A 57,155-nucleotide genomic window follows, 5' to 3' on the forward strand; every position below is an offset into this window, starting at 1 on the left:
GATTTTCGGCTGATCACCACTCCAGCCATGCACCGCCCCGATGGCTGCTTTCACGCACCGTTTCAATAAATTTCATCCCCGCCAGCCCTTCGGCAATACCCGGTAGCCACGGCGCGTCGCCGCCACGGATTTTAATCGCCGCTTCGCGGTAGATTTGGGCGAACCCCTCCAGATAACCTTCCGGATGCCCGGCGGGTGTGCGGCACTGGTGACGTACGGAATTGTGGTTATTCACGCCGTTGCGCGTGACAACGTAACTATTACCGTGATGAGGATAAATTTCCAGAACTTCAGGCTGTTGCTGGCGGAAGCTGATGCTTGCCCTGCTGCCCACGATGCGTAAACGCAGGTCGTTCTCGAAACCTGATGCCACCTGGCTTGCCCATAAGCGCCCGCGCGCGCCGTTGGCATAACGCATTTCGGCGTACACTTCATCATCCAGCAGGCGTCCTGGCATGCGTGTTAACAATTCACCACGTACCGCCTCTGGCTCCATACCGCTGACAAACGCAGCCAGCTGCCAGGCGTGCGTGCCAATATCGCCAATCGCGCCAGCCCCCGCTAATGCCGGATTACCACGCCAGCTCGCCTGCTTGTTATCCGTTAGCTCAAGACGGTCATTTAGCCAGCCCTGCAAATATTCCACTTCGATGGCGCGGATATCGCCAATTTCACCGTTGGTGATGCGGGCTCGAGCCTCTCGCACCATCGGCAGCGCGCTGTAATTGTGCGTGAGAATAAAATGACGGCCAGCACGCTCGATAACCTGCGCCAGTGCTTGCGCTTCGCCGAGTGTGACGCCGAGCGGTTTATCGCAGATGACGTGAATACCGTTTTCCAGGAAGGCCTTAGCAATCGGAACGTGCAGATGATTTGGCGTGACAATGGAAACCACTTCGATGCCGTCAGGCCGTGCGGCCTCACGCTGCGCCATCTCCTGCCAGCTACCATAGTTGCGGTCATCATCAATAAACAGCGCCTCACCGCTGCGTTTTGCCACTTCCGGCGAGGAAGAAAACGCGCCAGCAACCAGCTCAAACTGGTCATCCAGCCGCGCGGCGATACGATGTACGCCGCCAATAAACGAACCTTCACCGCCGCCGACCATACCTGAACGCAGTCGTTTCATGAGTTGTCCTCCAGCCCAAGCATGCGGCGCACCGTGGATTTTTCGCTCTCACGCAGCGCAAAGTCGTCAAAGGCATAATCAGCAACCGGAATAATATGGTCGGCGATAAATCTGGCCCCTTCGCGCGCGCCCGCTTCGCCTGATTTCAGGCAGCATTCCCATTCAAGCGTGGCCCATCCGGCGTAGTCGTATTGCGCCAGCTTGCTGAAGATGGCTTTAAAATTAATCTGCCCGTCGCCCGGGGAGCGAAACCGCCCCGCGCGTTCAGTCCACGGCTGATAGCCGCCATACACGCCGCTTTTAGCCGAAGGCAAAAACTCAGCGTCTTTTACGTGAAACGCTTTAATGCGCTCATGGTAGCGATCGATAAAGCCGAGGTAATCCATCTGTTGCAGCAGCATATGGCTCGGATCGTAGAGAATGGCGCAGCGCGGATGGTTAGCGACCAATGCCAGAAAACGCTCGAAAGTGACGCCATCATGCAAATCTTCGCCGGGATGCAGCTCAAAGCAGAGATCCACGCCCGCTTCATCAAAACTCTCAAGAATCGGCAGCCAGCGAGCGGCCAGTTCGCGGAACGCTTCGTCAATTAACAACGCATTGCGCGGCGGCCATGGGTAAAAATAGGGCCAGGCCAGCGCGCCGGAGAAGGTTGCATGAGCCTTCAGACCTAAGTTTTGCGAAGCGCGAGCGGCCTGTTTCAGGCTGTTTACCGCCCACTGCTGGCGGGCAACAGCATCCTGTGCCAGCTCCGGCGGTGCAAACCCGGAAAACGCGGCCTCATAGGCCGGATGCACGGCAACCAGCTGCCCCTGCAAATGCGTAGACAGCTCGCTGATTTCCAGCCCGACATTTCCCAGCACGAGACGAATTTCCGCGCAGTAATCCTTATTTTCAGCCGCTTTTGCGAGGTCGAAAATATGTGGCAGATGAGTGGGAAGCTGCACCGCTTTGTACCCCAATCCTGCCGCCCAGGCGGCTAGCGTGTCGAGTGAGTTAAACGGGGGGTTGTCTGCGATAAACTGTGAGAGAAAAATGGACGGCCCTTGCAGGGTTTTCATGACAACATCTCCTTAATCAGCACCGTGCGCTCCTCGCGCGCGGCAAGGTCTGCGGCCAGCACCACCGCCAGGCTATCAATCGCCTGTTGTTGATGCTGCGATAAATCGAGATCTTCAAAAATGGCACGGGCAAAAAACTGCTGCTCAAGCTGGCACAGCGCAAAGTGGTCGGGTTCATCGCCGGCCCTAAGCCATTCATCCTGATGGGTAAATTCTCCCTGCGCGTTCAGTTCTGCGTGATGAAGGCGCAAAGATTCGGTGCGCGTGTGCGCGGCAACATTCGCCGACTGCCCTTCACCACCGGCTTCATGCGCCACAATCGACGCGGAGCCTTGCGGGCCAATCACATCCTTGATAAAGAATGCGGTCTGGCTCATCATCGGCCCCCAGCCCGCTTCATACCAGCCGACCGAACCGTCGGTAAAACGCACCTGAAGCTGGCCGTAGTTGACCCGTTCGGCGGCTATTTCATCCGTTAAACGCACGCCAATCGCGCTTACCGAGTGCGGGCTGGATTGCGTCATCTGGCACATCACATCAAGATAATGCACGCCGCAATCGACAAGCGGCGACAGCGACTGCATCAGCATTTTGTGCGTGTGCCAGGCAGTGCCGCTGCTTTGCTGGTTCAGGTTCATGCGCATCACCAGCGGTTTACCCAGCCCGTGAGCCAACTCGATAAACCGTTGCCAGACCGGGTGATGGCGCAAAATATAGCCCACCACCAGTTTCTTACCGGCAAGATTGGCTGTGGCAACCACTCGTTTAGCCCCGCTCACCGTGGTAGCCAGCGGTTTTTCAAGAAACACATGGCAACCCGCAGCCAGGGCGGTGAGCGCCAGCGCTTCGTGGCTATCCGGCCAGGTGGCGATGCACACCGCCTCGGCCTGCGTCTCTTTAATCGCCTGCGGTAAATCTTCAAATAATGGCAGCTCGACGGCAAGCTGCGCCCGGAGGCGCGCTTTAGAATCGCCGCGAGCCACCAGCCCGCAAAGCGTGAACGTCTCTAATTGCTGATACGCAAGGCTGTGGGCGGCCCCCATATTTCCGCAGCCCACAACCAGCACGCGCAGCGGCTTATTTGCCATGCTGCTCACCCTCTTTGTAGTTAAAGGTGAAGAAGAAGAGCGCGGCAATCACCACCGCCGCAATCGCCGGCATCCACCAGAACTGTTGCCATTGCAGCAGGCCCTCCGTCCCTTGCGCGGTTACCGAACGATTGAACACCGCCCCGCTGATTTGCGAACCAATCAGCATCCCGAGGCCGTAGGTGAAGAGCACCAGCAGGCTTTGCGCTTGCCCTTTCACTTTGTTTCCCGCCACCTTATCGGTGTAGATAAAGCCGATAACAAAGAAGAAGTCATAGCAAACCCCGTGCAGAATGATGCCGATGTAGATCATCCAGCGCGTCTCTTCGGTGATACCCAGGGCGAACATGGCGTAACGCAGGAACCAGGACAACATCCCGATAAGCAGCATCATTTTGATGCCCAGACGGCGGAAGAAGAACGGAATCAGCAGCATAAACAGCAGCTCAGACATCTGCCCGAACGCCATCACTCCGCTAACGTTTTCAAAACCCACCGCTGAAATAAACGGCGCTGCGTAGGCGTAATAGGCCGCCAGTGGAATCGAAATCAGCGTGGCGCAGATGATAAACACCATAAAATGGCGCTGCTTGAGTAACGCAAACGCATCAGCGCATAGCAGATCACGCATCGACAGCGGTTTACCGCGATCCGGCGCGGGGGTATTCGGTAACGTGAAGCTGTAAATACCCAGGACGACGGAAGCAATGGCCGCCAGCGTGAAGATCCCGGTGCTGTCTGAAAGACCGCTGGTGCCGACTATCAGCCCCGCGACAATCCAGCCGATGGTGCCGAAAGCGCGCACGATCGGGAACCCTTTTTCACTGTTTGCCAGGCTATGGAAGGCCACATTATTGCTCAGCGCGATGGTCGGCATGTAGCACAGCATGTAGGCGAAGACCACCCACAGTAAGCCGCTCTGCCCGCTTTCAAACATACCCGGCAGCCACCACAGCAAGGCCGCGCCAATCAGGTGCAGTACACCGAGCACTTTTTGCGAGGCAAAGAAACGGTCTACCAGCATCCCGAGGACAAACGGCGATAAAATCGAAGCGATTGGCCCGGTGGAATATGCGTCACCAATTAACGCGCTCAGGCCAAATTTTCCCATCACCACGCCCAGCGTCACATACCAGGCCCCCCAGACGAAAAACTCAAGAAACATCATTAATGACAGACGTGGGATCACCCATTTATGGGTTACCGCTTGTGCTCCAACAGCCGACTGAGAAGACATAGATCCTCCACTACAGAGTATTGATTTAAGGGTAAGAGGTTATTTTTGTAATCGATTACATTATCACTTCATTAAAAATGTAATCGATTTCAGCGGGCTTACCATCCTGCAGGTGCGTTATTTGGTACTATCAGTTCAAATCTGCAATGTGGTTCACAATTCAACCCATCGGGCAAAGGATCAATATGTCGATAGAGAAAGTGGCGCGAATTGCCGGTGTTTCCACCGCAACCGTTTCCAGGGTGCTCAATGGCAACCCTGCGGTGAAAGCGGACACGCGCGACAAAGTGCTGGCGGCGATCGAAGCCTGTGAGTACCGACCTAACCTGCTGGCGCGCCAGTTGCGGACCTCCCGCAGCCGCATGTTGCTGGTGCTGGTATCCAATATCACTAACCCCTTCTGCGCCCGCGTAGTGCGCGGCATTGAAGAAGAAGCTGAAAAACAGGGCTACCATATTTTGCTGTGTAACTCTGAATCGCGCCTGACCCGTGAATCAGCCTATTTGCGCCTGCTGAGCGGCAAGGTGGTGGATGGGGTGATTACGATGGATGCCATCAGTTGCTTACCGGGGCTGACGACGCTGATTGGCGACTCGCCGTGGGTGCAATGTGGCGAAGGGGATCCGGGCTATCGCGCTTCGTCGGTGACAATTGATAATTTTAAAGCGGCGGCGGCGGCGGTTGAGCACCTTGCGGCATCAGGCTACCAACGTATCGCGCTGATTAACGGCGATTTACGCTATCTCTATTCCCAGCAGCGTGAGGCCGGATATCGCGCCGCCTGCGATAAAAACTGGCAGGCGGTCGTCTATACCGACAGCCTGGAGTACCAGGCGGGCGTACAGGCCATGGCCGAACTCTTTACCCTGCCAGAGCCTCCCGATGCGGTCTTCGCTATCTCCGACGCGCTGGCGGGCGGCGCACTGCATTATGCCCACCAGCAAGGGCTGCGGGTGCCAGAAGATGTGGCGATCATGGGCTTTGATGGCGTGCCCTTTGGCTCCGTCACTTACCCGCCGCTCACCACTATCGAACAGCCGATGCACCAGCTTGGCGTGCGCAGCGTGCAATTACTCCTTGAACGCATTGATAACCCGGAGGTGGAAACCGTGAATGAAATTCTGGACTGGAAATTAGTGGTGCGGGGATCGGTGTAGGATTTAGGTGAGGAAATAATATTATTGCGGGAAATGCACTATTCCCCGCAATAATTCTGGCACCTAATGGATAGCGTTATCCGCTATTTGTGGTCGGTTTATTTATAGTTAATTATCCCAACCTGTTTCGCCATAAATAATTCATTCCTTTCGACGATCTCTTCAACTATTTTGCCCTGGGCATTAAAACGGAAATAGGTCAGCGCAGTCCAGGTCACATCTTTGCCATGAACATCAAAGCCGTGCCAGGTGTTAGAGCCACGCGCAACGTGTTGCAAATGCACCACTACCACATCTTCAGTCACCACTTCTTTGTTAAATGTCGTCACAATCGAATCATAGCGATCTAATACGTGTTCGGTTAACGCTTGCTTGAAATTTTCAATACCCTGTATTGGCGCGTCACAATCAGGACGATGAATAATAACGTCCCGGTCAAAATATTCTGCAACGCGCTGCGCATCTTTACCATCGACGCAATATTTAAAGTATTTTTTTACCGTCTCAAGGTTATTGCTATTCATAATAATCACTCCGGCTGGATAATATGCAACCGAGTATAGGAAGGTTTGTGATATTCGTAAATAACCGATATATTGCATGTGGTATTCCAAAAATGGATAGCATATGCGAACAGACAGACTGGAGCGCTGGGCGACAGTCAGGCACTTTCGCCTGGCAATAGCGCTTTTCGAATACGGCAGCGTTCTTCACGCCTCGCGTTCACTCAAGATATCTCAGCCAACTGCCAGTAAGCTGCTATTGGATCTTGAAGATGCGGTGGGCGCAAAGCTTTTTTTGCGCAATCGTCGCGGTGTAACCCCCACCGAACTGGGTCGGGATTTTATCGAAAGAAGTAAAATGGTGCTGGCCCAGCTTGACCATGTTTCTCAGGCAATTGATGCGCTGGGGCGTGGGCACGCAGGCAGAGTTGCCATCGGCAGTATTCTGACCGGGTCGAGCTATCTTATCCCCGCAGCCATTGCCCGGCTGAGCGTGTCACGGCCTGATATCCGCATAAAAATTGTGGAAGGCGTCAGTGGCGATCTCATACCGCGACTGATTTCCGGAGAGCTGGATTTTTTAGTGGGCCGCCTGTCAGACATCAGCTCCAGCGCGGCGATCGTGCAGGAAGCGCTATTTAGTGAAAATGCCATTATTGTTGCGCGGCGCGGGCACCCACTGGAACAAAATCCCAATGCAACGCTTGAAACATTAAAACGTGAGGCCTGGATCCTGCCGCCGGTTGAGACAACGTTACGTAAGCAGTTTGATAATATTTTTTATAACGAAAATACCGACCCTCCTCATGCCACTATTGAAACGGTCTCATTTTTCAATATTCTGTGGTTATTAAAAAAGACTGATTTACTGGGGATCCTGCCTCAGTCCATTGTCACGGATCTGACTTACCGTAACGACCTTGTGCGTCTCCCTGCATTTGAGCCGCTGGTTCTGGAACAGATCGGTATTTCCCGGCTTGCCGATGCCGAATTATCACCCGCGGCAATGGCACTGATAGACTCCATTCGCAGCGTAATGGAAAGCAAAACTGAAAAATAGAACAAGGGCAACCCGATGGCTGCCCTTGTTCTTTAACCGCGTTTTACTTTAAGGATTCAGGTAGCTTAATTATCCACAGCTCGCTCTCGGACTCGGGTTTTTCCAGCGGCTTTAAGGCGATTTTTGTCGCCACTTCTTTGCCGTCGCGTGTCAAATGCCCTTTGCCGTCCACTTCATACGCAGCGGCTTTTTTAGCGTCGGCATCCGGGTTTTCCAGCGCCGCCTGCAGACCAAAATCGTTGTCGTTGATCAGTGCAAGGGTCTGGTTATCAACCAGCGTCATCCCTTCGGCTTTTTCCTGCTGCCAGCCGAGTTTGCGCAGATCGACAATCTCTTTTTTCTCGGCCAGTTTGATAGCGCGCGCTTCCAGCTGCGCCGCATCATCAAACTCTGGCGCCCGGTCTTTATCAAAGGCGCTGAGATCGCTTGCCTGGCTGAGATCGACCACATACACCAGATTACGCATGACTTTATTTTTATCGCCTCCCTGCTCGATAATCAGCAAGCGGTTATTATCCAGCGCCACGATGTCGCCAATTTTGGCATCTTTGGCTTTCTTGTAAGCATCCACGTCGATGGGGTAACCGTACATCGCAGTTTTGCCGGTTTGCGGATCAAGCGTTACCAGCCGTGTGAACCGCGCGCTGTTTTTAGTTTTGCCGTCGATATCCAGCGTGCTTTGCACCGCGGCGATAATACGGCCGTCCGGCATACGCGTGATGCCTTCAAAGCCACGGTTGGCCTGGCGCCATTTCAGGACATTAGGCAATCCCCCAGCCACGCCCTGCTCACCTTGCTCTGCCTGCGGGCCGTGTTTTTTAAGGATTTTGCCGTTAGCATCGATATTGATGATAAACGGGCCATATTCATCGCACAGCCAGTAGCCGCCGTGACCATCAGGCGTGATGCCTTCCGTATCCAGCCCGCGTTTATCACTTGCTAAGCGTTGCAGGGTATCGCCAAGGGCGATTTCATTGGTGGCACCAATTAAGCCTTCCGGCAGCGGCAAACCGCTAATCGGGCCGTTTTCATCGTGCAGCGCGTGCGCGTCGGTAGCCTGCGCTTTGCCATCGGCTACGCGGATGGTCATCAGCAGCGGGGTAAATGCCGGGTTAGCAAATATCTTTGACTCTTTTTTGCCAGATTTCGGCGAGTCAGCATTTGGGCCGCGATCGGTTACCGTCGCAAATAACAGCGCATTGCCCTCTTTGCGGATAAATTGCAGGCCCGAGCCCACGCCAATCGGCAAACCGTTCGGGAAATTAGCGGCGTAAGCGCCCTGATAGTCAACATGATCGCCCTGCAGAAAGGTGACAACGTAACGCTCAACCTGCGGCTGCGCCGCGTAACTTGCCAGAGGGAATAAAGCGGTTAATAACAGCGCAAAAGGTTTTAATTTCATCGGGTTCGCGTCCTTCGTTTTTGGTCATCGAGTTATAAAGCAGCGATATGACAAAAATATGACGGCGCAAAACGACAACCGGGCCGCCTCTTTACGGCACCGTTCGTTACCCGATAAAATAATTACCAGACCTTTTCTGCAATCTGAGTCACCAGGCGAACTTTGTCCCACTGCTGCCCGGCGCTCAGGCTGTTGCCCTCCTCCGTTGAGGCAAAACCACACTGCGGGCTAAGGCAAATTTGGTCGATGGCGACATATTGCGCCGCTTCGTTAATTCGCTGTTCAATCAACTGCGGGTTTTCCAGCTCGCCATTCTTGGTCGTAATCAGCCCCAGCACCACCTGCTGATGGCCGGGACGCACAAAGCGCAGCGGTGCAAAATCACCGGAACGATCGTTATCGTATTCAAGGAAGAAAGCGTCTACGTTTACGCTGCCAAACAGTACCTCGGCCACCGGTTCATAACCTCCTTCGGAAATCCACGTTGAGCGGAAGTTGCCGCGGCACACGTGCAGGCCAATAACTAAATCGTCCGGCTTGCCTTCCAGCGCCTTATTGAGCACCTGCGCATAAATTTGCGCCAGCCGATCCGGATCGTCACCACGCTCGCGGATCTCTTTACGCTGCGCATCGGAACACAGATATGCCCATACGGTGTCATCAAGCTGCAGATAACGGCAGCCCGCCGCGTAAAACGCCTGAATTGCGTCGCGCCAGGTGGTGGCAAGATCGTCAAAATACTCTGTTAAATCAGGATAGACCTGGCTGTCGATAGCGTTACGCCCCCCGCGGAAATGCAGCACGCTCGGGCTTGGAATGGTCATTTTGGGCACCGCATCGCCGCTGATGCTTTTCAGGTAGCGAAAATCTTCCAGCATCGGGTGCGAACCAAAACCGAGTTTGCCCACCACCCGCACGCTATGCGCTTTGGTCTGCACGCCGTTAAACTGAATGCCCTGCTCCGATTCATAGCGCTCCACGCCCTGCAGACCGTCAAAGAAATCAAAATGCCACCACGCGCGGCGGAATTCACCGTCAGTGACAACATGCAGCCCGCAGGCGCATTGTTGTTCAACAGAGGCACGGATGGCCTCATCTTCTACTTTACGCAACTGGCTGGCGTCGATCTCACCTTTAGCAAAGGCCAGACGGGCATTTTTAATAGCCGTCGGGCGTAAGAAGCTACCGACGATGTCGGCACGGAAGGGAGCGCGATGAAGAGTGGAATGCGGCATGTGATTTCTCCGTTGCCCCGGCTAATTAATTTAGCAGGGTGATAATTCATTATTTGAACATTTAGCCATCTGGACGGCTATTTATGCTGTGGAGCATGGCAGAGGGCGTGGATGTCCGCAAACGAAGATCTTTCATGGTTATTGAAAATAATTCATGTTGTTAATCAGCTGTAAAACAAGTTTGATCTGGCTCACGGTTTGCCGTTAAATATGGCGTCCTGTTCTTGAGCCTCCTGATTATGATTGTTCGCCCGCAGCAACACTGGTTTATCCGTTTATTCGTCTGGCACGGTTCGGTACTACAAAAAATTTACTCCCGCCTGCTGCTGAATATTGCCCTCTCCATCAGCGTGATTTTCTTTTTGCCGTGGTATGAAACTCTCGGCATTAAGCTGACCATTGCACCCTTTAGTATTCTCGGCGTGGCGATTGCTATCTTTTTAGGCTTCAGAAACAGCGCTTGTTACGCACGCTTTAACGAAGCGCGCACGCTGTGGGGGCAGCTGGCGATTACGCAGCGGGCATTTTTGCGTGAGGCAAAAAGTCTGCTGGGCGAAAACAAGAGTCAGATCCGGGCGCTGGTAAAATTACAGGTGGCCTTCTGTCACGCTCTGCGTCTCACGTTGCGTAAGCGCCCGGTGGAGGAGACGCTCAAAAACTATCTCACGGCTGATGAGCTACAGTGGGTGACAAAAAGTCACGCGCCGTGCAACCGCATACTGTTGCTGATGGGCGACTGGCTCGCGGATAAGCGTAAACAAGGGGGGATTTCCGATGTGGTGTGGAGCAGCCTGAATCACCACCTCAACGATTTATCGGCGGTTGCCGGGGGCTGCGAGCGCATCGCCGGTACGCCGGTGCCGTTTGCCTATACGCTGATTTTGCACCGAACCGTGTATCTGTTCTGCATCATGCTGCCTTTCGCGCTGGTCACCGACCTGCATTACATGACGCCATTCCTGTCGGTGTTTGTCTCCTATACCTTTATTTCGCTCGACACCCTGGCTGAAGAGCTGGAAGAGCCGTTTGGCACGGAAGACAACGATCTGCCGCTGGATGCCATCTGCAATGCCATTGAGCGGGATTTACAGGATATGGACGAGAGCGAACAACTGCCGGAAAAACTGCGCCCGAACCGCTATTACCGCCTGAGTTAATGGGGTGCGGGCGCACAATTAATAAGCCAGTCGGTATTTAGAAGATCGGGCCGACGAAATCACGCTTGCCTAACGGCACGCCTGCCTGACGCAGGATGTCGTAGGCGGTGGTGAAGTGGAAATAGAAGTTCGGCGTAGCAAACTGGTAAACGTAACTGCGGGCGGTAAAGCGCAGCTCGTGTTCACGGGCCATCACCACAATTGGGCGCTCGTCGTCACCTTCCAGCTGCGCGTCAGTGATGGATTTCATGAACTCAACGGTAGCGTTAATACGCGCCTGCAGTTGTTCAATAGTCGTTTCGCTATCTTCCATTACCGGCGCATCAACGCCCGCCAGGCGAGCAACGGCGCGTTTTGCCATATCGGTGGTGATTTGTACCTGGCGCACCAGCGGATACATATCTGCGGCCAGTGCAGCCTGCAGCAGGCTCTCTTCCGTTTTGTCGTTCTCTTTTGCCCAGCCAGCGGCCTTCTCAAGAATGGCAGCCAGGTTACTCAAACCGAAGATGAATTGTGCATTGGTTTCGCTGTAAATCGACATTGTGACTTCCTTCAGACAGGACTAATTTGTGGCAGAGATTACACCGGGTTAGCGCCGGGGGGATAGCAAATTCAACAATCAGGCAAAGCTAAAGCCTTCGTCTGCCCAACCCGTGATACCACCGATCATTATTTTCACCGCGCGGCCCAGACGCGCCAGCTTCAGCGCGGCGCGATCGGCCCCATTGCAATGCGGCCCGGCGCAATAAACCACAAACAACGTGTCGGCTGGCCACTGCGCCATACGCTCCGCGGAGATTTCCCGGTGCGGTAAGTGCAGCGCGCCCGGTATATGACGGCGCGCAAAAGCTTCTGGCGAGCCCACAACGTGCAGCAGCACAAAATCTATATCCCCTGCTTTCATCGCGCTATGGACATCATCGCAGTCTGTTTCAAGCGATAAGCGCTGGAGAAAATGAGCGGCGGCGATTTCTGGAGCAGCGGCAGGATTATCAGTAACGTAACTCATCAATACTCTCCTATGTTGTAGAGTTGTTACTATAAAGAGAGTCCGGCTGCCCGTCGATGAGATCTCAACCGTTTGCGACCAGCGATTTACGTCAGGTAACGAAAAATTTATTACTTCACGCGAAACAACGTGATAGAGATAACGGCATTATTTGAAAGTGAGCAGATGAATGTATCTGGAGAAGCTATGCGTAAATTGAATGTGTTTATTTTTTCTGCGGCCCTGATGGCCGGCTCTTTGCCGATGGCGCTGACGGCGCAAGCCGCGGACGCCCCGGTGGCCACACCTGCACCGCCGAGTTCTTCCTTTGAAATCCAGCAGTTCCATGCCGACTACCGGCCATTTAAAATTGGCGACATCGTGCCGGATTTGTACCGCACCAAACCTTATCAGATTGACGCCTGGAAAATCAGACACCTGCCAGCGCCGGTTGCGGGTAGCCACTGGACCTATATGGGTGGCAACTACGTGTTGATCACGGACGCGGAAGGCAAGATTTTACGCGCCATGAAAGGCGAGATTTTTTACGGCCACTAGTAAAACGGCCCCGGCAATCCACCGGGGCTTTAATGCCTACCCTTTTGCCAGCGCTTTAATCTTCGAGAAGCCATACTCAAAAATCATATCCGTGGTACAGATAAACACCACCACATCACCCGATTCGCACTCTTCGAGCGCAACATTTAACTCGGCATCGAACTCTTTCGACAGCTGCGGCATTAACATCTGCATATCGCCCGGATAGTCGTCATCGTTGTCTTCCGGCATATCTTCAATTTTCGAACCACGCACCACGTAAATCAGCAGATTCTTGTCGTTGACGGTGATGGGCGCGCGCAGATATTTACCCGTCGGATGCTTAGCCATGTCGTTACCTTTTATTGAGAGTGGTCAATTTCGCGCTATCCTCGCAAAAGACGGCGCGAAAAGACAGCCTTCGCGTGTGACAAGCCCCGGTTACGCACTAAGGTTACGCACTAAAGTAAGGAAAGTTCAAAGCAAGTAACAGGGTTAAGGGGCGTTATCACTGAGGCCTTTATAGCGCGCGGAAACCTTACGCAAAATTTTCGCGATGGCAGGCTCAAGCACCAGCGCCAGCAGCATTTTCAGAGGGCGACGCGCTACGGACTTAACCGCCCAACCCGCGACGCCTGCGGGGCCATAACGCAGAGCGGTCAGCAATACTAACTTACCCACGATTTTAAGGCCCGGCTTCGCTTTGTTCGCTGCCGTCTGGAATTTGGACATCTCACCTCCGGGAAAACGGTTAAGTATGGGCAGTCAATCTACTGCCCTCACCCCGGCCCTCCCCCTGAGGAGAGGGAAAACACCGGGGAGTTAAAGCTGGCGGAAGCGGCTACGCAACGTAAAAGTATCGGACGTTATGTAGCGCTCCATAGAGCGTAAACGCTGTTCGCCTGCGGCTAATTCAGCATCGGCTTCATCAAGTAAATCCCGGCTGGTCGGCTGTGGCTTTCCCTGCTCCGCGCCCGCAGGCATCGGATCAAGGATAAAAGTCAGGGCAATGTAGGCCACCAGCACCAGGAAAAACAGGCCAAAAATCATCGCCAATACGGTAATCAGGCGCACCAGTTTCACAGGAACGTCAAGGTATTGCGCGATACCCGCACACACCCCTTTCACCATTCCCTTCTCGGGAATACGCCACAATTTACGACCGGAAATCGATCTCACCATTATTTGTCTCTCCAGTTAGGATGTTCTGCATCAAGGATCTGTTCCAGCGTCTGAATGCGTTCACGCATCCGGCGTGCATCCTCTGTTAGCTGCGCCAGCCGCTGTTGCTCGCCCTGAGAAAGCTGCCCGCCATTCTCGGCCCGGTTGTTGTAGTGCAACCACAGCCAGATGGGGGCGACAAACAACACAAATATGGTTAACGGAATGGCAAGAAAAAGCGCGCTCATGTCTACTCCTTTTACAAGTCAGGCTTACCGCGGCATGGCTGACATGCCGCAGTGAAGTGAATTACCCACGGTCCTGGTGATTCATTTTAGCTTTCAGCGCAGCCAGCTGTTCGCTGATTTCGTCATCCGCTTTCAGCTCAGCAAACTGCGAGTCGAGGCTTTTTTGCTTACCAAAGCCGTGGCTTTCCGCTTCCGATTCCATCTGGTCGATGCGACGCTCGAAGGATTCAAAACGCGCCATCGCTTCGTCGATTTTACCGCTATCAAGCTGGCGACGAACATCGCGTGAAGAAGAAGCCGCCTGGTGACGCAAAGTCAGCGCCTGCTGGCGAGCGCGGGTTTCGCTGAGTTTATTCTCCAGCTCGCCGATCTCTTTTTTCATCCGCGCCAGGGTTTCATCGACATGCACCACTTCATCTTCCAGGGTGGCGATCAGGTCGGTCATTTTTTGTTTTTCGATCAAGGCCGCACGCGCCAGATCTTCTTTATCTTTGCGCAGCGCCAGTTCGGCTTTTTCCTGCCATTCAGCCTGCTGAGCGCTCGCCAGTTCTACGCGACGGGACAGCTGTTTCTTTTCAGCCAGCGCCCGAGCGGAGGTAGAACGCACTTCGACCAGCGTGTCTTCCATTTCCTGAATCATCAGGCGTACCAGCTTCTGTGGATCTTCTGCTTTCTCAAGCAGCGAGTTGATGTTGGCATTCACGATGTCGGCGAAACGAGAAAAAATACCCATAATGCAATCCTCTTTAGTCATTATTTCCGGTGCCTGGCACCTGCTCGCCATGAATATTGCAACCGCCATGCCAACTTTTTACTTTGTTGATTTATAAGTAAATGATTAAATTTGACTCGCCGGGCAGAACGCTTATATTGGTGACATTCACTAACTATTGGTCAATTTAACCATGGCAGACAGCAAAGATAACCTGATCGGTGAAGCAAACAGCTTTCTTGAGGTGCTGGAACAGGTCTCCCGCCTCGCCCCGCTTGAAAAACCGGTGCTGGTGATTGGTGAGCGCGGCACCGGTAAAGAGCTGATTGCCAACCGCCTGCACTTTCTCTCACGCCGTTGGCAAGGGCCGTTTATTTCCCTTAACTGCGCCGCCCTTAACGATAATCTGCTGGACTCGGAACTTTTTGGTCATGAAGCCGGGGCATTTACCGGAGCGCAAAAACGCCATCCCGGGCGCTTTGAACGGGCTGATGGCGGCACACTCTTCCTTGATGAGTTAGCCACCGCGCCGATGATGGTGCAGGAAAAGCTGCTGCGCGTGGTGGAGTACGGCGAACTTGAACGCGTAGGTGGCAGCCAGCCGTTGCAGGTTAATGTACGGCTGGTTTGCGCCACCAACGCCGATCTGCCAACGCTTGCGCAACAAGGAAAATTCCGCGCCGACCTCCTGGACCGCCTGGCTTTTGACGTGGTGAACCTGCCGCCGTTACGTGAACGCCAGCCCGATATCATGTTGATGGCCGAACATTTTGCCATTCAGATGTGCCGCGAATTACAGCTTCCCCTGTTTCCGGGGTTTACTGACGCCGCGCGGTTAACGCTGCTCAATTACGCCTGGCCGGGAAATATTCGGGAATTAAAGAATGTGGTCGAGCGCTCGGTTTATCGCCACGGCAGCAGCGAAGAACCCGTGGATGAGATTATCCTCGACCCGTTTATGCGCAAACCGGCCCCCCTGATGCAAACCAGCGATTCGCAGCCGGCCCTGCCTGTGGACTTACGCGCCTGGCAGAACGCGCAGGAAAAAGCGCTGGTAGAGCAAAGTCTGGCACAGACCCAATACCACCAACGCAAAGCCGCTGATTTGCTCGGACTGACCTATCATCAGTTACGTGCGCTGCTGAAAAAACATCAGGTCGTGCAGCCGGAATAATCTTCCGTGCCGTTCTGGCATTGGCGAAAGCCGATAAACGCTGTAAAAAACAGCATCCCCCTGTTTTTTTCACAGGCTTTGGCGATAAAAAAGGCAAAATAGCCTGACATATTTTGGGAAGCCCTGCAGAGTGCGATACACTTTGGCTATCACCTGAGAAAACTCAAAAACTTATGCGCGGACTTGTTTCCTCCCTGTTACTGGCGGTTAACTGCCTGAGTGGCGCGGCATTGGCTGCCCCAGCTGTTGAAAAACCAGCCGATATCCGTAGCAGCGGATTTGTTTATTGTGTCAACGGTCAGGTCAATACCTTTAATCCGCAGATGGCCAGCGGCGGTTTGACCGTGGACACTCTGGCCGCACAGCTCTATGACCGACTGCTGGATGTCGATCCCTACACTTATCGCCTGGTGCCTGAACTTGCACAAAGCTGGGAGGTGCTGGATAACGGCGCAACCTATCGCTTCCATCTGCGCCCGAATGTTCAGTTCCAGACCACGCCGTGGTTTAAGCCGACTCGCGCGCTGAATGCCGATGATGTGGTGTTCAGTTTCCAGCGCGTCTTTGACCGCCAGCACCCATGGCATAACGTCAACGGCGGCAACTACCCCTATTTCGACAGCCTCCAGTTCCCGGACTCGGTAAAAAGCGTTCGTAAGCTTGATAGCAACACCGTTGAATTCCGCCTCGAAAAGCCGGATGCCTCCTTCCTGTGGCATATGGCGACCCATTACGCTTCCGTTATGTCTGCTGAATATGCGCAGCAGCTAACCAAAGTTGACCGCCAGGAATTAATGGACCGCCAGCCGGTAGGGACCGGCCCCTTCCAGATCGGTGAGTATCGTGCCGGGCAGTATATTCGTCTGGCGCGCCACCCGAAGTTCTGGCGCGGCGTCCCGTTAATGCCGCAGGTGGTGTTGGACTTAGGTTCTGGCGGTACCGGCCGTCTGTCGAAGCTGCTGACCGGCGAGTGCGACGTGCTGGCCTATCCTGCCGCCAGCCAGCTGACTATCTTGCGTGACGACCCGCGTTTACGCCTGACCCTGCGTCCCGGCATGAACATCGCATACCTGGCGTTTAACACCAATAAAACGCCATTAAATAATCCGGCGGTGCGCCACGCGCTGGCGCTGGCGATTAACAACCAGCGCCTGATGCAGTCGATTTACTACGGCACCGCAGAAACCGCGGCCTCTATTTTACCGCGCGCTTCCTGGGCTTATGACAGCGATTCTAAAATTACCGAATACAACCCGGAGAAAGCACGCCAGCAATTAAAAGCGCTCGGGCTGAATAATCTGGAATTACGTCTGTGGGTACCGACCAGCTCTCAGGCCTGGAACCCCAGCCCGTTAAAAATGGCCGAGCTTATTCAGGCCGATATGGCGCAAATTGGCGTGAAGGTAATTATTGTGCCGGTGGAAGGCCGCTTCCAGGAAGCGCGGCTGATGGATATGAGCCACGATTTGACACTTGCGGGCTGGGCGACAGACAGTAATGATCCGGATAGCTTCTTCCGCCCGATGTTCAGCTGTGCGGCGATTCGTTCGCAGACCAACTACGCCCACTGGTGCGATCCTAAGTTCGATCAGGTGCTGCAAAAAGCGCTCTCGTCTCAGCAGCTGGCGTCGCGTATTGAGGCTTACCGTGAGGCGCAGGATATTCTGGCTGAACAGCTGCCGGTCTTGCCGCTGGCCTCCTCGCTGCGTCTGCAGGCCTATCGCTACGACATTAAAGGGCTGGTGCTGAGTCCGTTTGGCAACGCATCTTTTGCAGGCGTGTCCCGTGAGAATGTTGAGGTGAAAAAACCATGATTATTTATACTCTGCGCCGCCTGCTGCTGCTGCTGGTGACGCTGTTTTTTCTGGCCTTTATCGGCTTTAGCCTGAACTATTTTACCCCTCACGCCCCGCTACAGGGCGCCTCATTGTGGAACGCCTGGGTATTCTGGTGTGAAAGCATCCTGCAGTGGGATTTTGGCGTATCAAGCATTAACGGCCAGTCGATTAACGAACAGCTGCGGGTGGTGTTTCCGGCCACCATGGAGCTGTGCATCCTGGCCTTTGGCCTTGCGCTGCTGATTGGTATTCCGGTGGGCATGTTAGCCGGGGTGATGCGCAATAAATGGCAAGACCAGCTTATCAGCGCTCTCGCCCTGGTCGGCTTTTCGATTCCGGTGTTCTGGTTCGCCCTGTTACTGACGATGTTTTTCTCGCTCACCCTGGGCTGGCTGCCGGTTTCCGGGCGCTTTGATTTGCTCTATGAAGTCAAATCGGTGACCGGTTTTGCGCTGATTGACGCCTGGCTCTCCGACTCCCCTTATCGAGAAGAGATGATCGTCAGCGCCCTTCGCCATATGGTGCTGCCGGTGGCGGCGTTAGCCGTCGCGCCAACCACGGAAGTGGTGCGTTTGATGCGGATCAGCACGATTGAAGTGTTTGACCAGAACTACATTAAAGCCGCGGCAACGCGTGGCTTATCGCGTCTGACCATTCTTCATCGCCATGTGCTGCATAACGCCCTGCCGCCGGTTATTCCACGCCTTGGCCTGCAGTTTTCAACCATGCTGACGCTTGCGATGATCACCGAAGTGGTCTTCAGCTGGCCGGGCCTTGGCCGCTGGCTTATCAACGCGATTCGTCAACAGGACTACGCGGCAATTTCAGCCGGTGTGATGGTTATCGGGTCACTGGTTATCATCGTTAACGTGATCTCCGATATTTTGGGCGCCATGGCCAACCCACTGACACATAAGGAATGGTATGCCCTACGATAGCGTTTATCGCGAGAAGCGCCCGCCCAGCACGTTACGCCTGACCTGGCACAAATTTTACGGCGACACGCCGGCGATGATTGGCCTGTATGGCTGCGGGGCATTGGTCTTGCTGTGCGTGTTTGGCGGCGTTTTTGCGCCTTATGGTATCGATCAGCAATTCCTCGGCTACCAGCTGCTGCCGCCTTCATGGTCACGCTATGGCGACGTATCGTTCTTCCTGGGGACGGATGACCTTGGGCGTGATGTATTAAGCCGCCTGTTAAGCGGGGCTGCGCCAACCGTGGGCGGCGCGTTTGTTGTCACGCTTGCGGCTGCGGTGTTTGGTATAGTCTTGGGCGTGGTCGCTGGCGCCACACATGGCCTGCGCTCTGCGGCGCTCAACCATATTCTTGATGCTCTGCTGTCGATCCCTTCTTTATTGCTGGCGATTATCGTGGTGGCTTTTGTGGGGCCGCATCTGGTACACGCGATGTTTGCCGTATGGCTCGCTCTGCTGCCGCGCATGGTGCGTTCGGTCTACAGTGCCGTGCACGATGAACTGGAGAAAGATTACGTTATCGCCGCCCGCCTGGATGGCGCATCCACGCTCAATATTCTCTGGTTTGCGGTGATGCCGAATACCGCCGCCATCCTGGTCACCGAAATCACCCGCGCCCTCTCTATGGCAATTCTTGATATTGCGGCATTGGGTTTCCTCGACCTCGGCGCACAGCTTCCGTCGCCTGAGTGGGGCTCGATGCTGGGTGACGCGCTGGAGCTGATTTATGTTGCTCCGTGGACGGTTATGCTGCCAGGCGTGGCGATAATGATCAGCGTATTACTGGTTAACCTGCTGGGCGACGGTTTACGCCGCGCAATCAACGCGGGGGTGCAATAATGCCATTACTTGATATCCGTAATCTGACCATTGAATTTATGACTGCCGAAGGTTGGGTAAAAGCCGTCGACCGCGTCAGCATGACCCTCAACGAAGGGGAAATTCGTGGGCTGGTGGGGGAATCGGGCTCCGGAAAAAGCCTGATTGCAAAAGCGATCTGTGGCGTCACCAAAGATAACTGGCGCGTGACGGCAGACCGTATGCGCTTTGACGACATCGACCTGCTGCGCCTGAGCGGGCGCGAGCGCCGCCGCCTCGTCGGCCATAATATGTCGATGATTTTCCAGGAGCCGCAGTCGTGCCTGGACCCGTCGGAACGTGTTGGCCGCCAGCTGATGCAAAATATTCCCGGCTGGACCTACAAGGGCCGCTGGTGGAAACGCTTTGGCTGGCGTAAACGCCGCGCTATTGAGCTGCTGCACCGGGTCGGGATTAAAGATCATAAAGATGCCATGCGCAGCTACCCGTACGAGTTAACCGACGGCGAATGCCAGAAGGTGATGATTGCCATTGCGCTAGCCAACCAGCCGCGTTTGTTGATTGCGGACGAACCCACCAACGCCATGGAGCCGACCACCCAGCTGCAAATTTTCAAGCTGCTGACGCGTCTGAACCAGTACAACAACACCACCATTTTGCTGATCAGCCATGACCTGCAGATGCTGAGTCAGTGGGCCGATAAAATTAACGTGATGTACTGTGGGCAAACCGTGGAAAGCGCGACCAGCGAAGAGTTAATCGCTACGCCGCACCACCCTTATACCCAGGCGCTTATTCGCGCGATCCCGGACTTTGGCAGCCCGATGCCCCATAAAAGCCGCCTGAACACGATGCCAGGGGCAATACCGTTACTGGAACATTTACCCATGGGTTGTCGACTCGGGCCGCGCTGCCCCTATGCCCAGCGCGAATGTATTGAAACCCCGCGCCTGACGGGAGCAAAAAACCACCTGTATGCCTGCCACTTCCCGCTGAATATGGAGAGCCAGTGATGGTCGAAACGTTGCTCGAGGTTCGCAATTTAAGTAAGACGTTTCGTTACCGGACCGGCCTGTTCCGCCGCCAGCATGTTGACGCGGTAAAACCGCTGAGTTTTACCCTGCGTGAAAAACAGACGCTGGCGATTATTGGCGAGAACGGCTCCGGTAAATCAACCCTTGCCAAAATGCTGGCGGGGATGGTGGAACCCACCACGGGCGAAGTGGCGATCAACGATCATTTGTTGCAGTACGGCGATTATACCTACCGTAGCCAGCATATTCGCATGATCTTTCAGGATCCGAGTACCTCGCTAAATCCGCGCCAGCGCATCTCGCAGATCCTCGACTTCCCGCTGCGCCTGAATACCGATCTGGAGCCGGAAGCGCGCCATAAGCAGATCGTCGAAACGTTGCGCATGGTGGGCCTGCTTCCCGACCACGCCAGCTACTACCCGCATATGCTGGCCCCCGGGCAAAAGCAGCGTCTGGGCCTGGCGCGGGCGCTGATTCTGCGCCCAAAAGTGATTATTGCTGATGAAGCGCTGGCCTCTCTGGATATGTCCATGCGTTCGCAACTGATTAATCTGATGCTCGAACTGCAGGAAAAACAAGGTATTGCCTATATTTACGTGACACAGCATATCGGCATGATGAAACACATCAGCGATAAAGTGATAGTGATGCATCAGGGGGAAGTCGTTGAGCGCGGCAGTACCGCTGAGGTGCTCGCCTCTCCGCTACATGATTTGACTAAGCGCCTGATTGCCAGCCACTTTGGTGAAGCGCTGACGGCAGATGCGTGGCGTAAGGATCGCTGAGCCCCCTAACAGGAATGACCTCTGGCGAAGCGATAACCAGTCAGGGTCGCGGCCTGAAAATAAGGTGACACAACACCGCGCGAGTGGGATATAATTTCACTTTCGTGTTGAAAAATTGTGACCAATCATTGGCAACTTGATGATTATACAGTTATAAAATTAGCAGAAACTATAAGGATTCAAAGCTATGGGTTTTCTTACCGGTAAACGCATTCTGATCACTGGCGTCGCCAGTAAACTCTCCATTGCCTACGGTATCGCGCAGGCGATGCACCGTGAAGGTGCTGAACTGGCCTTCACTTATCAGAATGAAAAACTGAAAGGCCGTGTGGAAGGTTTTGCTGCCGACCTGGGTTCAAGCCTGGTTCTGCCGTGCGACGTGGCAGAAGATGCCAGCATCGATGCAATGTTTGCCGAGCTTGCCAAAAGCTGGCCGAAGTTTGACGGTTTCGTTCACTCCATTGGCTTCGCGCCAGGGGACCAGTTAGATGGCGACTACGTGAATGCGGTAACCCGTGAAGGCTTCAAAATTGCTCACGACATCAGCTCCTACAGCTTCGTCGCGATGGCTAAAGTTTGCCGTGAAATGCTCAACCCGGGTTCCGCGCTGCTGACTCTGTCTTACCTGGGCGCCGAGCGTGCAATCCCTAACTACAACGTTATGGGTCTGGCTAAAGCCTCTCTGGAAGCTAACGTGCGCTATATGGCGAACGCGATGGGTCCGGAAGGCGTACGTGTGAACGCCATTTCTGCCGGTCCAATCCGTACTCTGGCCGCCTCTGGCATTAAAGATTTCCGTAAAATGCTGTCACATTGCGAAGCGGTAACGCCGATTCGTCGTACCGTGACCATTGAAGATGTGGGTAACTCCGCAGCGTTCCTGTGTTCCGACCTGTCTGCCGGCGTTTCCGGTGAAGTGCTGCACGTTGACGGCGGCTTCAGCATCGCGGCAATGAACGAACTGGAACTGAAAGACTAATTCCTTTTCGCCACGCGGGTAGGCATTCGCCTACCCCGTCATTTTGCCCCCGCTCAGTTATGCCTTTCTGATATTTGTTATCACCTATCATTCTTTTGTCGTGTTGCTGGGTTACGCCAGGATAAAGCAGCAAACCAGGCCGTCAGGTGTTTTCCCCGGCTGGTAAACTCTTTGACCAAGGAATGACCATGGAACAACGCCGAATGTCAGCTAAAGGCCAGTGGTATCATGAAACCCAGTCCAGCCGCGGCGATGATGCAGTGCTGCCGCTGGTTCCCGAGGCGGCGTTCCACAATGACCGATTTTTACTCGACCTCAATCTCAGCAGTGAACAACGCCATGCGCACCAGGATTGGCTTACGGCTGCGCGTGCTGCCAGTGAATGTCTGTTGCCCGACAATAGCCCTGTGACCCGCTTACACACGCTAAGCTGCTATGATCGGCTGAGCACCGCGCTCACCGTGGCGCAGGTCTATGGGGTACAGCGTCTGTGTAACCATTATGCGGCCCGCCTGGCCCCCCAGCCGGGACCTGACTCATCGCGCGAAAGCAATCGTCGTCTGACTCAAATCACCCAGTATGCCCGCCAGCTTGCCAGCCAGCCGACATTGATTGACGACGCTGCCCGCTCGCAGCTTGATGAAGTGGCGCTGTCGGTGAATGATGTGGTGACCTTCAACCAGCTGATTGGTTTTATCGGCTTTCAGGCGCGGGTGATTGCGGTATTTCAGGCGCTTCAGGGACTACCTGTGCGCTGGCTACCGGGGCTTGATACCCAGCAAGATGCCAGCGCTGAGCTATTCCTTGCAGGAGAAAAGCAGTGGCAGGCGGGACTGCCTGCCGTTGAGGGGCGTTACGCCAATACCGGGCAGCTCGAAGTCTTCAATCAGTGCCTGCCGCAGAGCGTATTGCAAGAGATGAGCTGGCTGCTGCTTCACGATGCTACGGCGCTTGCCGCGCTTGGCCAGATAACCAGGATATTGCTGGCGGAAACCACGCATGCCTGTAACGATCGGCTTTTGGTGGGGTTGCTCACCGCCCGTATCAATGGCAGCGTCAGCTGCTTTACGGATTTTGCCCGTGCATGGCGCGGTGAAAATGGCTTGCCAGAAGCGATGCGTAATGGTGAAAGAGCCCTTCAGGCATGGTGTCACAATCGTCCACGTGAACAAGCCATCATTCAGGCGGTACGCGTATTAACCCGCGCGCCTGGCAGTTTTAGCGCCGCCCAGCTGCAACCGCTGTTTGAGTGGGGCCTTAGTGAAACAGAGGTTTTGCGCCTGCTGGTCAGTGCCGGCGTATATGGCTGGCTCAATCGCTTAAAAATTGGGCTTGGCAATGCCCGCTAACCCGTGGAACGCCAGCGCTTTTGCGGCAAACAGCGCTTGCCGCAAAGGGTGGTTTCGCGTAAAACTGTCAGCCGCTCTTTTGGCCACGAAAACGAAAAAACATGTTTCAGGATAACCCGCTGCTCGCGCAGCTTAAACAGCAACTGCACGCCCAGACGCCACGCGTTGAAGGCGTGGTAAAAGGTACGGAAAAAGGCTTTGGCTTCCTCGAAGTGGATTCCCAGAAAAGTTACTTTATTCCGCCGCCGCAGATGAAAAAAGTGATGCACGGTGACCGCGTAAGCGCGGTGATTCATACCGACAAGGACCGCGAAACCGCTGAGCCAGAAGAGCTTATCGAACCGTTCCTCGGCCGGTTTGTTGGCCGCGTACAGCGTAAAGATGACCGCCTGTCTATCGTGCCGGATCACCCATTATTACGTGACGCGATTCAGTGTCGTGCTGACCGTAACGTGACGCATGATTTCCAGAATGGCGACTGGGCCGTCGCTGAAATGAAGCGCCACCCGCTGAAAGGCGACCGCGGTTTCTACGCTGATCTGACCCAATTTATCACCTTTGGCGACGACCACCTTGCCCCATGGTGGGTGACACTGTCACGCCATAATCTTGAACGTGAAGCGCCAGACGGCGTGGCGACGGAAATGCTGGATGAAGGCCTGGCGCGTGAAGATTTAACCGCGCTGGATTTCGTCACCATTGATAGCGCCAGCACCGAAGATATGGATGATGCGCTGTACGTTGAAGAACTTGCCGATGGCAAACTGCAGCTGACCGTCGCCATCGCCGATCCGACCGCCTGGATTGCCGAAGGCAGTAAACTTGACGAGATCGCGAAAGTTCGCGCCTTCACCAATTACCTGCCGGGCTTTAACATCCCGATGCTGCCTCGCGAGCTGTCTGACGATTTATGCTCGCTGCGTCCTGACGTCACGCGTCCGGTTGTTGCCTGCCGTATGGTTATCGGGCAAGACGGCAGCATTGCAAACGAGATTAACTTCTTCGTGGCCACCATCGAGTCAAAAGCCAAACTGGCGTATGACGATGTCTCCAGCTGGCTGGAAGAAAAAGGCGGCTGGCAGCCACCGAGCGCAGCGATTGCTGCACAAATCCGTCTGCTGGAGCGCGTTTGCCAAAGCCGCGCCGACTGGCGCCGCACCCACGCTCTGGTGTTTAAAGACCGCCCTGATTACCGCTTCGTATTAGGTGAAAAAGGGGAAGTGCTGGATATCGTGGCTGAATCACGCCGCATTGCGAACCGCATCGTTGAAGAGGCGATGATTGCCGCAAACGTCTGTGCGGCCCTCGTTCTGCGTGAAAAACTCGGTTTCGGCGTGTATAACGTCCACACCGGTTTCGACCCGGCCAACATTGAACAGCTGGCTACCATGCTGCAAGGTCACGGCCTTGAGGTGGATGCGCAAGAAGTGCTGACGCTTAACGGATTCTGCAAGCTGCGCCGGGAACTGGACGCACAGCCAACCGGCTTCCTGGACAGCCGCATTCGTCGTTATCAGTCGTTTGCCGAAATCAGCACCGAGCCTGGCCCACATTACGGCCTGGGTCTGGAAGCTTATGCCACCTGGACGTCGCCGATTCGTAAATACGGCGATATGATCAACCATCGTCTGCTAAAAGCGATTATCAAAGGCGGATCCGCAGCTCGCCCGGCAGAAGAGATCACGGTGCAGATGGCGGAACGCCGTCGCCTGAATCGCATGGCAGAACGCGACGTGGGTGACTGGCTGTATGCTCGCTTCCTGAAAGATAAAGCCGGAACGGATACCCGTTTCAGCGCTGAGATCGTTGATGTGAGCCGTGGCGGGATGCGCGTACGCCTGGTGGATAATGGCGCGGTCGCCTTTATCCCTGCCCCATTCATCCATGCCGTGCGTGACGAAATGGTATGCAGCCAGGAAGCAGGCACCGTGCAAATCAAAGGCGAAGTGGCTTACAAAGTGACGGATGTGATTGATGTCACTATCGCTGAAGTACGTATGGAAACCCGTAGCGTGATTGCACGCCCGGCAATCTGACGAAATTTGTGATTCCGGGTGAAAGGGCTGAACCTCGTGTTCAGCTCAGGCTGATAACCACAAGGAAGGAAAAGCGTCGTTTTTCCTTCCTTGTCGGCAACGATGGCGATGCGTCGATTAAAATACCAGCAATCATTCAGACATCTTATGTGGTAGCCTCAAGTTTCCCCTGATAACCGAAATCATCCCATTAAGTATGCCCCTACCGTACCAGTATCCAGAACACCTGCGATATACGCTTGAAACGCTCCCCTCTAAGCCCGGCGTATACATTTTTTACGGTTCCGATCGGACCTTTCCCCTCTATATTGGGAAAAGCATTAACATACGCAGCCGTGTGCAATCCCACTTCAGAACAGAATCTGAGGCGAAATTACTGCATATGACTACCCATATAGATTTTCACCCAACGATGGGTGAAATTGGGGCGCTGTTGCTTGAGTCACAGCTTATAAAAAATCAAAGTCCGTTATTCAACAAACGCTTGCGAATTGCTCGCAGACTTTGCGCGCTGCGCATTACTGAGAAAACCACGCAGTTTGTATTCAGTAACGAAGCAGACTTTACGCAGGCTGATGACCTGTTTGGGTTGTTTAAAACCAAACGCGCTGCTATTGAGCAAATTCGAGAACTCGCTGACCAGCAAAGGCTGTGCTATGGCGTACTGGGACTGGAAAAGCTCTCTGCTGGCAGAGCCTGTTTCCGCTATTCGCTGGGGAAATGCGGCGGCGCCTGTTGCGGTGTGGAAAGTGTAGCAGCGCATCAACACAGGCTCAGAGAGTCGCTTGAATCCTTGAAAGTCCGCAGCTGGCCCTACCCCGGGCGCATTGCTATAGAAGAGAAATCTGGCGATCTGGCCGAATACCATGTGCTCAGCAACTGGCTATATCTGGGAACGGTAACCTCGCCTGAGGCTGGAAAATCAATGATAACGCCGCCAGCGTACTTTGACCGCGACAGTTACAAAATCCTCTGCCGGTACGTTTTCCCGCGGGAAGGATTGAAGATTATCGAGCTGGACCAGTAGGCTGGTTTTCGGCGACTCCAGCACCGATGCATCTAAAAATCCCACGGGTGATAAAAAACCATAAAAATCATCTATCATCATGGTGAGTATGGAAAACAGAAGCGCTGCGGCTTAGATGTTGCTTGCTGCCCTGGCCCAATCCAGGTCAAAGCAGGCGCGCTATTAATCAGGGGAACCCTATCAAGCCCTGCCATTTCAGGCATATATACGTGCAGGTTACGCGGCCCATATAGCGCCGGTCACAAAATAAGAATAATCTTACCGCATGTTTTCAATTAGTTAGTCGTACAAATCTTACTCTTGCTACTATAAATAACAGACTGACGCACTACGTCGGCCCTGCTTCAGGAGAGAGCATGAAAGAAGATTTGCAGCAGAATCTGCTCTACCGTTATTTAGGGACAACCAGCCCATACTGGCGTTTAGCGAGCGATAGCAATGCGCTGCAACTGGCCGCCAGCGAACATTCGCATATCAGCCAGATGGTCGAGCTCGCGCCCTGCCGGGCAGAGCAAATCCGCCAGATGACGGTCATTACTTCAAGCGTCACCATGCCAGTTGCGCTGTCCGGCCATGAAGTTTCGCTCAATCTGGTGGGCCGCAAGGTATCCAAAAAAGAGTGGGCAGGCTCAGCATCGGCCTGGAATGACACCCCTTCTGTTGCCCGCGATTTGGTGCAGGGTCTCTCTTTTGCTGAACAGGTGGTTTCTGAGGCAAACTCCGTCATCGTGATCCTCGACAGATTAGGCAATATTCAGCGTTTCAATCGGTTAAGTGAAGAATATACCGGCCTTAAAGAACAAGAGGTTATTGGGCAGAACGTGTTTAAATTATTTATGAGCCGCCGGGAAGCGGCAGCGTCGAAACGCAATATCAGCGGCTTCTTCCGTAACGGGAACTCTTATGAAGTCGAACGCTGGATAAAAACCCGCAAAGGCCAGCGGCTATTTCTGTTTCGTAATAAATTTGTCCACAGCGGCAGCGGCAAAAATGAAATCTATCTGATTTGCTCTGGTACCGACATTACCGAAGAACGGCGCGCTCAGGAGCGCCTGCGCGTCCTGGCGAACACCGACACCATTACCGGTCTCCCCAACCGCAATGCCATCAACGATCTTATTACCCGCGCCATTGAGCGTCGTGGAGCGACTCAGGTAGGGATCGTGTATCTCGATCTGGATAACTTCAAAAAAGTGAATGACGCCTACGGCCACATGTTTGGCGACCAGCTATTGCAGGCGGTGTCGCTGGCTATTTTAAGCTGTCTTGATGAAGGGCAGATTCTGGCCCGGCTTGGCGGCGATGAATTTATTGTCTTAGCCACCAACACCTCTCAGGCCACGCTTGAGGCGATGTCATCTCGCATCCTGGCACGCCTGAAGCAGTCATTCCGCATCGGCCTGATTGAAGTCTACTCCGGCTGTTCATTAGGTATCTCCCTGGCGCCTCAGCACGGTGAGGACCGCGAAAGCCTGATAAGCAATGCCGATACCGCAATGTACACCGCCAAAGAGAGCGGGCGCGGTAAGTTCTGCGTGTTCGCACCGGAAATGAATCAGCGGGTATTTGAATATTTATGGCTTGATACCCACTTACGAAAAGCCCTGGAAAATGACCAACTGGTGATCCACTACCAGCCGAAAATGACCTGGCGCGGTGAAGTCAGGAGCCTTGAAGCCTTAGTTCGCTGGCAGTCGCCGGAGCGCGGGCTGATCCCCCCGCTGGATTTTATCTCATACGCCGAAGAGTCCGGCTTAATCGTACCGCTTGGCCGCTGGGTGATGTTAAGCGTGGTGCAGCAGGTGGCGAAATGGCGCGACAAAGGCATGACTATGCGCGTCGCGGTCAACGTTTCTGCCCGCCAGCTAGCCGACCAGACCATTGTTAGCGTTCTGAAACAGGCGCTGAAGGATCTCAATTTTGAATACTGCCCAATCGACGTGGAGCTGACCGAAAGCTGCCTGATTGAAAATGAAGATCTCGCCCTTTCCGTTATCCAACAGTTCAGCCGTCTCGGCGCGCAAGTGCATTTAGATGACTTTGGTACCGGCTACTCTTCCCTGTCGCAGCTTGCCCGCTTCCCGATTGACGCCATTAAACTTGACCAAAGTTTCGTGCGCGATATTCATAAACAGTCAGTGTCGCAATCGCTGGTGCGGGCTATTGTCGCCGTAGCGCAGGCGCTCAATTTACAGGTTATTGCCGAAGGGGTAGAGAATCAGAAAGAAGACGCCTTTCTGACGAAGAACGGCGTCAACGAACGGCAGGGTTACTTATTTGCTAAACCCATGCCTGCGGCCGTATTTGAGCGCTGGCTAAAACGCTATCTGGCCAGAACGGCACGTTAAGCATACCGACAATGCCCTTAGCTTCAGGGCGAAACGCGGCAGCGTACCAGCCTGCGGCGCAGGCATTAATTGCGCACGCAATCGCAATCGGCCCTTCTCTTTCGGCGGCTTTTTTTGCATTATGAAAGCAATATTTTTCCTAAAAACAGGATGCACTATGCCTTCAGTGGACCCTCTGCAACTGGCAAAACGTATTGATATCGTGCTGGATATTCTGGTGGGTGGCGACCACGCTTCCGCCATTAATAATCTGGAAATTTTAAAAGCGGAATTACTCGCCATCACGAATAAAGAACCACAAAAAGAGAGCGACCTGAAAAAGTCGCCCTGGGAAATTTAAACCTGGCGTTGCTGGCAACTGCGTTATTTTACAGGCTCAGGGAGCCAAAAGCGCCCTGTCAGTCTTTCTCGAAAGCCGCGATGGCCGCAGTCACGGCCGGGGTGGTTAAAAGCTGTTCCGTTACTGCCTTATCTCCGGACGCGCAGGATGATATTATAGCCCGCACGGAACATACTCTTTGATAATCCCGGCGGCACAGAATGCGCCGCCTTAAAATTGGCTGATATGAACTCCAGACAACAAATTATTTTACAGATGGTTATCGATCAAGGCCGGGTGAGCGTGGCCTCACTCGCTAAAGCAACCGGCGTTTCAGAGGTGACGATCCGCCAGGACCTTAATCTTCTGGAGAAAAAGAGCTACCTGCGGCGCGCTCATGGCTACGCCGTTCCGCTCGACAGCGAAGATGTCGAAACGCGCATGATGAACAATTATTCGCTGAAACGTCATCTTGCCGATTTTGCCGCCACCCTGGTCAACGATGGTGAAACCATCTTCATTGAAAACGGCAGCTGTAACGCCCTGCTGGCGCGCGCATTAGCCGAGCAGAAAAAAATCACTCTGATCACCGTCAGCAGCTACATTGCCCACCTTCTCAAAGACACCGACTGCGAAGTCGTACTGCTTGGCGGCATCTATCAGAAGAAGAGTGAAAGTATGGTTGGACCGCTAACGCGCCAGTTTATTCAGCAGGTCCATTTCAGCAAAGCGTTCATCGGCATCGACGGCTTCTTGCCGGAAACCGGATTTACCGGCCGCGATATGATGCGTGCCGATGTGGTGAATACCGTGCTGGAAAAAGGGAGCGAAACGATTATTCTGACGGACAGCAGCAAGTTTGGCGCCATGCACCCTTATCCTCTTGGCCCCATCTCGCGAATTAGCCGCGTCATCACCGACGATGCGCTGAGTGAAAGCGCAGGCCAGCAGCTGCAGAAGAGCGGCGTTCAGGTCAATATCGTTAAACAGTTCCCTCTCGTATAACTCTCTGAAACGGCCTGTGCGGATTGCAGGCCGTTCTCTTATCAGAATTATCCTGCCGACCCTTTAAGATTATTTACCTGTTGTTATTTCCCGTACAAATTAAAATGTTTATTAACGATGTAACAGGAAGTGATAATCACCGGCGTTATTTTTAAATATATCGTTAAGCCGTTTCACGGTAATTTTCTTTAAGTTGGTCGATTGCCACTATACTTAACAGGAAACTTATTTCCGTGAATCACTCATTCAGGAGAAAGTATGATGACCTTAAATAACAAAAAAATTGCTGCCGTTGTGCTGGCTTTGACCGTTGCGATGTCGCTGAGCGCATGCTCTAACTGGTCCAAACGTGACCGTAGCACCGCGATTGGCGCAGGCGCAGGTGCTTTAGGCGGCGCGGTATTAACCGATGGCAGCACCCTGGGCACATTAGGCGGTGCCGCGGTTGGGGGGATTATCGGTAACCAGGTAGGTAAATAAAGCTGAATGCCCGAAAAGCTTAAAACGCTTTAATTGATTATAAAAACTTTACTCTTCAGAGTCTGGCTTTCAGCAGGGATATTAATATCCCCAGCCTGATAATCATAAAGAAGGAAAAACCATGCGTTTTCCTTCTTTATCAGCAAACTTCCCCGGTATAAGGCCTGCGAGGATTACCCCGTAATGGCTTCCATCGCCTGCAAAATACGCTTGTCGGATATCGGATACGGCGTCCCCAGCTGTTGCGCGAAGAAACTGACGCGCAGCTCCTCAATCATCCAGCGGATCTCCTGCACATCTTCATCAACGCGGCGCGCTGGCGGCAGTTTATTCAGCCACTGCTGCCAGCTTTGCTGCACATGTTCGACCTTCAGCATTTGCACACGGTCGCGATGCGGATCGACCGCCATTTTTTCCAGCCGTTTCTCAATAGCATTCAGATAACGCAGCGTATCGCCCAACCGTTTGTAGCCATTTCCGGTGACGAAACCACGATACACCAGCCCGCTCATCTGCGCTTTCACATCCGACAGCCCCAGCGCCATAGTCATATCCACGCGCCCTTTCAGCCGCTTGTTGATATTGAATACGGCGGTGAGGATTTGCTCCACCTGCTTCGCAATCTCCACCACCGTGTCGTTGAGTTCCGCACGGACTTTTTCATGCAGTGCCGCAAAGCCCTCTTCGCTCCATACCGGGCCACCTGCCTGTGCGATCAGCTTATCGACGCCGCATGAGATGCAGTCGTCGATCAGATCCAGCACCTTACCGTAAGGGTTGAAATACAGGCCAAGCTTGGCTTTGTTTGGCAGCTTTTCATGCAGATACTTAATCGGCGAAGGGATGTTGAGCAGCAGCAAGCGGCGCAGGCCACGCCACATCGCCTGCTGCTGTTCCAGCGGGTTATCAAACAGCTTGATCGCCACGCTCTCTTTTTCATCCACCAGCGCCGGGAACGCCTTCATGCGGTAGCTGCCGCGTTTTTGCTCGTAGCTTTCCGGCAGCGATCCAAAGCTCCAGATATGCAGGCCGCTTTGTTCGATGCCGTCATCCGCCACCGCCGAGAGCGTTTGCTGAACTTTCTCTTTCAGGCCGCCTTTCAACTCGCTAAGGTCTTTGCCCTCTTTGAGCTTTTTGTTGTGCTCATCCACCACGCGGAAAGTCATTTTCAGGTGATCGGGCACCTGATCCCAGTGCCAGTCTTCGCGGTCGATGGTGATGCCCGACATGCGGCGGAATTCACGCTCTAAACTTTCCAGCAGCGGCAAGTCCAGAGGTGTGGCGCGGCCTAAAAACGCTTCGGCATAGTTTGGCGCCGGAACAAAATTACGGCGCACCGGTTTTGGCAGCGACTTAATCAGCGCAATCACCAGTTCGCGCCGCACGCCCGGAATTTGCCATTCAAACCCGGCTTCTTCTACCTGGTTTAACAGCGGCAGCGGAATATGCACCGTTACGCCATCGGCATCGGCCCCCGGCTCAAACTGATAGGTCAGGCGCAGCTTGAGGTTGCCCTGATGCCAGAAGTTCGGATAGTCGAGCTTGCTGACTTGCTCCGCGCCCTCTTTTATCAGCATGCTCTTTTCGAAATTAAGCAGGTCCGGCGTCTCTTTACTGACCTTTTTCCACCAGCTGTCGAAGTGGCGGGCGGAAATCACATCGTGAGCGATACGTTGGTCATAAAACTCAAACAGCGTGTCGTCATCCACCAGAATGTCGCGGCGCCTGGATTTATGCTCCAGCTCTTCAATCTCGTTGCGCAGCCTGAGGTTATCGCGGAAGAACGCGTGGCGCGTCTGCCAGTCTCCCTCGACTAACGCATGGCGGATAAACAGTTCACGGCACAGCGCCGGGTCGATCTGGCTGTAGTTCACGCTACGGGCCGCCACAATCGGCAAGCCGTAGAGCGTCACTTTTTCGCTCGCCATGACCGCGCCCTGCGATTTCTCCCAGTGCGGTTCGCTGTAAGAGCGTTTCAGCAGATGCTGCGCCAGCGGTTCGACCCATTCAGGGTCGATTCTTGCCGCAATACGCCCCCACAGGCGGCTGGTTTCCACCAGTTCGGCCACCATCGTCCATTTTGGCGGTTTCTTAAATAAACCGGAGCCCGGGAAGATAGAGAAACGGGCGTTACGCGCCCCGGTGTATTCCTGTTTATCGGCATCTTTCTGGCCGATATGGGAAAGCAAGCCGGTCAGCAAAGCGCAGTGAACGGAGCGGAAATCCGCCGGTTCACTGTTAACAGGCAAACCGAGTTCTTTCACCACCTGGCGCAGTTGGGTGTAGATATCTTGCCACTCGCGCACGCGCAGGTAGTTGAGATAATCGAGCTTGCACTGGCGGCGGAACTGGTTAGACGACAGCTCTTTTTGCTGCTCGCCCAGGTAGTTCCACAGGTTTACAAAGCTAAGGAAATCCGACTCTTTGTCGTGGAAACGACGATGTTTTTCATCAGACGCCTGCTGTTTGTCCATCGGGCGCTCGCGCGGGTCCTGGATCGACAGGCCAGCGGTGATGATCATCACTTCACGCACGCAGCCAAATTTCTGCGCTTCCAGCACCATTCGCGCCAGGCGCGGGTCGACTGGCAATTGCGCCAGCTGGCGGCCAGAAGGCGTGAGTTGATACACGCCTGAGTTGGCTTCGGTGGCGATCGCCCCGAGTTCTTCCAGCAGCCGCACGCCATCCTGAATATTGCGTTTATCCGGGGCTTCCACAAACGGGAAGGCGGCGATGTCGCCAAGCCCCAGCGAGGTCATCTGCAAGATAACCGACGCAAGGTTAGTGCGCAGAATTTCCGGGTCGGTAAATTCCGGGCGCGACAGGAAATCATCTTCGGAATAGAGGCGAATACAGATCCCGTCGGAAACACGCCCACAGCGGCCTTTGCGCTGGTTGGCTGAAGCCTGAGATACAGGCTCAATCGGCAGGCGCTGCACTTTAGTACGGTAGCTGTAGCGGCTGATACGCGCGGTGCCCGGATCAATAACGTATTTAATGCCCGGCACGGTCAGCGAGGTTTCCGCCACGTTAGTGGCCAGCACGATACGCCGCCCGATATGGGACTGGAATACGCGGTTTTGCTCGCTGTTAGACAGGCGCGCGTACAGCGGCAGCACTTCGGTGTGCGGCAGATTAAGCTTGTTTAACGCATCAGCGGTGTCACGGATTTCGCGCTCGCCGCTCATGAAAATCAGAATGTCTCCGGCGCTTTCACGGCCGAGTTCATCTACCGCGTCGAAGATCGCCTGCAGCTGATCGCGGTCGGTATCATCGGCCTCTTCCACCATCGGGCGATAGCGCACTTCAACCGGGTAAGTACGACCAGACACTTCGATAATCGGCGCGTTGTTGAAGTGGCGCGAGAAGCGTTGCGGGTCGATGGTCGCAGAGGTAATGATGATTTTCAGATCCGGGCGACGCGGCAGCAGCTCGCGCAAATAGCCCAGCAGGAAATCGATATTCAGGCTGCGTTCGTGCGCTTCATCAATGATGATGGTGTCGTACTGCATCAGCAGGCGGTCCTGCTGAATTTCCGCCAGCAGGATGCCGTCGGTCATCAGTTTGACCATAGTGTTTTCACTGACGTGGTCAGTAAAACGCACCTTATAGCCAACACAGCCGCCCGGCTCCGTTTGCAACTCTTCCGCAATACGGTTCGCCACGGTTCGCGCCGCCAGGCGGCGAGGCTGAGTGTGGCCAATCAGACCCTTCACGCCGCGCCCCAGCTCCATACAGATTTTTGGTAGCTGCGTAGTTTTACCTGAGCCAGTTTCCCCCGCCACGATAACCACCTGATGGTCGCGAATGGCATCGAAAATGTCCTGCTTTTTCTGGCTTACAGGTAAATTTTCTGGGTAAGTGATTTTTGGGCGCGAAGCTTCACGCAGCAGGACCTTACCGGCGGCGGAGTCAATCTCTTGCGCCAGCGAATCAAGCACACCCTGCTGCGATTCAGGATTTTTCACCTTCTTCGCACCATGCAAACGGCGGGAGAAGCGTTGTCTGTCGCGTAGCATTAAGCCATCAAGGCGCGAGAATAATGAGGACAGTGAAGGTTTTATATTTTCCATTGCGTAATCATCACGGCAGCGCACTGCCTGGTAAGTCTGTATCGTCAATTAGCGCTAGGTTAGCACATCACGCCTTTTGACGCCTTGTTCAATAAAATCGAACATTGAGTTCGATATATTGCGCTATCACTGCAATCGGATTGTGAATAAAGTAGCTTCCAGCGAACGGGCAATCAGTCCCGAATGAACATCACAAAGGAATCACCCATGAGCAAAGTTTTAGTCCTGAAGTCCAGCATCCTGGCAGGTTATTCTCAGTCAAATCAGCTGTCCGACTATTTTGTTGAACAATGGCGTGAAGAGCATAGCGCAGATGAGATCACCGTGCGCGATCTAGCGGCAAATCCAATTCCGGTGCTGGATGGCGAGCTGGTGGGTGCGCTGCGTCCGAGCGATGCTCCCCTGTCACCGCGTCAGCAAGAAGCCTTAGCGCTGTCTGACGAACTGATCGCCGAGCTGAAAGCTCACGACGTGATTGTGATCAACGCCCCAATGTATAACTTCAACATTCCAACACAGTTGAAGAACTACTTTGATCTGATAGCGCGTGCAGGCGTGACTTTCCGCTACACCGAAAAAGGCCCGGAAGGCCTGATTACCGGCAAACGTGCTGTGGTGCTGACCAGCCGCGGCGGTATTCATAAAGATACCCCAACCGATCTGCTGGTGCCATACCTGAATATTTTCCTGGGCTTTATTGGTATTACCGATGTGAATTATGTCTTCGCTGAAGGCATTGCTTACGGTCCGGAAGTGGCAACCAAAGCACAAAGCGATGCAAAAGCGGCGATTGATAGCATCGTGACGGCTTAATCAGTCACCGGGTATAGCGTGCAAAACGGCAACCATTGAGTTGCCGTTTTGCATTGTTATCGCATACCTGCTACTTACGCTTCGGCAAAGTCTTCAGCAGCTCATCCGGGCTAATCGAGGCCACCACGCTGCTGCCGGGCAGTGGCATTTTCAGGATATGGTTTTTCATCCTGCCGATTACGTGCATTTCGCACGGTTTGCAGTCAAATTTCAGCGTCAGCACTTCATCCTGATGCACCAGCTGCATCGGCGTGGCTTTCCAGCTTTTCACTGACCCCTTCGCCTGTTTCGGGCAGAGGTTAAAGGCGAAACGCAGGCAGTGTTTAGTGATCATCACCGGCACCTCGCCCTTCTCTTCATGCGCTTCATAGGCCGCATCGATCAGCTGCACGCCATAGCGCTGATAAAATTCTCGCGCTTTATGGTTGTACACGTTGGCAAGGAAGGTCAGATGCGTGTCTGGATAAACCGGAGGCGGTACGCTAACCGGTTTACGGCTGCCGCGTTGATAGCGCTGCAAACGGGCCTCGGTCAGCTCGTCAATCGCTTCACGGCGCAGCTGATTTAACTGGCTGTTTGGCACAAACAAAGGGGCCGGCAAATTGAGATCCACTTTACGCGCCTGATACAGAGTCTGCCCCAGTTTTGCCAGGCTATCGCGCAGGTTTGAATAGGCTTTTTCCGGGTTGTTCGCTACCGCGAATGGTCCTTCCAGCGTTTTCGTCACGCTAACGCCGTCTTCACTGGTAAGGGTTAGTACCAGCTGTTCTTCCCAGCCGCCAAGCTCAAAATCCACCGCAATGCGCCGCTCGCTGGAGGTTTTTGTCAACGCCTGCTGCCAGTTGTGGTCGAGGTTGCGGTTCAAAGGATGATTAGGACGCAGGTTTTTCAGGGCGTCCGGCATCTCATTTGGCCAGACGCGATACTGGTTTTTAGCGGTTTTTTCCACGGTATTGGCGCGAAAACCAACGATATCTCGCTTGATCAGCACGTTCAGCCCGTCGCCATTGGTCAGTGAATCGGTAACGCTGACATCAAGAAAATCTTTACCCACCTTCAGCACTTCACCTACCGGCAGGCCGATATATTTTGGCGAATCAAACGCGCCGATATCGATTTTGCGCTCGTTGACAAAATAGTCAGTGCTGCCACGGTGGAAGGTTTTATCCGGCGAAGGGATAAAGAAATGCGTGGTTTTCCCCGCAGAGGCACGCGCCAAATCACCGCGCTGCTCCATTAACTCATCCAGCAGCTGGCGGTAATAAGCGGTGATATTTTTCACATAGCTCATATCTTTGTAGCGCCCTTCAATCTTGAAGGAACGCACGCCCGCGTCCACCAGCGCGGCCAGATTGGCGCTCTGGTCGTTATCTTTCATCGACAACAGGTGTTTTTCATAGGCCACTACGCGACCGCGATCGTCTTTTAGCGTATAGGGCAACCGGCAAGCCTGGGAACAATCGCCACGGTTGGCGCTACGCCCGGTCTGGGCGTGTGAAATATTACACTGCCCGGAATAGGCCACACACAGCGCGCCGTGAATAAAGAATTCAATCGTGGCATCAACCTTTTCATGGATGGCGCGGATTTGGTTGAGGTTCAATTCGCGGGCAAGCACGATCTGCGAGAATCCCGCAGCGGAGAGGAATCTGGCTTTTTCTACGCTGCGGATATCGCACTGGGTGCTGGCGTGTAGCTCAATCGGCGGCAGATCCATTTCCAGCACGCCCATATCCTGCACAATCAGCGCATCCACGCCCGCCTGATACAGGTCGTGGATCATACGGCGCGCGGGTTCCAGCTCGTTATCGTGCAGAATCGTGTTGAGCGTAACGAAAATCTTCGCCCCATAACGGTGAGCAAACGGCACCAGCTCTGCGAGATCTTGCAGGCTGTTGCCCGCATTATGGCGTGCGCCAAAACCAGGCCCGCCGATGTAGACCGCATCCGCGCCGTGCAAAATTGCTTCGCGGGCGATAGCGGTGTCACGGGCCGGGCTGAGTAATTCAAGATGATTGGCGTGCAGGCGCATAGTGAGTCTGTTTCTATGTTATGGGCGAAAGGCGGCTATTGTAGTCAGATTGGGCGCGTAAGCATAGATCCGTAAAAATCAGCCTGGCGAACCGCCTAATCGCCGCTCTTTTTACTCTCCGACATATTTGCTGCGAACGTTTAATCAACACTAAGAACAGCGAGTTAGCCGCTAAAGACGGTGTATTACGAAAAATTTTAATTTATACTTCCCGCGGGAATAATTACCGAGAGTGATCATATTAAACCTGGCTAAATGGGCGCGATGTGAGTGACTCAGCTAAGATGATAGAAAATGCCAAAAAACATAGAACATTCAAAGTTATACCAATCAGAAGGCGTCAGGCTGTTATATGACAACTCGTTACCGGGTATTCTGATTACTTTTATTGCTTCTACCCTGCTTGCCTTCACTTTTATCGACAACAATAATCTGCATGCCAAAATAACCTGGTGGCTGATCATGACCACGATGCTGGCTATTCGGGTACTTGACACCCGAATGTGGATAAAAAGTGATGCCGAGTGTAGAAAAAAGAAGCGCTGGATAATCCGTTTCTCCGCCGGTTGTTTAATCACCGCCGCGCTATGGAGCGTCTACGCCGTGACGTTCTATGGGCAATTTTCCATCGAAGAATTCAGCTCGACGAATGTGATACTGGCTGCGATGGCGGGCGGCGCAACCAGTATTCTCTCCGCAAGCTTTACCCTTACCTCGCTGTATAACATTATTATTTTAATGCCGATGTCGATATTGCTGATGATGCAGCCTGAGCAATACAAAATTAATCTTGGCAGTCTCGGCAGCTGTTTTACTTTAATTATGATCGTCTCCTCGGCGCGCTCGGCAAATTATATTAAAGAAACCATCTTGCTGCGTTACCAGAATAAAAAACTGGTCTCCAGCATGGAAGAGACCATCAGAGAAAGAACCCAGGAAATTTATGTTATCTCCAATATTGATTCGCTCACCGGCTTATATAACCGCAGCGCTTTTTTATCAGCGGTTGCAGGGATTGAGCGTGAGTTTCAACAAAATCATATTTCCGGCTTCTCCATTTTCTTTATCGACCTTGATGGCTTTAAAAATATAAATGACACCCTGGGTCACAGTATCGGTGACAAAGTTCTGGTGGCTTTAAGTACCAGGCTGAAAAGTTTTCTTGAATATGGCCATTTCATGTGTCGCTGGGGGGGTGATGAATTTATCATGCTGGTTAAAGAGAGTTCACACGAAGAGGCCCGTGAGCTTGCTGAAAAAATTATCGCCAGCCTATCACTCCCCATCAAATTAGATGACCAAACCGTGGCGCTGAATGCCACCATCGGTATTTCGGCGTGTCCGGAACATGACACCTCAATAACCCGCCTGATTCAGCTGGCGGATATCGCCATGTATTCGCAAAAAGGCAAATATCCTGAACGACTTGCCTTCTACAATCTCGATCTTGAGCGCAATCTGCGCCGTAAAATGACCCTTAATGAAGCCCTGAAAGGCGCTCTGGAGCGCAACGAGTTTCGTTTAATGTATCAACCCATTGTCGATACCACCGGTCAGATCGTCAGTTTTGAAGCCCTGATGCGCTGGCGCTACCGAGAGCAGGAGATCTCCCCGGTTGAATTTATACCGTTAATGGAACAGAGCGGTCGTATCAATCAGGTTGGAAAATGGGTGCTGGAAGAGGCCTGCCGGACGCTGGCGCAAATCCATCAGCAGCATGGCAACATCTGCATGTGTGTCAATATCTCGCTGATTCAGTTTTATGACAAAGGTTTCGTCAATAACGTCAAACAGGTTATCGAACGCTACGCTATTCCGGGACATTTATTGCACCTGGAAGTCACTGAATCACTTTTCCAGTCCGAACAAACGATGATTAATGAGAAAGTAAGCCAGCTGCAACAACACGGCGTCAAATTCTCGGTGGATGATTTTGGTACCGGCTACTCCAGCCTGTCGGTGATTCAGAATATGAATATTGACTATATTAAAATCGATCGTTCGTTTATTCAGCATATTGAGCAGAAGGGTCTTTCTATTGTTCGGGCGGTAATGAATATGTCCCATAGCCTCAATTTCAGCGTGATTGCTGAAGGGGTGGAAACGGAAAAACAGCGCCAGCTTCTTGAGCAATGCGGAATACCTTATATGCAGGGCTACTATTTCTCTCGTCCCCTGGAACACCCCGGCGCATTAGCCTATCTCAACACTGCGATGGTTCAGGAATCCAGCCACTAATTTATCTGTGTGCCGCGCTCTGCTATTGAGCAGAGCGCCTTCCTGGCTTCCCTGCTCTCTTTTCCTGCTTTGTCAGCAATCTCAAAGGGAAGCCGTTTTAATGCTCCGCACCGCGTGTTAACTGTTTTGCCACAGATGGCTTACTCTTTAATGCGTGGAAACTATTCAGGAGCAAACATGACACCTCATCTGCGAATTGCCCGCCCGGTAACGGATCTGACTCAAAGCAAAGAGATGTATTGCCGGGGTTTGGGCCTGCGGGACATCGGGGAATTTAGTGAACATGACGGCTTTAGCGGAGTGATGCTTGGGCTCGATGAGGCAAGCTGGCATCTGGAATTTACGCTTTGCCACCGTCATCCTGTCGAACCCGCCGCCACGGTGGATGACTTATTAGTGCTTTATTATTCGGATAAAGAACAATGGCAAAAAACCTGTCAGCAAATGCTGGATGCAGGTTTTTTAACCATTAATAATTTTAATCCGTACTGGGATGCTGCCGGGCGCACCTTTATTGATAACGACGGTTATCGCATTGTATTACAAAATCGCGCCTGGCCACCGGCTTAACGTTTACGCGCCAGCATAGTGGCAAAACGTAATTTAATACGATTCCCTTGCGCATCGGTTTTATGCAGCTGGCCTATGTCTTCATTGTATTTCAGCAATTCCCAACCCGAGTAGTACTGGCGTAATTCCCCTTCGCTAAAAGCAAAGGGGAAACCGACGTTACAGGGGTAATCTTCGGTATCCATTGCGGCGACAATCAGGTTGTAGCCCCCCACTTTGGTGCAGCGCTGCATATTGGCGATAAGCCCGGGGATGGTATTACGCTCCAGAAACATCATCACCACGGTTGACAGGATAAAATCGTACTCACCGTCGAAGGTTAAGGTATTGAGGTCAACAATATCCGTGGTGATATTTTTCAGCTCTTCCGCGGCAATAATTTTATTCAGGTTGCTGATGCTCATCTGGTTTTTATCCCAGGCGGTGACAGCAAACCCTTTCTGATTCAGATACAGGCTGTTGCGACCATTGCCGCAGCCAAGATCCAGCGTGTTACCCGCGGGCACCAGGGCGGCGGCATTCACCACATCAGAATGGGTGGCGGTTAAGCCATATTTTTCAGCGTAATAATTGTCAGCAAGCATCTTAATTTGTCCTTTTTGCAGGCCGTTCGACACGCAGCAGTAGTTTACCCTGATAAAACAGGATCGCCGTACGTATCAGCAGCAGGCCAATAATGAAATTGGTGAAAGTAGATTGAGCATAGTGCGCGTGACTGAGTTATTCATTTCGTTTAAATTATAAAATGTATTTTAGATGCATTTTATGCGAATGCGCCGCAGAACGCTACACTGGGATTAATCTGCCAGGCTTTAAAAGGACACTCTGCGGGGTATAGCAATGAATAAGTATCAACTAACGGGCGATTATCGGCTGCACGATTATCAGGCCGATGGCAAAAAACAGCAGGTCAAACTCTGGCAGGTGGTAGCGTTATGCGATTTCAACGATGTTAAAGCCGGGCAGCTCGGCGGCTGGATTGAATGTGAAGACAATCTTAGCCAGCGCGGAAACTGCTGGCTTTATGGCAGCGAAAGCGTGGTTTATGGCGGCTCAAGCGTTGATGATGACGCGCAAATCCACGGAACATCGACGCTTTGTCACCGGGCGCATATCAGCGGGAAAAGCGTAGTTAAAGAGTCGCTGGTCAGCGGCGAATGCCGTATTTACGATGCGGCCCGCATTCTTAACGGCAGCCAGATTATTGCCGTCCGTGGCTTAACCGCCGAGCGCGATAAAGTGCTGCAAATTTATGGTAACGCCACGGTCAACGCCTCACGCGTGGTGCACCAGGCCCAGATATTTGGTCACGCCGTGGTGAATCATGCTTTTATTGAGCACCGCGCCGAAGTCTTCGGCCAGGCCATTCTGGAGGGCAATGACGAAAATAATGTCTGGATTTGCGACTGCGCCCGCGTGTTTGATCGCGCGCGCATTATTGCCGGGCGCGGCGACGACCAGATCCCCACCATTCGTTATTCTTCCCAGGTCTATGGCAACGCGCTGATTGAAGGCGACTGCCTGCTTAAACACCAGGTCCATATTTTCGATAACGCCACGCTTATCGGCGGCCCTATTCAACTGGATAATCAAGTGCACATTTACGGGCAGGCACGAGTCAGCGGAAACGTGCTGATAGAAAATAACGTACAGGTTTACGATAAAGCCGCGGTGGATGGCCTGGAGGGCGAGCCGATCCATATTCGCGGCATTAAGGATATTAATGGCGAACAACGCGTTACGCGTTCGCCATTTTATGGCGTGTTCTGAGAGCCGCCCGGTGACTCAACAATCCGCCCATAGATGTTCTGGTCGTGAAACTTACCGTTTAAATACTCGGCCTGTTTCAGGCGTCCTTCAAGGGCGAAACCATTACGCAGCGCCACCTGGTTGCTGGCGGTATTGCTGACAATACATTTAATCACGAAGCGGCGAGCCAGCCCTTCGCGGGCATATTTGTCAATCGTCGCGGCCAGCGCGCGCGAAATAATCCCCTGCCCGATAGCCTCTTGATCCAGCCAGTAACCGATATAAGCGGTTTTATTGGTTGGCTCGACCTGGTTAAATGAAAATACGCCAACCATTTTTTGATGCTGGAAAATCAGGAACATTTTCGCGTAGCCGCGATGGTGCAAAATGTAGTTGCCCTGCGCCATTTTGCGCGAGTCTTCAACCGACAATACGTATTTAGGCCAGTCCATCGCCGTTTGTAGCCAGGCTTTGTTCTTCCGGACCAGGGTAAAAATCTCATCAACGTAGCGTTCATGAATGGAGTGAAGCGTGATATTGCCCTCAAGCTTAATCACATCGTCCTGCCAGTTGTCAGAATCCCGCACCTGTTCTCTCCTTGTTTAACGCTGTGGAAAATAATGGGGCAAAAACTGATTTCCGCAATCAACACCAAAAGTCGCATAGAAATTCATGATCAAGAATCGTTTATGCAATCAGCAAGTCGTTCGATGGCTCGCTGCACGGTGATATCCTTGAGACGAAAAATAGACAGATAACGCTAAAAAGCTCCATCCGTGGAGCTTCTGGAGTTACTTCATAATGCGGTCATCAACGTATTGACGTTTGTCCGGTGCGGGCGGGAAGTAGTGATACAGCCAGGTTTCACTGATGGCATCGCCCTGGCAGCGCAGGAACATGCGCATATCTACCGGATCGGTGGAGTCGTCCGTTGGATACCAGTCGAACAAAATGCGATAACCGTCGAATGGCTCGACATACAGAATTTCAATTTGACGCGCTTCGCCGTTAGACAGGGTAATCACCGGCTCGATACCCTTCGGTGCCGCGACTTTCAAATCCCCGCCGATAAAATCAATGGCGAAACGGCGTGACCATTTATCCGGGAAATGCTCGCCTGGCGCCCAGCCTTCCGGGAAGCTACCCATACCGGTACGCGTGGCGTAAACCCGCGCCAGCGGCGACTGGATGGGCGGCAAACCGCTCCAGTACAGACGGTATTTAAACTCCAGCTTGTCACCGGCTTTGACCGTTTTTTCCGGCTGCCAGAAGCAGACGATGTTATCGAGCGTTTCACCGGTCGTTGGGATTTCCATCAGGCCAATCGTGCCCTTGCCCCACTTGTTCAGCGGCTCCACCCACAGGCTTGGACGCTTGTTATACCAGCCCATAATGTCCTGGTAGTTAGCAAACTCGTGGTCGAGCTGCAGCAACCCAAAACCTTTCGGGTTGTTGTCGGTATAGGCGTTGAACTGCAATTTCTGCGGATTGTTCAGCGGACGAGTCACCCATTCACCGTTGCCGCGCCACATCGCCAGGCGATCGGAGTCGTGGATCTGCGGGTGAATGGTGTCGCACATCCGGCGTTCGTTGGTGCCGCAGGCAAACATACTGGTCATCGGCGCGATGCCCAACTGCTTGATATCTTCACGCGCATACAGGTGATTATCGACATCCATCACCACGCGCTGCGCTTCACAATTGATGGTGAATTTATACGCCCCGGTGACGCTGGCGCTATCGAGCAGAGCGTAGACCACAAATTTGGTGTCGCCCGCTTTCGCGGTTTCAAACCAGAACGAAGTGAAGTCCGGGAACTCTTCAAGCCGATCGGTATAAGTGTTCACCGCCAGCCCGCGTGCAGACAGGCCATATTGATAAGTGCTATCGACCGCACGGAAGTAACTCGCACCGAGGAATGAAACCACGTCGCGGCGCGCCAGCTCTGGCGCTTTGAAGGCTTTAAAACCTGCAAAACCAAGATCGATCTGGCCTTCGAGTTGTTTGGTGTCAACGCCTGCATCGTTATAGTTGAACAGCTCAGGACGGAAGTGAATTTCACGCGCCTGATGGGATGCAGGATCAACAGAGAACATGCGCACACGGCGGCGGAAGCCCATGCCAACGTGGAAAAACTGCACGTCGAGCTGGCGGTTTTCGATGTTGTTCCACAGCGAATGCTCGGCGTCATATTGAATCGCGTTATAAGCCTGCGGCGTTAAGTTTGCCAGCGTCTCTGGCAGCGGGCGCGGTTTGCCGACCCACGGTTTCTTCGACAGGTCGTGGGCCATGGACTGCAGCACGGCGAAATCGAATGCGGTAGTGCGTCCATCGGCAATTTCAGATTCGGCTGCATAGGCTGCGCGTGAAAAGAGTGTGGCAATTGAGGTGGTGCCGCTGACTGCGGCGAGAGCCATTGAGGCTTTGAGAAAACGTCTGCGGTTCATGCCTGAAAATTGTCCTTAATTGTCGATGTATTTCGTCCCACCAGGAGCAGAACAGCGGCAAATTTATGCACGATTAAGACCGCACACTCTAGACAAAATTCACGACAAATCCAATCACCTGGAGCGAGCTTTACGCACCGGCGAACATTATTTTACTGTATATGAGAATTCGATGAAAAAACGGCCCCAAAAGTGGGCCGCTTGATAATCAAAATAGTTACTTCACGGCGACATCAATACCCGGGAAATATTTTTTCGCAAGCGTAGTGATGGTGCCGTCAGCACGCACTTTGTCGATGGCCGCATCCAGCTGCTTTTTGGTCTGCTCATCGCCTTTGCGCAGGCCATAACCAATACCGCTGCCAAGAATAGTGTCGTCACTGACCGGTTGGCCGACAAAGCCAAAACCTTTGCCCTGCGGCTTGCTCAGGAAGCCTGCCTGGCCTGCGGCTGACATCACCAAAGACGCATCGATACGGCCGTTGAGCAAATCGCCCCAAGCCATATTCTGATCTTTATATGACACTACCGTAACGCCCGCTTTTTCCCAGTGCTCTTTGGCGTACGTTTCCTGAATTGAGCCTTGCAGCACGCCGATGGTTTTGCCTTTCAGCCCTTCAGCCGTGGGCTCCATACCGCTGCCCAGTTTACCCACCAGCTGTGAAGGAATACGGTAGATTGGCTGGGTGAAATCAACGCTTTTGCGCCGCTGCTCGGTGATGTTCATCGCCGAGTTAATCGCATCAAACTTCTTCGCCACAAGTCCTGGGATCAGCGCATCAAAAGACGTTTCAACCCACGAACATTTCAGGTTTGCCGCTTTACAGATAGCGTTACCCAAATCGATATCAAACCCTTCGAGTTCGCCCGCCTGGTTACGGCTTTCAAACGGTGGATACTCAGCTTCCACGCCGTAGCGCAATTCGCCCGCCGCTGATGCCGCAAAAGAGGCACACATCCCGACCAGTAAACCTAATGCATAAACTTTTTTCATTATGACCTCGTATCAGCGTGGCTTGAGCTGGCAAAGTGCCTGAGCACCTGCACGTAACGTAGCTTCATCTTTCGCAAATGACAAACGAATCAATTTGTTGTCTGTCCCGTCGGTATAGAACGCGGAGAGCGGAATGGTCGCCACGCCGTATTGGGTAATTAAACGCTTCACCATTTCACCATCAGATTCATCACTGAAATGATCGAACTTCGCCAGCAGGAAGAATGAGCCGGCGCATGGCAACAGTTTAAACGGTGAGTCCACCAGCAATGCCTGCATCAAATCGCGCTTGCGCTGATAAAACGCCGCCAGCGATAAATAAGTTTCCGGGTTCGCCATATATTCAGCAAACGCATACTGCATCGGTGTATCCGCTGAAAACATCAGGAACTGATGCACTTTGCAGATTTCATTCATCAGTTCAGCCGGAGCCAGGCAGTAACCTACACGCCAGCCGGTCACGTGGAACGTTTTGCCGAATGACGAAACAATCACGCTGCGCTCGGCCAGCGCCGGATGCGTCGCCATGCCGTGATGGCGCTCGCCATCAAACACGATATGTTCATAAACCTCATCGGAAAGAATAATGATATCGGTGTTGCGCGTCAGCTGCGCCAGCATCTCCAGATCCCGGGCGCTGAATACCTGCCCGCTAGGGTTATGCGGCGTGTTGACGATGATCATGCGGGTGCGCGGAGTAATGGCAGCGCGCACCTCATCCCAGTCGACGGTGAAATCTGGTAGCGCCAGTTTCAGGGCAACCGGCGTGGCACCTTGCAGGCGAACAATCGGCGCGTAGCTATCGAACGAGGGTTCGAAATAGATGACCTCATCGCCCGGATGCACTAACCCGCCGATCGCCGAATAAAGCCCTTCGCTGGCGCTGGCGGTAATTAAGATTTCATCGTCAACGTCATAATGAGAGCCGTAAAGCGTGGCGACCTTTTCTGCGATCAGCGTTTTTAACGGCCTGAAACCGCTCATCGATGCGTACTGGTTATGATTATCCTGCATCGCTTTGGTCACACCGGCAATAAGTTTGGGGTCCGGTGCAAAGTTTGGTGCGCCTTGAGAAAGGTTGATGGCGTTATGTTGCGCCGAGAGTTGGCCGATAACGGTAAAAATGGTGGTTCCAACATCCGGTAATTTTGAACGAAATTGCACCGGGGTTTGCATAGTCATGGCCGCTCCTGTGAATGCGCGATTTGCATAACTATTCAATCCGTAACCGGTTGCTACCACAACCGAATTGTTGTCATAATAGCCATGCAAAAAAATCATAGCTCAGCGGAGAGCCTCTCATGCGGCGCAACTTCCCTCTTAATACCGTTGATGCTTTTCTGGTCACGGCAAAACATCTCAATCTGACGCGCGCGGCTAAAGAACTCTGCCTGACGCAAGGCGCCGTCAGCCGTAAAATCTCAACCCTTGAAGAGTGGCTCGGTTTTTCCCTGTTTGACCGCCATGCCAGAGGCCTGCACCTCACCCCACAAGGCAGCGCCCTGCTTCCCGAATTACAACTCGCGTTTGAACATTTGCTGAATGTCGCGAGTGATGCCGCTCATCAACCGAGCGTTATTCGCCTCAAAGCCCCCACCTGCGCCATGCGCTGGCTGGTGCCGAAACTGGTGCAGCTGGAAAGCGCCTCGCCGGATATTCAGGTAGCCTTAACCACCACTATTGAGCACGGCGTAAATTTCAACAACGAACCCTTTGATGCGGCGATTGTGTTTGGCAAACCTTCCAGCACCGCTACGCTGCTGTTTGAGGAGCGGCTAACGCCGGTAATCAGCCAGCAGCTGCTGGGAGACAGAGCGTTAACCACCGCGAGTCTGAGCCAGTACACCTTTCTGCATCCAACGCGCGATCGCACCGACTGGTCGCTGTGGCTGACGCATCATGCCGACATCCCCCCTGTCATGCAGAAAAATCAACACTTCGACACCATGGACCTGGCCATCAGCGCTGCGATTCAGGGTTTCGGCATTGCGATTGCTGATGCCACCCTGGTGGCGGAAGATTTGCACCGTGGCCGGCTGGTGCAGCCGTTCGAGGGTAGCGTGAAGACGGGGGCATGTTATTGTCTGGCGCTGCGCGCTGGAGAAGAAAGCCACGCTGGGCTTGGGGCGTTTAAGCGCTGTTTGATGGCGTTGCGTGAACAGGAGCACAATCCCATTCTGGTGGGTAACGTATTCCCTTAGCCAATCAGCGCTTTCGCTTTGGCACGGATTTCAGCCAACTCTGCGGCACTAACTTTGCTCTTCTGCTCGATTTTCCTTGCTCGCCAGTCCACGCAGGTGACCTGATCTGACAGAGCCACACCTTCCCGACTCGCGGTAATTTCAACCTCAAATGGATATCCCTTTGCTTTTGTTGTGCAAGGCACACACAGTAGCAGGCCCGTTTTGTTGTTATAGGCAAACGGGCTGAGTACCACAGCAGGACGATGGCCACCCTGTTCATGGCCTGCCACCGGGTCGAAATCGATCCAGATTACATCGCCTGCGTCCGGTACATAGCGAGAAACCATCAGAGTATTTCCTTGCCAACAGGTGCGCCAAAGTCTGCTTTCTGGTGCTGATTATCCTGGGTAATCCCCGCTAAGAGCGCATCTAGCGAATATTCTTTCGCCCTCACCGGGACAATAATGATATGACCATTTTCTACGGTAATATCCACCGTATCATCCACATTCAGACAGGCGGCTTGCATAATCGCGGCCGGAAGGCGAACTGAAGGGCTATTACCCCATTTTTTAATCACTGATTTTGACATTCGAGGCCTCATATGTTGATACGATTGTAGCAACGCTAATTCATTCCTTATCGAGTGTCAATAATGTATCTACACCATAAGCTTTAGCCATTGACGAAAGCATTCTGGTTTAAAGGCCGCCATGGCGACCTTTACCGGAAGAGTTATCAAGGCTACAACAATCCACAGCGCTTTTTACTGCGGTCAGAAGCCTGCTGGTACAGCTCAAACTCATTGGCCACCGGTGCGCCAAGGGCTTCTTCAAATGCCGCGCGGCTGGCATGGCCGTGGCTGCGTACCCCGCCTTCGCTCCCCAGGTTCGACTGGAAAATCCCCGCCGCGCTCACCGGCAGGAAATCTTCATACACGATCGGCTGAGCCACCAGCCAGCCGCGTTCAATCAACGGTTGCGGATCGTCACCCGGCTTGATGGACTGACGGTGCATCTCTCCCACAGGCGTTAAGCGGTAGCGGAAATAGGCCAGCCCCTGGCTGCGCATCAGCGTTTCGCTGTCCGGCAGGCGGCTGAACACCTGCTGCAAATGTTGCTGATGGCTAAAGTTATCCTCTCCGTTTCCCGCCTCACCGAGTAATTCATCATACAGCGCGCGCCCTTTTGGGGTTAACGCCACGCCACGCTGCTCTATTTCACCGAAGCGGGCAGTATGGGTGCCATGATGCACTCCGGCAAAAATAATCGGCTCCTCCAGCGCTTTAAAACTGGTCTGGCGTAACAGAATGGAGAAAGTACGGCGCGGCGGGCCTTCGATAATCGCTTTGGGCGCAATACCATATTCCGGCATCAGCGCCTGTACGCGGTCGATATCCAGGGTGCGCGGCGTCAGATGGTTAATGTGGCAGCCACGGAAACAGACCACGTCAGCAATCAGACGGTGCTGCTGGTGGAAGGCCTGGTAAGTTTGGCTATCTACCGTAGCATGGCGGTGCCAGCGGAACGTTTCCAGCACCTGCTGAATAAATTCGTCGGCCTGCGGTTCGCTGAATGCTCCCTGCTGGTCGTAAATATCCAGCAGCGCCCGACAGCGTGGAGTGAAAATATCGCGTTCGGCAAGAATAGCCGCAGCGGTTTTGCGCAGTTCCACATCTTCAATCAACTCAAGACGCAATAAGGAGGTGAAAATGCGGAATGGATTACGAGCGAGTGCCGCATCGTCAATCGGACGAAACGCCGTGGAATGCACGGGCACGCCCGCCTGCGAAAGATCGTAATAGCCGACCGGAAACATCCCCATAATCGCAAACACGCGCCTTAGCGTCGCCAGCTCTTCCGCTTTGCCCACCCGAATAGCGCCGTGACGTTCCACATTCAGGCGCGCCAGCTCATCGGCATTTTCTAACTGCTGTTGCAGATCGGGGCTGTTTTCTAACACCGCCAGATTGACGTCAGCCACTAACTCTAACAAAGTGCCGTATTGAGGCACCTCTTGCTGGTACATCGCCGACATGGCGTGTGAAAATTTTTCCCGAAGCTCATCAGCCGTGATGTTATTCGCCATAATGTCGTACTCCTGTGAATATTGCTCAAAGAGTAGAAGGCAGGACGGGCTTCAGGGCGAAGAATTTTCGTTTTGTGATCGACTATACAACCCCCAGGCTATAAGTAATGCTTCCTGCATTTTACATAACCAAAAGATATGCAAAGCCACGCTTAAATTCACTTTAAATTAACAAATCATTAACCGAAACTGTGCCTGGCGATTTTTAAAACCACAATACGTCGCCCTTCCCACCCGACAACTGGAGCTGGCTATGTCTCAGATTTGGCAATCTCATGAAGTGGTCCATCGTGACTATGACTCCCACCCTCCCGCATTGGCCCCCGGCTATAAAACCAGCGTGTTACGCTCGCCGCGCAATGCCCTAATTTCATTACAGAATTCACTTTCTGAAATCACCGGGCCGATCTTTGGTGCCAGAGATCTCGATCCGTTTGATAACGATTTGATCATGAATTACGCCAAAGAGGGGTTACCGATCGGCGAGCGTATCATCGTGCACGGCTATGTGCGCGACGGCTTTGGTCGCCCGATGAAAAACACGCTGGTTGAAGTATGGCAGGCCAATGCTGGCGGGCGCTATCGCCACAAAAAGGACAAATATCTGGCCCCTATCGATCCAAACTTTGGCGGCTGCGGGCGCGTATTAACCGATGAGAACGGCTATTACTTTTTCCGCACCATCAAACCTGGCCCGTATCCGTGGCGCAACCAGGCCTCTGACTGGCGCCCTTCCCACATTCACTTTTCGCTCTCCGGCGATTCATTTGCCCAGCGTCTGATCACCCAGATGTATTTCGAAGGCGATCCGCTGATCAAGCAGTGCCCGATTGTGAAAACCATTAATAACGATGACGCCATCCGCACTCTGATTGCCGAACTCGACACCCACGCAGCGGTGCCGCTCGATTGCCTGGCTTATCGCTTTGATCTGGTGCTGCGCGGGCAGCGCGCCACGCTGTTTGAAAACCGTACCCAGGGAGCCGCATGATGAAAGATTATTTAGCCGAAACCGCATCGCAAACGGCGGGCCCGTATGTACACATCGGTCTGGCCCCGCAGGCCGCAGGGTTTAATATTTTCGAGAAAAACTTCAGCCCCGTGCTGACTAACGCCCACACGCAAGGCGAGCGGATTATCGTTGAAGGCCGCGTGTTCGACGGCTCCGGCACCCCGGTGCGCGACGTGCTGCTGGAGGTGTGGCAAGCCAACGCTGCCGGGCGTTATAACCACCCTGCCGACCGACAAACCGATAAAGAGCTGGATGAAGATTTCCGCGGCTGGGGGCGTACCTGCTCCGATTTTGACAGCGGCGTCTGGCGTTTTGATACCATCAAACCCGGTGCGGTAACCGGCCGTGACGGGCGCCTTATGGCGCCACATTTGAACCTGTGGATTGTCGCGCGCGGGATTAATATCGGCCTGAATACGCGGATGTATTTTTCGGATGAACAAACCGCAAACGCTGCCGATCCGGTACTGAATCTTATTGAGTGGGAAGTCCGCCGTAACACGCTGATGGGCAAACGCGAGCAGCGTGGCAATCAGGTGGTGTATACGTTTGATATTTATCTTCAGGGAGAGAGAGAAACGGTGTTTTTTGATGTCTAGTTGAGTCGCCAAAGCGGGTGGATATCGCTGCCGCTACTCCACCCTGTAACGGCTTTCACCGGCCGGATAACGTCCCACCTGATAAATGTCGAATCCTCACTTATTGTTATTGAAAATAATTAATTGTTAATTTAATTTTGCTGGCAAGTTATCAAAATCAAACAACTTATCTTGTCAGCGCTACGGATCTCTTTTTAACATCCGGTTATGGAAAAAAACGGTTTATTCACTCAGCGCATTCGCTTGCGCCACCTTCATACATTCGTGGCTGTCGCTCAACAGGGAACGCTGGGGCGTGCAGCTGAAACGCTTAATCTGAGCCAGCCTGCCCTGTCAAAAACGCTTAATGAGCTCGAGCAGCTCACCGGCACGCGTTTATTCGAGCGTGGGCGGCTTGGCGCGCAGATGACGCTGATGGGCGAGCAATTCCTGACCCACGCCGTGAAAGTGCTGGATGCGCTCAACCATGCCGGGCAATCGCTGAACCAGAAAGATGGGCAAAACGCCACGGTCATTCGGGTTGGCGCGTTGCCCACGGCAGCGCTCGGTATTTTACCGAAAGTCATCGGCCAGTTTCACAAACAACAAAGTGACGTGACGCTGCAGGTCGCCACCATGAATAACACCATGCTGCTATCTGGCCTGAAATCGGGCGAGCTGGATTTGGGGATTGGCCGCATGTCCGACCCGGAATTGATGACCGGGCTGAATTATGAACTGTTGTTCCTCGAATCGTTAAAGCTGGTAGTGCGCCCGGGACACCCGTTACTGCATGAAAATATCACGCTCAGTCGCGTGATGGAGTGGCCGGTAGTGGTGTCGCCAAAGGGGACTATCCCGCGGCAGAACGCTGAGTCGTTGCTGATAAGCCAGGGCTGTAAAATGCCCGCGACCTGTGTCGAAACGCTTTCGGCTTCGCTTTCGCGCCAGTTAACCGTGGATTATGACTACGTGTGGTTTGTACCATCAGGGGCGGTCAAAGAGGATTTACGCCAGGGAACGCTGACTTCGCTGCCCGTCCCCACTCAAGGCGCGGGCGAGCCGATTGGCGTGTTAACGCGGGTGGATACGCCGCTGTCTCCAGCGGCGCAAATTTTGTTATCGTCGATTCGTAAATCTATGCCGGGCTGATTATTGCGGCCCGTCCATCTCATCAAATACCTGCTGTGCCAGATGCATGGTAGCGTTAGCGGCGGGTAAACCGCAGTACAGCGCCGAATGCATAATTAACTCTTTGATTTCATCACGCGTCACGCCGTTGTTAAACGCGGCGCGCAGGTGCATGTTCAACTCGGCTTCGCGGTTTAGCGCAATCAACATAGCGAGGGTGATCATACTGCGGGTATGGCGCTCAAGTCCCGGGCGCGTCCAGATATCGCCCCAGGCGTAACGCGTAATAAAGTTCTGAAATTCTTCGTTTAACGGCGTGAGTTGCGATAGCGTGCGGTCAACATGTTTGTCGCCAAGCACCGCCCGCCGTACTTCCATGCCCTGCTGATAATGCTCTTCATCCGTCATCTCAATCGTCCTGTTGAATAAAGTTAAGCAGCGCCACGTTAAAACCGTGGGCGTCTTCAATATTGGAAAGATGCGAAGCTTCGAGCGTCACCAGGTGTGAACCGTGGATCTGCTGATGCATAAATTCGCTGTCAGCAACGCGGCAAACCGGATCGTGAACGCCGGCGATAAACTGTATCGGCAAGGTGATTGCGCCAATTTCAGCCCGCAGATCTGCCGCCGCTAACGCCTCACAGCAGGAGGCGTAGCCCTCAGCGTTGATCCCCGCCAGAGTGTGGCAAATGGAATCGACTTGCGCATGATGGTGCTTAACGAAATCGTCGGTAAACCAGCGCGATGGCGCACTTTTAGCTATCGCCGACATCCCTTCGCTACGCACGCTGCGGGCTCGCTCCAGCCAGCCGCTTTGCTCGCCGACTTTTGCCGCGCTATTGGCAACGGTAACCGAAAGAAAGCGTTCCGGGGCAAAACGGGCCAGCCACAGGCCAGTCAAGCCGCCCATAGAAATCCCGCAAAAGTGTGCCTGTTTCACGCCCGCGTCATCCATCACGCTGATAACGTCTTCCGCTAATTGCGGCAGCGTAGTTTTGTCGTTTTTGACGGTACGCCCGTGGCCGTGGGTGTCGTAACGCAGCACCCGGAAATTCTCAAGCAGGGCTGCCATTTGCGGCTGCCACATTTCAAGCGTGGTGCCGAGTGAGTTCGACAACACCACGACCGGCGCACCGCTGCGCCCTTCCAGTTGATAATAAATATTCATTTTACCCTCCCGGTTTGTTGTGCTGCCCGCGCCAGAACCTGGTTGATAAACACATCGTTACTGCCGGTGGCGTGCTGCGGATCGAGCAAAGTTTCGATTTCTTTTAAACAAAGATAACGGGTGACTTGTGGAGTTTCTGCGAGCAACGCCGCAAGCGGCTGGTTTTTATCCAGCGCACGGTGGCAAAGCTGTTCCACTAAGCGGTGCGCCTCCTGTTTGCCAATAAACTGCGCAAGAGCAAGCGTAACCGACTCGGCCATAATCAGGCCGTGAGTGATATCGAGATTGGCGCGCATTCTGGCGGTGTTTACCTGCATTCCGTTGAGCAACTCCCACGAGGTTTGCATCACCCCGCCTGCCAGCGTAATAAGCTGCGGGAGCGTTTCCCACTCGGCCTGCCAGCCGCCAAGCGCCCTTTCATGCTGTTGATTCTGGCTGGCGTACAGCGTTGCCATCAGCCCCGGAATACCTGTGGTCGCGGTTAACACTGCCGCACAGCTTACCGGATTACGTTTGTGCGGCATGGTTGATGAACCACCTCGCCCTTCGGCAATCGGCTCGCCGACTTCGCTGACTTCGGTTTGCATCAGCAGCGAAAAATCACCGGCAAATTTCCCCAGCGTACAGCTAACACCGGCAAACCAGCCGGCAGCCTCCAGCAGGCGGTCTCGCTGGCTATGCCATGGCGTATCAGCCTGATGAAGCTGTAGCTGCTTAGCCAGCGCCCGCGCCACAGGAATGCCCTGATCTTTTAGCGAGGCGAGCGTCCCCGCCGCACCACCAAATTGCAGCACCAGCACGCGCGGTTTTATTTCATACAGCCGTTGCTGCCAGCGCAGGAGTGCATCAAGGGTGCCTGCCAGTTTCAGGCCGAAGGTGATCGGCAGCGCATGCTGCATCCAGGTACGCCCCGGCATCACGCTATGCTGATGGCGTTGGACTTGCCCGGTTAAGGCGCTAATCAGTTTTTCGATAAGTTCTTCTGAAGCTGAGAAGGCCGCTCTGAGCTGCAATATCAGCCCCGTATCGATCGCATCCTGGCTGGTTGCGCCCCAGTGAACATAACGCGCCGCCTGTTCATCCTGAAGTTTAACCCTGGCGGTGAGCTGCTTCACCAGCGGGATCGCCAGGTTTCCGGCTCCCGCAGCGGCCTGTGAAAGCGCCTGCGCATCGAGTTTATGAGCCTGGCACTGTGAGGCAATCAGCTCAACCGCCGATTCAGGTATCACCCCGCATTGGGCACAGGCCTGCGCCAGTGCCGCTTCAAAATCCAGCATTCCTTGTAACGTCTTCTCATCGCTGAAAATTGCTGTCAACGGCGAGGGACGTAACATGGGGGTAAACAGCGTCATGCCTGCTCCTTAAACGCGTTCGATAATCAGTGCGATCCCCTGACCGACACCAATACACATGGTACAGAGCGCATAACGCCCGCCGCTGCGCCTGAGCTGATACGCAGCAGTCATCGCCAGACGCCCGCCCGATGCGCCAAGCGGATGCCCCAGCGCAATCGCGCCGCCGTTCGGGTTCACCTGTTCGCTATCGTCCGGCAGACCGAGGTCACGCATCACGGCCAGCGCCTGGGCGGCAAAGGCTTCGTTTAATTCAATGACATCCATCTGTGCCAGCGTCAGCCCGGTTTGCGCCAGCACTTTGCGCACCGCCGGTGCCGGGCCAAAACCCATTATCCGTGGCGCAACGCCCGCGGTGGCTACGCCGACAACCCGCGCCAGCGGCTGTAAACCATGGGTATGCAGCGCCTGCTCGCTTGCCAGCAATAACGCACAGGCTCCGTCATTCACACCTGACGCATTTCCGGCAGTAACGCTGCCATCAGCGCGCACCACGCCTTTGAGTTTTGCCAGCGCTTCAATCGAGGTGGAACGCGGGTGTTCATCGCGGTTAAACAACAAGGCTTCGCCTTTGCGCTGAGCAACTGCAACCGGAATTAGCTCGTCGTTAAAAATCCCCATCTCCTGCGCGCGGGCGGTGCGTAGCTGGCTGCGCAACGCGAAAGCATCTTGATCTGCGCGGTTGATGTTGAAGTCCGTCGCCACGTTTTCGGCGGTTTCCGGCATTGCATCCACACCATATTGCGCTTTCATCAGCGGGTTGATAAACCGCCAGCCAATGGTGGTGTCTTCCATTTTCATACGGCGCTCAAAGGCGCTTTCCGCTTTGCCCATCACAAAGGGGGCGCGCGACATACTTTCCACGCCACCGGCAATCATCAGGTTCGTTTCCCCGCTTTTAATCGCCCGCGCCGCCACGCCCAGCGCATCAAGGCTTGAGCCACACAAACGGTTGATGGTACTGCCCGGTACGGTTTCAGGTAATCCTGCCAGTAACAGCGCCATGCGCGCCACGTTACGGTTATCTTCCCCCGCCTGGTTTGCACAGCCGTAAATCACATCATCAACCGCAGACCAGTCCAGACCGGGATGACGCGCAATTAAGGCTTTCAGCGGCAGTGCGGCTAAGTCGTCGCTACGAACCGAAGAGAGCGCGCCAGCGAAACGGCCGAACGGAGTACGCACTCCATCACAGATAAATGCTTGATTCATCATAGTTCCTTACGCGCTTTCTGCCAGTTGTTGGTAGCCAAGTGTGACCGGGGTAATACGCTGCAACTCTTCAAAAGAGAGACCGTTGAAGATTTCGCGCACCACGGGCCCTTTTTCGGTGATATCAATCACCGCAAGGTCGGTATAGATACGGCTGACGCAGCCAATGCCGGTGAGCGGATAAGAACAGCGCTCTACCAGCTTGCATTCGCCGTCACGCGTCAGGTGGTCCATCATCACAAACACCTGGCGTGCGCCAATAGCTAAATCCATCGCCCCGCCGACCGCCGGGATTGAGTCCGGCGCGCCGGTGCTCCAGTTTGCCAGGTCGCCGCTGGCTGAAACCTGGTATGCGCCCAGCACGCAGATATCGAGATGGCCGCCGCGCATCATGGCGAACGAGTCGCCGTGGTGGAAGAAACAGCCGCCGGTCAGCAAGGTGACAAACTCTTTTCCGGCGTTAATCAGTTCCGGGTCTTCCTCCCCATCAGCCGGTTTCGGCCCCATGCCTAACAAGCCGTTTTCGCTGTGCAGAAAGATCTCTTTATCTGCGGGTAAATAGTTGGCGATGCGCGTCGGCAAGCCAATCCCCAGATTAACGTAAGCGCCTTCAGGAATATCGCGGGCAACGCGCTGCGCCATTTCATCACGGGTTAATTTTTTCACCTAAAA

The 57,155-nt window shown here is 53.7% G+C and carries 55 protein-coding genes and 1 pseudogene; 26 read left to right on the forward strand and 30 right to left on the reverse strand.

The genetic code is table 11. The features are described 5' to 3' along the window. Positions 1-13 precede the first annotated feature (13 nt). Genes EHN07_RS01545 through EHN07_RS01560 form a run of 4 tightly spaced genes read right to left on the reverse strand, consistent with a single transcriptional unit; the run spans position 14 to position 4,515 of the window. The gene (locus EHN07_RS01545) at positions 14-1,129 is read right to left on the reverse strand and encodes a Gfo/Idh/MocA family protein (RefSeq protein ID WP_124022462.1); all 1,116 of its coding nucleotides are present in this window, start codon (positions 1,127-1,129) and stop codon (positions 14-16) included. After that, positions 1,126-2,190, reverse strand: a complete 1,065-nt coding sequence (locus EHN07_RS01550; RefSeq protein ID WP_124022463.1) for a sugar phosphate isomerase/epimerase family protein — start codon at positions 2,188-2,190, stop codon at positions 1,126-1,128. Before EHN07_RS01550 ends, EHN07_RS01545 begins: the two co-directional genes overlap by 4 nt. Beyond that, positions 2,187-3,278 (reverse strand): Gfo/Idh/MocA family protein, encoded by a 1,092-nt coding sequence (locus tag EHN07_RS01555; protein WP_124022464.1) that lies wholly within the window; start codon positions 3,276-3,278, stop codon positions 2,187-2,189. The genes EHN07_RS01550 and EHN07_RS01555 overlap by 4 nt, the downstream gene beginning before the upstream one ends. Then, positions 3,268-4,515 (reverse strand): MFS transporter, encoded by a 1,248-nt coding sequence (locus EHN07_RS01560; protein WP_124022465.1) that lies wholly within the window; start codon positions 4,513-4,515, stop codon positions 3,268-3,270. The genes EHN07_RS01555 and EHN07_RS01560 overlap by 11 nt, the downstream gene beginning before the upstream one ends. Before the next feature lie 185 nt (positions 4,516-4,700). Between EHN07_RS01560 and EHN07_RS01565 the strand changes: the two genes are divergently transcribed. Beyond that, positions 4,701-5,672: a LacI family DNA-binding transcriptional regulator gene (locus EHN07_RS01565; RefSeq protein WP_124022466.1), complete on the forward strand. Its 972-nt coding sequence runs from the start codon at positions 4,701-4,703 to the stop codon at positions 5,670-5,672. Positions 5,673-5,770: 98 nt separating this feature from the next. Here EHN07_RS01565 and EHN07_RS01570 read toward each other — a convergent pair whose 3' ends face one another. Further along, positions 5,771-6,196: an ester cyclase gene (locus tag EHN07_RS01570; protein WP_124022467.1), complete on the reverse strand. Its 426-nt coding sequence runs from the start codon at positions 6,194-6,196 to the stop codon at positions 5,771-5,773. A gap of 103 nt (positions 6,197-6,299) precedes the next feature. Here EHN07_RS01570 and EHN07_RS01575 point away from each other — a divergent pair, with 103 nt between their 5' ends. Continuing rightward, positions 6,300-7,235: a LysR family transcriptional regulator gene (locus EHN07_RS01575; protein ID WP_124022468.1), complete on the forward strand. Its 936-nt coding sequence runs from the start codon at positions 6,300-6,302 to the stop codon at positions 7,233-7,235. A 43-nt stretch (positions 7,236-7,278) separates the two neighbouring features. On the opposite strand, the gene EHN07_RS01580 is transcribed toward EHN07_RS01575, so the two are convergent. Both EHN07_RS01580 and EHN07_RS01585 read right to left on the reverse strand, forming a co-directional pair. Next, positions 7,279-8,637 carry an esterase-like activity of phytase family protein gene (locus EHN07_RS01580; RefSeq protein WP_124022469.1) on the reverse strand — a complete coding sequence of 453 codons (1,359 nt, stop codon included), beginning with the start codon at positions 8,635-8,637 and terminating at the stop codon, positions 7,279-7,281. Between the two features lie 122 nt (positions 8,638-8,759). Next, positions 8,760-9,872, reverse strand: coding sequence for a cobalamin-independent methionine synthase II family protein (locus EHN07_RS01585; RefSeq protein ID WP_124022470.1), 1,113 nt, complete (start codon positions 9,870-9,872; stop codon positions 8,760-8,762). A gap of 239 nt (positions 9,873-10,111) precedes the next feature. Here EHN07_RS01585 and EHN07_RS01590 point away from each other — a divergent pair, with 239 nt between their 5' ends. Further along, positions 10,112-11,029 carry a bestrophin family protein gene (locus EHN07_RS01590; protein WP_124022531.1) on the forward strand — a complete coding sequence of 306 codons (918 nt, stop codon included), beginning with the start codon at positions 10,112-10,114 and terminating at the stop codon, positions 11,027-11,029. 37 nt (positions 11,030-11,066) lie between these two features. Here the strand turns inward: EHN07_RS01590 and EHN07_RS01595 are convergent, their stop codons facing one another. Then, positions 11,067-11,570, reverse strand: coding sequence for a DUF1993 domain-containing protein (locus tag EHN07_RS01595; RefSeq protein ID WP_124022471.1), 504 nt, complete (start codon positions 11,568-11,570; stop codon positions 11,067-11,069). A 78-nt stretch (positions 11,571-11,648) separates the two neighbouring features. After that, positions 11,649-12,038, reverse strand: coding sequence for a rhodanese-like domain-containing protein (locus EHN07_RS01600; RefSeq protein WP_124022472.1), 390 nt, complete (start codon positions 12,036-12,038; stop codon positions 11,649-11,651). A 225-nt stretch (positions 12,039-12,263) separates the two neighbouring features. Here EHN07_RS01600 and EHN07_RS01605 point away from each other — a divergent pair, with 225 nt between their 5' ends. Beyond that, positions 12,264-12,575 (forward strand): RcnB family protein, encoded by a 312-nt coding sequence (locus EHN07_RS01605; protein WP_425267161.1) that lies wholly within the window; start codon positions 12,264-12,266, stop codon positions 12,573-12,575. A 36-nt stretch (positions 12,576-12,611) separates the two neighbouring features. Here the strand turns inward: EHN07_RS01605 and EHN07_RS01610 are convergent, their stop codons facing one another. The 5 genes from EHN07_RS01610 to pspA all read right to left on the reverse strand — a co-directional run bounded on the left by EHN07_RS01610 (position 12,612) and on the right by pspA (position 14,696). Beyond that, positions 12,612-12,905 carry a hypothetical protein gene (locus EHN07_RS01610; protein WP_124022474.1) on the reverse strand — a complete coding sequence of 98 codons (294 nt, stop codon included), beginning with the start codon at positions 12,903-12,905 and terminating at the stop codon, positions 12,612-12,614. Positions 12,906-13,049: 144 nt separating this feature from the next. Next, on the reverse strand, positions 13,050-13,286 hold the full coding sequence (gene pspD / locus EHN07_RS01615) for a phage shock protein PspD (RefSeq protein ID WP_124022475.1): 237 nt from the start codon (positions 13,284-13,286) through the stop codon (positions 13,050-13,052). A gap of 90 nt (positions 13,287-13,376) precedes the next feature. After that, positions 13,377-13,736, reverse strand: a complete 360-nt coding sequence (gene pspC, locus EHN07_RS01620) for an envelope stress response membrane protein PspC (protein ID WP_124022476.1) — start codon at positions 13,734-13,736, stop codon at positions 13,377-13,379. Further along, positions 13,736-13,963, reverse strand: coding sequence for an envelope stress response membrane protein PspB (pspB, locus tag EHN07_RS01625; protein ID WP_124022477.1), 228 nt, complete (start codon positions 13,961-13,963; stop codon positions 13,736-13,738). Before pspB ends, pspC begins: the two co-directional genes overlap by 1 nt. Positions 13,964-14,024: 61 nt before the next feature. After that, positions 14,025-14,696: a phage shock protein PspA gene (gene pspA / locus EHN07_RS01630; protein WP_124022478.1), complete on the reverse strand. Its 672-nt coding sequence runs from the start codon at positions 14,694-14,696 to the stop codon at positions 14,025-14,027. Positions 14,697-14,868: 172 nt separating this feature from the next. Here pspA and pspF point away from each other — a divergent pair, with 172 nt between their 5' ends. The 14 genes from pspF to osmB all read left to right on the forward strand — a co-directional run bounded on the left by pspF (position 14,869) and on the right by osmB (position 30,843). Then, a complete protein-coding gene (gene pspF, locus EHN07_RS01635) occupies positions 14,869-15,849 on the forward strand; it encodes a phage shock protein operon transcriptional activator (protein ID WP_124022479.1) in 981 nt (326 codons plus the stop codon). Positions 15,850-16,022: 173 nt separating this feature from the next. Beyond that, positions 16,023-17,663, forward strand: coding sequence for an ABC transporter substrate-binding protein SapA (gene sapA / locus EHN07_RS01640; RefSeq protein ID WP_124022480.1), 1,641 nt, complete (start codon positions 16,023-16,025; stop codon positions 17,661-17,663). Continuing rightward, a complete protein-coding gene (gene sapB / locus EHN07_RS01645) occupies positions 17,660-18,625 on the forward strand; it encodes a putrescine export ABC transporter permease SapB (RefSeq protein ID WP_124022481.1) in 966 nt (321 codons plus the stop codon). The genes sapA and sapB overlap by 4 nt, the downstream gene beginning before the upstream one ends. Continuing rightward, positions 18,612-19,502: a putrescine export ABC transporter permease SapC gene (sapC, locus tag EHN07_RS01650; protein ID WP_124022482.1), complete on the forward strand. Its 891-nt coding sequence runs from the start codon at positions 18,612-18,614 to the stop codon at positions 19,500-19,502. Before sapB ends, sapC begins: the two co-directional genes overlap by 14 nt. Continuing rightward, positions 19,502-20,494, forward strand: coding sequence for a putrescine export ABC transporter ATP-binding protein SapD (gene sapD / locus EHN07_RS01655; RefSeq protein WP_124022483.1), 993 nt, complete (start codon positions 19,502-19,504; stop codon positions 20,492-20,494). The genes sapC and sapD overlap by 1 nt, the downstream gene beginning before the upstream one ends. Then, the gene (gene sapF, locus EHN07_RS01660) at positions 20,494-21,300 is read left to right on the forward strand and encodes a putrescine export ABC transporter ATP-binding protein SapF (RefSeq protein WP_124022484.1); all 807 of its coding nucleotides are present in this window, start codon (positions 20,494-20,496) and stop codon (positions 21,298-21,300) included. Before sapD ends, sapF begins: the two co-directional genes overlap by 1 nt. A gap of 187 nt (positions 21,301-21,487) precedes the next feature. Then, the gene (gene fabI, locus EHN07_RS01665) at positions 21,488-22,279 is read left to right on the forward strand and encodes an enoyl-ACP reductase FabI (RefSeq protein WP_034495629.1); all 792 of its coding nucleotides are present in this window, start codon (positions 21,488-21,490) and stop codon (positions 22,277-22,279) included. 188 nt (positions 22,280-22,467) lie between these two features. Then, entirely contained in the window at positions 22,468-23,628 is a 1,161-nt protein-coding gene (locus EHN07_RS01670; protein ID WP_124022485.1) for a CMD domain-containing protein, read from the forward strand. 101 nt (positions 23,629-23,729) lie between these two features. Beyond that, positions 23,730-25,664, forward strand: a complete 1,935-nt coding sequence (locus EHN07_RS01675) for an exoribonuclease II (RefSeq protein ID WP_124022486.1) — start codon at positions 23,730-23,732, stop codon at positions 25,662-25,664. 196 nt (positions 25,665-25,860) lie between these two features. Beyond that, positions 25,861-26,691 carry an excinuclease Cho gene (gene cho, locus EHN07_RS01680; protein ID WP_124022487.1) on the forward strand — a complete coding sequence of 277 codons (831 nt, stop codon included), beginning with the start codon at positions 25,861-25,863 and terminating at the stop codon, positions 26,689-26,691. Between the two features lie 356 nt (positions 26,692-27,047). Continuing rightward, positions 27,048-29,039, forward strand: coding sequence for a cyclic di-GMP phosphodiesterase (gene pdeR, locus EHN07_RS01685; protein WP_124022488.1), 1,992 nt, complete (start codon positions 27,048-27,050; stop codon positions 29,037-29,039). 157 nt (positions 29,040-29,196) lie between these two features. Continuing rightward, on the forward strand, positions 29,197-29,379 hold the full coding sequence (yciZ, locus tag EHN07_RS01690; RefSeq protein ID WP_124022489.1) for a protein YciZ/DeoL: 183 nt from the start codon (positions 29,197-29,199) through the stop codon (positions 29,377-29,379). A gap of 225 nt (positions 29,380-29,604) precedes the next feature. Beyond that, a complete protein-coding gene (gene yciT / locus EHN07_RS01695; RefSeq protein ID WP_124022490.1) occupies positions 29,605-30,363 on the forward strand; it encodes a DNA-binding transcriptional regulator YciT in 759 nt (252 codons plus the stop codon). Positions 30,364-30,624: 261 nt separating this feature from the next. After that, positions 30,625-30,843, forward strand: coding sequence for an osmotically-inducible lipoprotein OsmB (osmB, locus tag EHN07_RS01700; protein ID WP_124022532.1), 219 nt, complete (start codon positions 30,625-30,627; stop codon positions 30,841-30,843). A 173-nt stretch (positions 30,844-31,016) separates the two neighbouring features. Here osmB and hrpA read toward each other — a convergent pair whose 3' ends face one another. Beyond that, positions 31,017-34,916: an ATP-dependent RNA helicase HrpA gene (hrpA, locus tag EHN07_RS01705; RefSeq protein WP_124022491.1), complete on the reverse strand. Its 3,900-nt coding sequence runs from the start codon at positions 34,914-34,916 to the stop codon at positions 31,017-31,019. A gap of 207 nt (positions 34,917-35,123) precedes the next feature. Between hrpA and azoR the strand changes: the two genes are divergently transcribed. After that, complete coding sequence (gene azoR, locus EHN07_RS01710) at positions 35,124-35,729, forward strand: FMN-dependent NADH-azoreductase (RefSeq protein WP_124022492.1); 606 nt, start codon at positions 35,124-35,126, stop codon at positions 35,727-35,729. A 70-nt stretch (positions 35,730-35,799) separates the two neighbouring features. Here azoR and EHN07_RS01715 read toward each other — a convergent pair whose 3' ends face one another. Next, on the reverse strand, positions 35,800-37,761 hold the full coding sequence (locus tag EHN07_RS01715) for a peptidase U32 family protein (protein WP_124022493.1): 1,962 nt from the start codon (positions 37,759-37,761) through the stop codon (positions 35,800-35,802). Between the two features lie 294 nt (positions 37,762-38,055). On the opposite strand from EHN07_RS01715, the gene EHN07_RS01720 reads away from it, so the two are divergent. After that, positions 38,056-39,999: a putative bifunctional diguanylate cyclase/phosphodiesterase gene (locus EHN07_RS01720; protein WP_124022494.1), complete on the forward strand. Its 1,944-nt coding sequence runs from the start codon at positions 38,056-38,058 to the stop codon at positions 39,997-39,999. A 177-nt stretch (positions 40,000-40,176) separates the two neighbouring features. After that, a complete protein-coding gene (locus tag EHN07_RS01725) occupies positions 40,177-40,569 on the forward strand; it encodes a VOC family protein (RefSeq protein ID WP_124022495.1) in 393 nt (130 codons plus the stop codon). Here the strand turns inward: EHN07_RS01725 and tehB are convergent. Both tehB and EHN07_RS20575 read right to left on the reverse strand, forming a co-directional pair. After that, positions 40,566-41,153, reverse strand: a complete 588-nt coding sequence (gene tehB / locus EHN07_RS01730) for a tellurite resistance methyltransferase TehB (protein ID WP_425267160.1) — start codon at positions 41,151-41,153, stop codon at positions 40,566-40,568. The two genes, EHN07_RS01725 and tehB, sit on opposite strands and share 4 nt — an antisense overlap. Position 41,154: 1 nt before the next feature. Next, positions 41,155-41,259 (reverse strand): annotated as a pseudogene (locus tag EHN07_RS20575) (dicarboxylate transporter/tellurite-resistance protein TehA); the annotation flags it as partial. 150 nt (positions 41,260-41,409) lie between these two features. Here EHN07_RS20575 and ydcK point away from each other — a divergent pair. Beyond that, the gene (ydcK, locus tag EHN07_RS01740) at positions 41,410-42,339 is read left to right on the forward strand and encodes a YdcK family protein (RefSeq protein ID WP_124022496.1); all 930 of its coding nucleotides are present in this window, start codon (positions 41,410-41,412) and stop codon (positions 42,337-42,339) included. Here ydcK and rimL read toward each other — a convergent pair. From rimL to EHN07_RS01760, 4 genes are all read right to left on the reverse strand, one after another. Next, positions 42,324-42,905 carry a 50S ribosomal protein L7/L12-serine acetyltransferase gene (gene rimL, locus EHN07_RS01745; protein ID WP_124022497.1) on the reverse strand — a complete coding sequence of 194 codons (582 nt, stop codon included), beginning with the start codon at positions 42,903-42,905 and terminating at the stop codon, positions 42,324-42,326. The genes ydcK and rimL overlap by 16 nt on opposite strands. A 204-nt stretch (positions 42,906-43,109) precedes the next feature. Further along, positions 43,110-44,765 (reverse strand): glucan biosynthesis protein D, encoded by a 1,656-nt coding sequence (locus EHN07_RS01750; protein ID WP_124022498.1) that lies wholly within the window; start codon positions 44,763-44,765, stop codon positions 43,110-43,112. A gap of 217 nt (positions 44,766-44,982) precedes the next feature. Then, positions 44,983-45,759: an ABC transporter substrate-binding protein gene (locus tag EHN07_RS01755; RefSeq protein WP_124022499.1), complete on the reverse strand. Its 777-nt coding sequence runs from the start codon at positions 45,757-45,759 to the stop codon at positions 44,983-44,985. 12 nt (positions 45,760-45,771) lie between these two features. Next, complete coding sequence (locus EHN07_RS01760; protein WP_124022500.1) at positions 45,772-46,941, reverse strand: pyridoxal phosphate-dependent aminotransferase; 1,170 nt, start codon at positions 46,939-46,941, stop codon at positions 45,772-45,774. A 119-nt stretch (positions 46,942-47,060) separates the two neighbouring features. Here EHN07_RS01760 and EHN07_RS01765 point away from each other — a divergent pair, with 119 nt between their 5' ends. Further along, positions 47,061-47,960, forward strand: coding sequence for a LysR substrate-binding domain-containing protein (locus EHN07_RS01765; RefSeq protein ID WP_124022501.1), 900 nt, complete (start codon positions 47,061-47,063; stop codon positions 47,958-47,960). Here the strand turns inward: EHN07_RS01765 and mazF are convergent. The 3 genes from mazF to hglS form a co-directional block, all read right to left on the reverse strand. Next, positions 47,957-48,289 carry an endoribonuclease MazF gene (gene mazF, locus EHN07_RS01770; protein ID WP_124022502.1) on the reverse strand — a complete coding sequence of 111 codons (333 nt, stop codon included), beginning with the start codon at positions 48,287-48,289 and terminating at the stop codon, positions 47,957-47,959. The two genes, EHN07_RS01765 and mazF, sit on opposite strands and share 4 nt — an antisense overlap. Continuing rightward, a complete protein-coding gene (locus EHN07_RS01775) occupies positions 48,289-48,534 on the reverse strand; it encodes an AbrB/MazE/SpoVT family DNA-binding domain-containing protein (protein WP_124022503.1) in 246 nt (81 codons plus the stop codon). Before EHN07_RS01775 ends, mazF begins: the two co-directional genes overlap by 1 nt. 152 nt (positions 48,535-48,686) lie before the next feature. Beyond that, complete coding sequence (hglS, locus tag EHN07_RS01780; protein ID WP_124022504.1) at positions 48,687-50,030, reverse strand: 2-oxoadipate dioxygenase/decarboxylase HglS; 1,344 nt, start codon at positions 50,028-50,030, stop codon at positions 48,687-48,689. Positions 50,031-50,283: 253 nt separating this feature from the next. Between hglS and pcaH the strand changes: the two genes are divergently transcribed. The 3 genes from pcaH to pcaQ all read left to right on the forward strand — a co-directional run bounded on the left by pcaH (position 50,284) and on the right by pcaQ (position 52,772). After that, a complete protein-coding gene (gene pcaH, locus EHN07_RS01785) occupies positions 50,284-51,021 on the forward strand; it encodes a protocatechuate 3,4-dioxygenase subunit beta (protein WP_124022505.1) in 738 nt (245 codons plus the stop codon). After that, a complete protein-coding gene (gene pcaG, locus EHN07_RS01790) occupies positions 51,021-51,641 on the forward strand; it encodes a protocatechuate 3,4-dioxygenase subunit alpha (protein WP_124022534.1) in 621 nt (206 codons plus the stop codon). The genes pcaH and pcaG overlap by 1 nt, the downstream gene beginning before the upstream one ends. Positions 51,642-51,848: 207 nt before the next feature. Then, the gene (gene pcaQ, locus EHN07_RS01795) at positions 51,849-52,772 is read left to right on the forward strand and encodes a pca operon transcription factor PcaQ (RefSeq protein WP_124022506.1); all 924 of its coding nucleotides are present in this window, start codon (positions 51,849-51,851) and stop codon (positions 52,770-52,772) included. Here the strand turns inward: pcaQ and pcaC are convergent, their stop codons facing one another. Genes pcaC through EHN07_RS01820 form a run of 5 tightly spaced genes read right to left on the reverse strand, consistent with a single transcriptional unit; the run spans position 52,773 to position 57,149 of the window. Beyond that, positions 52,773-53,159, reverse strand: a complete 387-nt coding sequence (pcaC, locus tag EHN07_RS01800) for a 4-carboxymuconolactone decarboxylase (protein ID WP_124022507.1) — start codon at positions 53,157-53,159, stop codon at positions 52,773-52,775. Position 53,160: 1 nt separating this feature from the next. Next, positions 53,161-53,919 carry a 3-oxoadipate enol-lactonase gene (gene pcaD, locus EHN07_RS01805; protein WP_124022508.1) on the reverse strand — a complete coding sequence of 253 codons (759 nt, stop codon included), beginning with the start codon at positions 53,917-53,919 and terminating at the stop codon, positions 53,161-53,163. After that, the gene (locus EHN07_RS01810; protein WP_124022509.1) at positions 53,916-55,271 is read right to left on the reverse strand and encodes a 3-carboxy-cis,cis-muconate cycloisomerase; all 1,356 of its coding nucleotides are present in this window, start codon (positions 55,269-55,271) and stop codon (positions 53,916-53,918) included. Before EHN07_RS01810 ends, pcaD begins: the two co-directional genes overlap by 4 nt. Positions 55,272-55,280: 9 nt before the next feature. Continuing rightward, a complete protein-coding gene (gene pcaF, locus EHN07_RS01815) occupies positions 55,281-56,483 on the reverse strand; it encodes a 3-oxoadipyl-CoA thiolase (RefSeq protein WP_124022535.1) in 1,203 nt (400 codons plus the stop codon). A gap of 9 nt (positions 56,484-56,492) precedes the next feature. Then, positions 56,493-57,149, reverse strand: a complete 657-nt coding sequence (locus EHN07_RS01820) for a 3-oxoacid CoA-transferase subunit B (RefSeq protein WP_124022510.1) — start codon at positions 57,147-57,149, stop codon at positions 56,493-56,495. Positions 57,150-57,155: the final 6 nt, after the last annotated feature.

It is taken from the genome of Buttiauxella warmboldiae (assembly GCF_003818135.1).
Classification (GTDB): Bacteria; Pseudomonadota; Gammaproteobacteria; order Enterobacterales; family Enterobacteriaceae; genus Buttiauxella; species Buttiauxella warmboldiae.

Coding starts and splice junctions, on each gene's coding strand:
- fabI (WP_034495629.1), top strand. CDS start 21,488: ATGGGTTTTCTTACCGGTAAACGCATTCTGATCACTGGCGTCGCCAGT.
- pcaG (WP_124022534.1), top strand. CDS start 51,021: ATGAAAGATTATTTAGCCGAAACCGCATCGCAAACGGCGGGCCCGTAT.
- EHN07_RS01675 (WP_124022486.1), top strand. CDS start 23,730: ATGTTTCAGGATAACCCGCTGCTCGCGCAGCTTAAACAGCAACTGCAC.
- EHN07_RS01775 (WP_124022503.1), bottom strand. CDS start 48,534: ATGTCAAAATCAGTGATTAAAAAATGGGGTAATAGCCCTTCAGTTCGC.
- EHN07_RS01575 (WP_124022468.1), top strand. CDS start 6,300: ATGCGAACAGACAGACTGGAGCGCTGGGCGACAGTCAGGCACTTTCGC.
- sapF (WP_124022484.1), top strand. CDS start 20,494: ATGGTCGAAACGTTGCTCGAGGTTCGCAATTTAAGTAAGACGTTTCGT.
- EHN07_RS01570 (WP_124022467.1), bottom strand. CDS start 6,196: ATGAATAGCAATAACCTTGAGACGGTAAAAAAATACTTTAAATATTGC.
- EHN07_RS01605 (WP_425267161.1), top strand. CDS start 12,264: ATGGCCGGCTCTTTGCCGATGGCGCTGACGGCGCAAGCCGCGGACGCC.
- EHN07_RS01590 (WP_124022531.1), top strand. CDS start 10,112: ATGATTGTTCGCCCGCAGCAACACTGGTTTATCCGTTTATTCGTCTGG.
- EHN07_RS01555 (WP_124022464.1), bottom strand. CDS start 3,278: ATGGCAAATAAGCCGCTGCGCGTGCTGGTTGTGGGCTGCGGAAATATG.
- mazF (WP_124022502.1), bottom strand. CDS start 48,289: ATGGTTTCTCGCTATGTACCGGACGCAGGCGATGTAATCTGGATCGAT.
- ydcK (WP_124022496.1), top strand. CDS start 41,410: ATGAATAAGTATCAACTAACGGGCGATTATCGGCTGCACGATTATCAG.
- EHN07_RS01545 (WP_124022462.1), bottom strand. CDS start 1,129: ATGAAACGACTGCGTTCAGGTATGGTCGGCGGCGGTGAAGGTTCGTTT.
- tehB (WP_425267160.1), bottom strand. CDS start 41,153: ATGCTTGCTGACAATTATTACGCTGAAAAATATGGCTTAACCGCCACC.
- pspD (WP_124022475.1), bottom strand. CDS start 13,286: ATGTCCAAATTCCAGACGGCAGCGAACAAAGCGAAGCCGGGCCTTAAA.
- EHN07_RS01585 (WP_124022470.1), bottom strand. CDS start 9,872: ATGCCGCATTCCACTCTTCATCGCGCTCCCTTCCGTGCCGACATCGTC.
- pspB (WP_124022477.1), bottom strand. CDS start 13,963: ATGAGCGCGCTTTTTCTTGCCATTCCGTTAACCATATTTGTGTTGTTT.
- EHN07_RS01580 (WP_124022469.1), bottom strand. CDS start 8,637: ATGAAATTAAAACCTTTTGCGCTGTTATTAACCGCTTTATTCCCTCTG.
- EHN07_RS01765 (WP_124022501.1), top strand. CDS start 47,061: ATGCGGCGCAACTTCCCTCTTAATACCGTTGATGCTTTTCTGGTCACG.
- sapB (WP_124022481.1), top strand. CDS start 17,660: ATGATTATTTATACTCTGCGCCGCCTGCTGCTGCTGCTGGTGACGCTG.
- hrpA (WP_124022491.1), bottom strand. CDS start 34,916: ATGGAAAATATAAAACCTTCACTGTCCTCATTATTCTCGCGCCTTGAT.
- EHN07_RS01595 (WP_124022471.1), bottom strand. CDS start 11,570: ATGTCGATTTACAGCGAAACCAATGCACAATTCATCTTCGGTTTGAGT.
- pspC (WP_124022476.1), bottom strand. CDS start 13,736: ATGGTGAGATCGATTTCCGGTCGTAAATTGTGGCGTATTCCCGAGAAG.
- sapC (WP_124022482.1), top strand. CDS start 18,612: ATGCCCTACGATAGCGTTTATCGCGAGAAGCGCCCGCCCAGCACGTTA.
- osmB (WP_124022532.1), top strand. CDS start 30,625: ATGACCTTAAATAACAAAAAAATTGCTGCCGTTGTGCTGGCTTTGACC.
- EHN07_RS01755 (WP_124022499.1), bottom strand. CDS start 45,759: ATGAAAAAAGTTTATGCATTAGGTTTACTGGTCGGGATGTGTGCCTCT.
- pcaC (WP_124022507.1), bottom strand. CDS start 53,159: ATGACGGATGAAGAGCATTATCAGCAGGGCATGGAAGTACGGCGGGCG.
- sapA (WP_124022480.1), top strand. CDS start 16,023: ATGCGCGGACTTGTTTCCTCCCTGTTACTGGCGGTTAACTGCCTGAGT.
- pspF (WP_124022479.1), top strand. CDS start 14,869: ATGGCAGACAGCAAAGATAACCTGATCGGTGAAGCAAACAGCTTTCTT.
- pdeR (WP_124022488.1), top strand. CDS start 27,048: ATGAAAGAAGATTTGCAGCAGAATCTGCTCTACCGTTATTTAGGGACA.
- EHN07_RS01610 (WP_124022474.1), bottom strand. CDS start 12,905: ATGGCTAAGCATCCGACGGGTAAATATCTGCGCGCGCCCATCACCGTC.
- sapD (WP_124022483.1), top strand. CDS start 19,502: ATGCCATTACTTGATATCCGTAATCTGACCATTGAATTTATGACTGCC.
- EHN07_RS01720 (WP_124022494.1), top strand. CDS start 38,056: ATGCCAAAAAACATAGAACATTCAAAGTTATACCAATCAGAAGGCGTC.
- pcaQ (WP_124022506.1), top strand. CDS start 51,849: ATGGAAAAAAACGGTTTATTCACTCAGCGCATTCGCTTGCGCCACCTT.
- yciT (WP_124022490.1), top strand. CDS start 29,605: ATGAACTCCAGACAACAAATTATTTTACAGATGGTTATCGATCAAGGC.
- pcaD (WP_124022508.1), bottom strand. CDS start 53,919: ATGAATATTTATTATCAACTGGAAGGGCGCAGCGGTGCGCCGGTCGTG.
- cho (WP_124022487.1), top strand. CDS start 25,861: ATGCCCCTACCGTACCAGTATCCAGAACACCTGCGATATACGCTTGAA.
- pcaH (WP_124022505.1), top strand. CDS start 50,284: ATGTCTCAGATTTGGCAATCTCATGAAGTGGTCCATCGTGACTATGAC.
- pspA (WP_124022478.1), bottom strand. CDS start 14,696: ATGGGTATTTTTTCTCGTTTCGCCGACATCGTGAATGCCAACATCAAC.
- EHN07_RS01750 (WP_124022498.1), bottom strand. CDS start 44,765: ATGAACCGCAGACGTTTTCTCAAAGCCTCAATGGCTCTCGCCGCAGTC.
- azoR (WP_124022492.1), top strand. CDS start 35,124: ATGAGCAAAGTTTTAGTCCTGAAGTCCAGCATCCTGGCAGGTTATTCT.
- hglS (WP_124022504.1), bottom strand. CDS start 50,030: ATGGCGAATAACATCACGGCTGATGAGCTTCGGGAAAAATTTTCACAC.
- EHN07_RS01550 (WP_124022463.1), bottom strand. CDS start 2,190: ATGAAAACCCTGCAAGGGCCGTCCATTTTTCTCTCACAGTTTATCGCA.
- EHN07_RS01600 (WP_124022472.1), bottom strand. CDS start 12,038: ATGAGTTACGTTACTGATAATCCTGCCGCTGCTCCAGAAATCGCCGCC.
- pcaF (WP_124022535.1), bottom strand. CDS start 56,483: ATGAATCAAGCATTTATCTGTGATGGAGTGCGTACTCCGTTCGGCCGT.
- EHN07_RS01565 (WP_124022466.1), top strand. CDS start 4,701: ATGTCGATAGAGAAAGTGGCGCGAATTGCCGGTGTTTCCACCGCAACC.
- EHN07_RS01560 (WP_124022465.1), bottom strand. CDS start 4,515: ATGTCTTCTCAGTCGGCTGTTGGAGCACAAGCGGTAACCCATAAATGG.
- EHN07_RS01760 (WP_124022500.1), bottom strand. CDS start 46,941: ATGACTATGCAAACCCCGGTGCAATTTCGTTCAAAATTACCGGATGTT.
- EHN07_RS01670 (WP_124022485.1), top strand. CDS start 22,468: ATGGAACAACGCCGAATGTCAGCTAAAGGCCAGTGGTATCATGAAACC.
- EHN07_RS01810 (WP_124022509.1), bottom strand. CDS start 55,271: ATGACGCTGTTTACCCCCATGTTACGTCCCTCGCCGTTGACAGCAATT.
- yciZ (WP_124022489.1), top strand. CDS start 29,197: ATGCCTTCAGTGGACCCTCTGCAACTGGCAAAACGTATTGATATCGTG.
- EHN07_RS01715 (WP_124022493.1), bottom strand. CDS start 37,761: ATGCGCCTGCACGCCAATCATCTTGAATTACTCAGCCCGGCCCGTGAC.
- EHN07_RS01725 (WP_124022495.1), top strand. CDS start 40,177: ATGACACCTCATCTGCGAATTGCCCGCCCGGTAACGGATCTGACTCAA.